This is a genomic window from Acinetobacter rudis (genome assembly GCF_031157835.1).
GTDB lineage: Bacteria > Pseudomonadota > Gammaproteobacteria > Pseudomonadales > Moraxellaceae > Acinetobacter > Acinetobacter rudis_A.
Genome location: NZ_JAVIDR010000004.1, coordinates 1 through 57,671, shown reverse-complemented (window position 1 = coordinate 57,671; position 57,671 = coordinate 1). Strand labels below are relative to the sequence as shown.

General features: G+C 39.2%; 57 protein-coding genes (1 of these 57 running past the window's edge). 36 read left to right on the top strand and 21 right to left on the bottom strand.

From position 1 onward, the window contains the following. Nucleotides 1–1,575, top strand: partial view of a glutamate--cysteine ligase gene (gene gshA, locus RFH42_RS05975; protein WP_308974684.1) — the 3' portion only. It extends 3 nt beyond the left edge of the window; only the last 1,575 of its 1,578 coding nucleotides appear in the window; the start codon falls outside the window, past its left edge; the stop codon is at nucleotides 1,573–1,575. Between the two features lie 19 nt (nucleotides 1,576–1,594). Beyond that, entirely contained in the window at nucleotides 1,595–2,113 is a 519-nt protein-coding gene (locus RFH42_RS05970; RefSeq protein ID WP_308974683.1) for a disulfide bond formation protein B, read from the top strand. A 63-nt stretch (nucleotides 2,114–2,176) separates the two neighbouring features. Here RFH42_RS05970 and RFH42_RS05965 read toward each other — a convergent pair whose 3' ends face one another. Continuing rightward, nucleotides 2,177–3,508 carry a PGAP1-like alpha/beta domain-containing protein gene (locus tag RFH42_RS05965; RefSeq protein WP_308974682.1) on the bottom strand — a complete coding sequence of 444 codons (1,332 nt, stop codon included), beginning with the start codon at nucleotides 3,506–3,508 and terminating at the stop codon, nucleotides 2,177–2,179. A 232-nt stretch (nucleotides 3,509–3,740) separates the two neighbouring features. Here RFH42_RS05965 and RFH42_RS05960 point away from each other — a divergent pair, with 232 nt between their 5' ends. Together RFH42_RS05960 and parE are read left to right on the top strand one after the other, a co-directional pair. After that, a complete protein-coding gene (locus tag RFH42_RS05960) occupies nucleotides 3,741–4,325 on the top strand; it encodes a YqiA/YcfP family alpha/beta fold hydrolase (protein ID WP_308974681.1) in 585 nt (194 codons plus the stop codon). A 13-nt stretch (nucleotides 4,326–4,338) separates the two neighbouring features. Beyond that, a complete protein-coding gene (parE, locus tag RFH42_RS05955) occupies nucleotides 4,339–6,216 on the top strand; it encodes a DNA topoisomerase IV subunit B (protein ID WP_308974680.1) in 1,878 nt (625 codons plus the stop codon). A gap of 98 nt (nucleotides 6,217–6,314) precedes the next feature. Here parE and RFH42_RS05950 read toward each other — a convergent pair whose 3' ends face one another. The 3 genes from RFH42_RS05950 to RFH42_RS05940 all read right to left on the bottom strand — a co-directional run bounded on the left by RFH42_RS05950 (nucleotide 6,315) and on the right by RFH42_RS05940 (nucleotide 8,459). Beyond that, complete coding sequence (locus tag RFH42_RS05950) at nucleotides 6,315–6,914, bottom strand: OmpW/AlkL family protein (RefSeq protein WP_308974679.1); 600 nt, start codon at nucleotides 6,912–6,914, stop codon at nucleotides 6,315–6,317. A gap of 232 nt (nucleotides 6,915–7,146) precedes the next feature. After that, nucleotides 7,147–7,659 (bottom strand): GNAT family N-acetyltransferase, encoded by a 513-nt coding sequence (locus tag RFH42_RS05945; RefSeq protein ID WP_308974678.1) that lies wholly within the window; start codon nucleotides 7,657–7,659, stop codon nucleotides 7,147–7,149. A 74-nt stretch (nucleotides 7,660–7,733) separates the two neighbouring features. Then, nucleotides 7,734–8,459, bottom strand: a complete 726-nt coding sequence (locus RFH42_RS05940; protein WP_308974677.1) for an outer membrane protein OmpK — start codon at nucleotides 8,457–8,459, stop codon at nucleotides 7,734–7,736. Between the two features lie 412 nt (nucleotides 8,460–8,871). On the opposite strand from RFH42_RS05940, the gene RFH42_RS05935 reads away from it, so the two are divergent. From RFH42_RS05935 to RFH42_RS05925, 3 genes are all read left to right on the top strand, one after another. Further along, nucleotides 8,872–9,219, top strand: coding sequence for an HPF/RaiA family ribosome-associated protein (locus RFH42_RS05935; RefSeq protein WP_308974676.1), 348 nt, complete (start codon nucleotides 8,872–8,874; stop codon nucleotides 9,217–9,219). Nucleotides 9,220–9,409: 190 nt separating this feature from the next. Continuing rightward, nucleotides 9,410–9,952 (top strand): ankyrin repeat domain-containing protein, encoded by a 543-nt coding sequence (locus RFH42_RS05930; RefSeq protein WP_308974675.1) that lies wholly within the window; start codon nucleotides 9,410–9,412, stop codon nucleotides 9,950–9,952. A gap of 15 nt (nucleotides 9,953–9,967) precedes the next feature. Further along, entirely contained in the window at nucleotides 9,968–10,738 is a 771-nt protein-coding gene (locus RFH42_RS05925; protein ID WP_308974674.1) for a transporter, read from the top strand. A gap of 77 nt (nucleotides 10,739–10,815) precedes the next feature. Here the strand turns inward: RFH42_RS05925 and RFH42_RS05920 are convergent, their stop codons facing one another. After that, on the bottom strand, nucleotides 10,816–11,733 hold the full coding sequence (locus tag RFH42_RS05920) for an alpha/beta hydrolase (protein WP_308974673.1): 918 nt from the start codon (nucleotides 11,731–11,733) through the stop codon (nucleotides 10,816–10,818). A gap of 166 nt (nucleotides 11,734–11,899) precedes the next feature. Between RFH42_RS05920 and RFH42_RS05915 the strand changes: the two genes are divergently transcribed. Next, nucleotides 11,900–12,331 carry a DUF2147 domain-containing protein gene (locus RFH42_RS05915; RefSeq protein WP_308974672.1) on the top strand — a complete coding sequence of 144 codons (432 nt, stop codon included), beginning with the start codon at nucleotides 11,900–11,902 and terminating at the stop codon, nucleotides 12,329–12,331. Nucleotides 12,332–12,401: 70 nt separating this feature from the next. Here the strand turns inward: RFH42_RS05915 and RFH42_RS05910 are convergent, their stop codons facing one another. After that, nucleotides 12,402–12,560, bottom strand: a complete 159-nt coding sequence (locus RFH42_RS05910) for a DUF1328 domain-containing protein (protein ID WP_308974671.1) — start codon at nucleotides 12,558–12,560, stop codon at nucleotides 12,402–12,404. Nucleotides 12,561–12,797: 237 nt separating this feature from the next. On the opposite strand from RFH42_RS05910, the gene RFH42_RS05905 reads away from it, so the two are divergent. Both RFH42_RS05905 and RFH42_RS05900 read left to right on the top strand, forming a co-directional pair. Then, complete coding sequence (locus tag RFH42_RS05905; RefSeq protein ID WP_308974670.1) at nucleotides 12,798–13,250, top strand: YcgN family cysteine cluster protein; 453 nt, start codon at nucleotides 12,798–12,800, stop codon at nucleotides 13,248–13,250. Between the two features lie 104 nt (nucleotides 13,251–13,354). Beyond that, nucleotides 13,355–14,623, top strand: coding sequence for a replication-associated recombination protein A (locus tag RFH42_RS05900; protein WP_308974669.1), 1,269 nt, complete (start codon nucleotides 13,355–13,357; stop codon nucleotides 14,621–14,623). Between the two features lie 11 nt (nucleotides 14,624–14,634). On the opposite strand, the gene ppc is transcribed toward RFH42_RS05900, so the two are convergent. Beyond that, entirely contained in the window at nucleotides 14,635–17,325 is a 2,691-nt protein-coding gene (gene ppc, locus RFH42_RS05895) for a phosphoenolpyruvate carboxylase (RefSeq protein WP_308974668.1), read from the bottom strand. An 844-nt stretch (nucleotides 17,326–18,169) separates the two neighbouring features. Between ppc and RFH42_RS05890 the strand changes: the two genes are divergently transcribed. From RFH42_RS05890 to dapB, 3 genes are all read left to right on the top strand, one after another. Beyond that, nucleotides 18,170–18,547: a hypothetical protein gene (locus RFH42_RS05890; RefSeq protein WP_308974667.1), complete on the top strand. Its 378-nt coding sequence runs from the start codon at nucleotides 18,170–18,172 to the stop codon at nucleotides 18,545–18,547. Nucleotides 18,548–18,641: 94 nt separating this feature from the next. Further along, a complete protein-coding gene (gene dnaJ, locus RFH42_RS05885) occupies nucleotides 18,642–19,763 on the top strand; it encodes a molecular chaperone DnaJ (protein ID WP_308974666.1) in 1,122 nt (373 codons plus the stop codon). Nucleotides 19,764–19,921: 158 nt separating this feature from the next. Then, entirely contained in the window at nucleotides 19,922–20,734 is an 813-nt protein-coding gene (gene dapB, locus RFH42_RS05880; protein ID WP_308974665.1) for a 4-hydroxy-tetrahydrodipicolinate reductase, read from the top strand. 68 nt (nucleotides 20,735–20,802) lie between these two features. Here the strand turns inward: dapB and RFH42_RS05875 are convergent, their stop codons facing one another. After that, complete coding sequence (locus tag RFH42_RS05875; protein WP_308974664.1) at nucleotides 20,803–21,141, bottom strand: DMT family protein; 339 nt, start codon at nucleotides 21,139–21,141, stop codon at nucleotides 20,803–20,805. Between the two features lie 164 nt (nucleotides 21,142–21,305). Between RFH42_RS05875 and mpl the strand changes: the two genes are divergently transcribed. After that, nucleotides 21,306–22,676, top strand: a complete 1,371-nt coding sequence (gene mpl, locus RFH42_RS05870; RefSeq protein WP_308974663.1) for a UDP-N-acetylmuramate:L-alanyl-gamma-D-glutamyl-meso-diaminopimelate ligase — start codon at nucleotides 21,306–21,308, stop codon at nucleotides 22,674–22,676. A gap of 50 nt (nucleotides 22,677–22,726) precedes the next feature. Here mpl and RFH42_RS05865 read toward each other — a convergent pair whose 3' ends face one another. Beyond that, entirely contained in the window at nucleotides 22,727–23,011 is a 285-nt protein-coding gene (locus RFH42_RS05865; protein ID WP_308974841.1) for a GNAT family N-acetyltransferase, read from the bottom strand. A 168-nt stretch (nucleotides 23,012–23,179) separates the two neighbouring features. Between RFH42_RS05865 and RFH42_RS05860 the strand changes: the two genes are divergently transcribed. Further along, the gene (locus RFH42_RS05860) at nucleotides 23,180–24,358 is read left to right on the top strand and encodes a sugar transporter (RefSeq protein ID WP_308974662.1); all 1,179 of its coding nucleotides are present in this window, start codon (nucleotides 23,180–23,182) and stop codon (nucleotides 24,356–24,358) included. Nucleotides 24,359–24,667: 309 nt separating this feature from the next. Beyond that, nucleotides 24,668–25,633, top strand: coding sequence for a TerC family protein (locus tag RFH42_RS05855; protein WP_308974661.1), 966 nt, complete (start codon nucleotides 24,668–24,670; stop codon nucleotides 25,631–25,633). 27 nt (nucleotides 25,634–25,660) lie between these two features. Here RFH42_RS05855 and RFH42_RS05850 read toward each other — a convergent pair whose 3' ends face one another. Continuing rightward, a complete protein-coding gene (locus tag RFH42_RS05850) occupies nucleotides 25,661–26,284 on the bottom strand; it encodes a nucleotidyltransferase family protein (RefSeq protein WP_308974660.1) in 624 nt (207 codons plus the stop codon). A gap of 84 nt (nucleotides 26,285–26,368) precedes the next feature. Between RFH42_RS05850 and guaD the strand changes: the two genes are divergently transcribed. From guaD to RFH42_RS05835, 3 genes are all read left to right on the top strand, one after another. Then, complete coding sequence (gene guaD / locus RFH42_RS05845; protein WP_308974659.1) at nucleotides 26,369–27,697, top strand: guanine deaminase; 1,329 nt, start codon at nucleotides 26,369–26,371, stop codon at nucleotides 27,695–27,697. A 198-nt stretch (nucleotides 27,698–27,895) separates the two neighbouring features. Next, nucleotides 27,896–28,423, top strand: coding sequence for a hypoxanthine phosphoribosyltransferase (hpt, locus tag RFH42_RS05840; RefSeq protein ID WP_308974658.1), 528 nt, complete (start codon nucleotides 27,896–27,898; stop codon nucleotides 28,421–28,423). A 187-nt stretch (nucleotides 28,424–28,610) separates the two neighbouring features. Continuing rightward, nucleotides 28,611–28,862, top strand: coding sequence for a GlsB/YeaQ/YmgE family stress response membrane protein (locus tag RFH42_RS05835; RefSeq protein ID WP_308974657.1), 252 nt, complete (start codon nucleotides 28,611–28,613; stop codon nucleotides 28,860–28,862). Between the two features lie 97 nt (nucleotides 28,863–28,959). Here the strand turns inward: RFH42_RS05835 and RFH42_RS05830 are convergent, their stop codons facing one another. Next, on the bottom strand, nucleotides 28,960–29,661 hold the full coding sequence (locus RFH42_RS05830; RefSeq protein ID WP_308974840.1) for a DsbC family protein: 702 nt from the start codon (nucleotides 29,659–29,661) through the stop codon (nucleotides 28,960–28,962). Between the two features lie 74 nt (nucleotides 29,662–29,735). Continuing rightward, nucleotides 29,736–30,749: a CDF family Co(II)/Ni(II) efflux transporter DmeF gene (gene dmeF, locus RFH42_RS05825; protein WP_308974656.1), complete on the bottom strand. Its 1,014-nt coding sequence runs from the start codon at nucleotides 30,747–30,749 to the stop codon at nucleotides 29,736–29,738. 88 nt (nucleotides 30,750–30,837) lie between these two features. Between dmeF and RFH42_RS05820 the strand changes: the two genes are divergently transcribed. The 5 genes from RFH42_RS05820 to RFH42_RS05800 all read left to right on the top strand — a co-directional run bounded on the left by RFH42_RS05820 (nucleotide 30,838) and on the right by RFH42_RS05800 (nucleotide 33,591). Beyond that, nucleotides 30,838–31,104 carry a metal/formaldehyde-sensitive transcriptional repressor gene (locus tag RFH42_RS05820; RefSeq protein WP_308974655.1) on the top strand — a complete coding sequence of 89 codons (267 nt, stop codon included), beginning with the start codon at nucleotides 30,838–30,840 and terminating at the stop codon, nucleotides 31,102–31,104. 81 nt (nucleotides 31,105–31,185) lie between these two features. Further along, on the top strand, nucleotides 31,186–31,590 hold the full coding sequence (locus RFH42_RS05815; protein WP_308974654.1) for a hypothetical protein: 405 nt from the start codon (nucleotides 31,186–31,188) through the stop codon (nucleotides 31,588–31,590). An 84-nt stretch (nucleotides 31,591–31,674) separates the two neighbouring features. After that, entirely contained in the window at nucleotides 31,675–32,499 is an 825-nt protein-coding gene (locus RFH42_RS05810; RefSeq protein WP_308974839.1) for an AraC family transcriptional regulator, read from the top strand. Between the two features lie 133 nt (nucleotides 32,500–32,632). After that, nucleotides 32,633–33,274 carry an AzlC family ABC transporter permease gene (locus RFH42_RS05805; protein ID WP_308974653.1) on the top strand — a complete coding sequence of 214 codons (642 nt, stop codon included), beginning with the start codon at nucleotides 32,633–32,635 and terminating at the stop codon, nucleotides 33,272–33,274. Continuing rightward, a complete protein-coding gene (locus tag RFH42_RS05800) occupies nucleotides 33,271–33,591 on the top strand; it encodes an AzlD domain-containing protein (RefSeq protein WP_308974652.1) in 321 nt (106 codons plus the stop codon). Before RFH42_RS05805 ends, RFH42_RS05800 begins: the two co-directional genes overlap by 4 nt. A 4-nt stretch (nucleotides 33,592–33,595) precedes the next feature. On the opposite strand, the gene RFH42_RS05795 is transcribed toward RFH42_RS05800, so the two are convergent. After that, nucleotides 33,596–34,435: a helix-turn-helix domain-containing protein gene (locus RFH42_RS05795; protein ID WP_308974651.1), complete on the bottom strand. Its 840-nt coding sequence runs from the start codon at nucleotides 34,433–34,435 to the stop codon at nucleotides 33,596–33,598. A gap of 198 nt (nucleotides 34,436–34,633) precedes the next feature. On the opposite strand from RFH42_RS05795, the gene RFH42_RS05790 reads away from it, so the two are divergent. Beyond that, complete coding sequence (locus RFH42_RS05790) at nucleotides 34,634–35,194, top strand: GNAT family N-acetyltransferase (RefSeq protein WP_308974650.1); 561 nt, start codon at nucleotides 34,634–34,636, stop codon at nucleotides 35,192–35,194. Between the two features lie 93 nt (nucleotides 35,195–35,287). Here RFH42_RS05790 and mnmE read toward each other — a convergent pair whose 3' ends face one another. From mnmE to rpmH, 5 genes are all read right to left on the bottom strand, one after another. After that, the gene (mnmE, locus tag RFH42_RS05785) at nucleotides 35,288–36,652 is read right to left on the bottom strand and encodes a tRNA uridine-5-carboxymethylaminomethyl(34) synthesis GTPase MnmE (protein ID WP_308974649.1); all 1,365 of its coding nucleotides are present in this window, start codon (nucleotides 36,650–36,652) and stop codon (nucleotides 35,288–35,290) included. Between the two features lie 79 nt (nucleotides 36,653–36,731). Next, entirely contained in the window at nucleotides 36,732–38,480 is a 1,749-nt protein-coding gene (gene yidC, locus RFH42_RS05780) for a membrane protein insertase YidC (protein ID WP_308974648.1), read from the bottom strand. A gap of 5 nt (nucleotides 38,481–38,485) precedes the next feature. Then, on the bottom strand, nucleotides 38,486–38,806 hold the full coding sequence (gene yidD, locus RFH42_RS05775; protein WP_308974647.1) for a membrane protein insertion efficiency factor YidD: 321 nt from the start codon (nucleotides 38,804–38,806) through the stop codon (nucleotides 38,486–38,488). Nucleotides 38,807–38,815: 9 nt separating this feature from the next. Continuing rightward, the gene (gene rnpA, locus RFH42_RS05770) at nucleotides 38,816–39,208 is read right to left on the bottom strand and encodes a ribonuclease P protein component (RefSeq protein WP_308974646.1); all 393 of its coding nucleotides are present in this window, start codon (nucleotides 39,206–39,208) and stop codon (nucleotides 38,816–38,818) included. A 31-nt stretch (nucleotides 39,209–39,239) separates the two neighbouring features. After that, nucleotides 39,240–39,374 carry a 50S ribosomal protein L34 gene (gene rpmH, locus RFH42_RS05765; RefSeq protein ID WP_000831329.1) on the bottom strand — a complete coding sequence of 45 codons (135 nt, stop codon included), beginning with the start codon at nucleotides 39,372–39,374 and terminating at the stop codon, nucleotides 39,240–39,242. A gap of 693 nt (nucleotides 39,375–40,067) precedes the next feature. Here rpmH and dnaA point away from each other — a divergent pair. From dnaA to RFH42_RS05740, 5 genes are all read left to right on the top strand, one after another. Beyond that, nucleotides 40,068–41,465, top strand: coding sequence for a chromosomal replication initiator protein DnaA (gene dnaA / locus RFH42_RS05760; protein WP_308974645.1), 1,398 nt, complete (start codon nucleotides 40,068–40,070; stop codon nucleotides 41,463–41,465). Nucleotides 41,466–41,571: 106 nt separating this feature from the next. Further along, complete coding sequence (gene dnaN / locus RFH42_RS05755) at nucleotides 41,572–42,720, top strand: DNA polymerase III subunit beta (RefSeq protein WP_308974644.1); 1,149 nt, start codon at nucleotides 41,572–41,574, stop codon at nucleotides 42,718–42,720. Nucleotides 42,721–42,755: 35 nt separating this feature from the next. After that, on the top strand, nucleotides 42,756–43,838 hold the full coding sequence (gene recF / locus RFH42_RS05750; protein ID WP_308974643.1) for a DNA replication/repair protein RecF: 1,083 nt from the start codon (nucleotides 42,756–42,758) through the stop codon (nucleotides 43,836–43,838). A gap of 55 nt (nucleotides 43,839–43,893) precedes the next feature. Further along, nucleotides 43,894–46,362: a DNA topoisomerase (ATP-hydrolyzing) subunit B gene (gyrB, locus tag RFH42_RS05745; protein WP_308974642.1), complete on the top strand. Its 2,469-nt coding sequence runs from the start codon at nucleotides 43,894–43,896 to the stop codon at nucleotides 46,360–46,362. 141 nt (nucleotides 46,363–46,503) lie between these two features. After that, nucleotides 46,504–46,872 carry a hypothetical protein gene (locus RFH42_RS05740; protein ID WP_308974641.1) on the top strand — a complete coding sequence of 123 codons (369 nt, stop codon included), beginning with the start codon at nucleotides 46,504–46,506 and terminating at the stop codon, nucleotides 46,870–46,872. Between the two features lie 415 nt (nucleotides 46,873–47,287). On the opposite strand, the gene RFH42_RS05735 is transcribed toward RFH42_RS05740, so the two are convergent. Beyond that, a complete protein-coding gene (locus RFH42_RS05735) occupies nucleotides 47,288–49,222 on the bottom strand; it encodes an ATP-binding cassette domain-containing protein (protein ID WP_308974640.1) in 1,935 nt (644 codons plus the stop codon). A 279-nt stretch (nucleotides 49,223–49,501) separates the two neighbouring features. Between RFH42_RS05735 and erpA the strand changes: the two genes are divergently transcribed. Then, the gene (gene erpA / locus RFH42_RS05730) at nucleotides 49,502–49,837 is read left to right on the top strand and encodes an iron-sulfur cluster insertion protein ErpA (RefSeq protein ID WP_308974639.1); all 336 of its coding nucleotides are present in this window, start codon (nucleotides 49,502–49,504) and stop codon (nucleotides 49,835–49,837) included. A 187-nt stretch (nucleotides 49,838–50,024) separates the two neighbouring features. Here erpA and RFH42_RS05725 read toward each other — a convergent pair whose 3' ends face one another. Beyond that, entirely contained in the window at nucleotides 50,025–51,152 is a 1,128-nt protein-coding gene (locus RFH42_RS05725) for an anhydro-N-acetylmuramic acid kinase (RefSeq protein WP_308974638.1), read from the bottom strand. 79 nt (nucleotides 51,153–51,231) lie between these two features. On the opposite strand from RFH42_RS05725, the gene tyrS reads away from it, so the two are divergent. From tyrS to tauD, 5 genes are all read left to right on the top strand, one after another. After that, entirely contained in the window at nucleotides 51,232–52,446 is a 1,215-nt protein-coding gene (gene tyrS / locus RFH42_RS05720) for a tyrosine--tRNA ligase (protein ID WP_308974637.1), read from the top strand. Nucleotides 52,447–52,702: 256 nt separating this feature from the next. Then, nucleotides 52,703–53,710 carry a taurine ABC transporter substrate-binding protein gene (tauA, locus tag RFH42_RS05715; protein WP_308974636.1) on the top strand — a complete coding sequence of 336 codons (1,008 nt, stop codon included), beginning with the start codon at nucleotides 52,703–52,705 and terminating at the stop codon, nucleotides 53,708–53,710. Beyond that, nucleotides 53,711–54,523 (top strand): taurine ABC transporter ATP-binding subunit, encoded by an 813-nt coding sequence (gene tauB, locus RFH42_RS05710; RefSeq protein WP_374990781.1) that lies wholly within the window; start codon nucleotides 53,711–53,713, stop codon nucleotides 54,521–54,523. A 10-nt stretch (nucleotides 54,524–54,533) separates the two neighbouring features. Beyond that, nucleotides 54,534–55,376 carry an ABC transporter permease subunit gene (locus tag RFH42_RS05705; protein ID WP_308974635.1) on the top strand — a complete coding sequence of 281 codons (843 nt, stop codon included), beginning with the start codon at nucleotides 54,534–54,536 and terminating at the stop codon, nucleotides 55,374–55,376. A gap of 63 nt (nucleotides 55,377–55,439) precedes the next feature. Continuing rightward, nucleotides 55,440–56,294, top strand: coding sequence for a taurine dioxygenase (tauD, locus tag RFH42_RS05700; protein ID WP_308974634.1), 855 nt, complete (start codon nucleotides 55,440–55,442; stop codon nucleotides 56,292–56,294). Nucleotides 56,295–56,396: 102 nt separating this feature from the next. Here tauD and RFH42_RS05695 read toward each other — a convergent pair whose 3' ends face one another. After that, the gene (locus tag RFH42_RS05695) at nucleotides 56,397–57,053 is read right to left on the bottom strand and encodes a YczE/YyaS/YitT family protein (RefSeq protein WP_308974633.1); all 657 of its coding nucleotides are present in this window, start codon (nucleotides 57,051–57,053) and stop codon (nucleotides 56,397–56,399) included. Between the last annotated feature and the right edge of the window lie 618 nt (nucleotides 57,054–57,671).

The window sequence follows — 57,671 nt, the reverse complement described above, 5'->3', positions numbered from 1 at the left end:
AGTCAACCCGATTCTATTCCAAACTTTAATTTCCCAACCTGGATTGAAGCCTCACACTTAATGGGAATGTTGCGCGGAATTGAACGTGAAAGCTTAAGGATGCAAAGCAATGGCTATTTGTCACAAAGCGATCATCCAATTGCTTTAGGATCTGCATTGACCCATCCTCATATCACAACGGACTATTCAGAAGCGCTCATGGAGTTTATTACCCCACCACTGACGAGTATTACAGAAGCATTGGGCTATCTACGTAATATTCATACAGTGGTGAACCAACATTTGGCTGAAGGTGAGAAACTATGGCCATTGTCTATGCCATGTATGTTAGACGATCAAGAAGAAAAAATTCGTTTAGCTGAATATGGCTCATCCAATATTGGACGCTTTAAAACACTGTATCGACGTGGCTTAGGTCTACGTTATGGACGCCGTATGCAAACCATTTCTGGTGTACATTACAACGTCTCTTTTCCTGACCAGCTGTTTGCTGAACTGCAATTGCACGAAACAGATGAAGTCTTTAAGGCAATGAGCCCTCAAGACTACCGCAGCCACCGTTATTTAGGTCTGATCCGTAACTTTATTCGTTTTACTCCTTTAGTTGCTTATTTGATTGGATCAAGTCCATCGGTCTGCAAATGCTTTATGACAGGTCGTGAACATCATTTACTTCCTTTAGTCCGTGGTACTTTATTTGCACCCTATGCCACTGCACTACGTATGGGTCGCTTTGGTTATCAAAACTCAGCTCAAAAACAATTGGGTATTCACTACAATAGTCTTGAAGCCTATGTTGAAGAGCTACAAAAAGCGGTGAATAGCCCTTATCCAGAGTTTAGTCGTCTTGGTCTAAATGATGAAAAAGGTGAGGCACTACAAATTAATGATCATGTCTTACAAATTGAAAATGAATACTACAGCCTAGTTCGACCAAAACAAGTTCCTCAAGGAAATGAAACTCCATCACAAGCTTTAGCCAACCGTGGTATCGCCTATGTCGAACTTCGTGCAGTTGATGTCAACCCATATAGCGCTATTGGAATTGATGAACACACCGCAGCATTTTTAGAAGTGTTAGCCCTCTACTGTTTATTAAAAGATAGTCCAGAGTTATGGGAAACAGAACAAGCTCAAATTGACCGCAATCATACAGAAGTGGTCAATCGCGGTCGCGCACCAAATGCAAGTATTCATGAGGGTGAACAACAATATGCCCTAGCAGACTGGGCAACACAGCACTTACACGCTATGCAGCCTGTTGCTGTGCTACTCGATCAGATGTCACAACAACAGCTCTATAGCTCGGCGTTACAGCTAATGCAAACTCGTGTTGATGATGTCGATCGCACACCATCCTCTCAAGTTATTCAAGATACTGTAAAATACGGCGGTACATGGGCTTTTGGTAGCCATCAAGCTCATCTACACCAACACAGTTACCAACAACATACTTTAAATTCTGAAATAATCGATTATTTTGAGCAACTTGCTCAGACTTCTTTGCAACAACAACAGCAACTCGAACAAGATCACGATATTCAGTTTGAAACATATCTTGAAAAATTTAGATAAAATTTAAGAGGCATATAATATGCAGTGGCGCCAATATCGCATTGTCAGCGGTTTTTTATTTCTTGCAAGTGTCATTGGTATGGCATTTGCGTTGTATTTAGAGCATGTGAAAGGTTTTGAACCTTGTCCGCTTTGCGTGTTTCAACGTGTGGGGTTAATTGGCTTAGGGTTCTTCTCCCTCATTGCCTTTTTACACAATCCTCAACATGTTTTTGTAAAACGCTTATATGCAGGTCTTGGCACCCTCAGTATTTTATGGTCTGCAGGTGTGGCTATGCGCCATGTCTGGATGCAGAATCTCCCAGCAGACCAAGTTCCGACTTGTGGCCCAGGTCTAAACTACTTACTCGAAGCATTTCCCATGGTTACAGTACTCAAGCAAGTCTTGTCTGGTTCAGGGGAATGTGCTGTTGTTGATTGGAGCTTCTTAGGTTTCTCCTTACCTGTATGGTCTGGCGTATTCTTTGTCTTTTTAAGCATCATTAGTATTTGGCAACTCTTCCGTTTTTATCCTAACAACATGAAAAAGAAAAAATAAATCAGTACTTTTGCAGCAGTTTTATGAAATACAACTGCTGCAATTCAACTTAAATCATTCGAATTAAGTTTCAACAATTCCCTGCATACTTTCTAGTTTAATTAAATACTTATGTATTTTTTCTTGCGCAATTTCATCATGATGTGGATAAAACCACTTTGCAATCTGCTCAGCTACGCTAGCATGATATTGAATCTCGAAATGATTCAACCCATAAAAAACGGCTTTATGTGATTGTGGTACATTGAGCTGAAAACGTGGATTTGGATGCTCACCAAGAGCACTTTTAACACTCACCAAATAATCCCCAATAATTTTAAGGGGACGATGGTCTTTATTTTCAGACTCAATCGTGCCTGCAACGAAGAAAGTATGAATATGTGCAGGTAATGGAGCAGGTTTGCGGTGATCATCAGGCTGACCTATGCGTAAGTCATTATGTTCCCAATCATCATCACGCACACTGCCATAACGTAAATCCAAAATGCCATTACTACGAATATTCACCAATTGACTAATTAACTTCGTAATCGGGAAGTGCCTAAACCGCTCTTGCAGTTTAAAACCAAAACGTTCTAATACTGCGCCTTGGTGTGGAGAACCTAAACACACCAAGTTTTCCACCATATAAACCCAAGTATGAATATTTTGTTTACCGTAAAATAAGGCACTGCGTAGTACAAGTCCTCCCATGCTATGCCCAATCAAATCAATGCTGGTAATCCGCGGATTTCGCTTCACTAAATCTTGCAGTACATTCGTTAAACTATGGCCATTAGCAGAAATACGTCGGCCAGTATTGTAGTTTAAATACAACATGGTGTTGTTATCACGTTGAGCCAGCAACTTTTCCCCAATTCCAGCAAATTGTTGTGTGCTCCAATCACAGTGATTCATACAAAGACCATGTACAAATATCACTACACGTCCAGCTAAATCGCCTTGTTGTATTTCACCATAATGGTCATACAATACTGTCGCTAAGCCCAGTGGATTATGCTGTTCAAGCAAATAATCACCTAAGATCCCATTTAACACACCAACTAAAAAATGCAATTTGGGTGTCAGTGGTCTTTCGTGTAGATCAGGAAAAAGTTCGATCATGCGCCGCAACCCAGGCGCAAGTAATTGCACCCCATATTGTTGTAGCACACCATAACCCAATTGATAGGCTCTATCTATAAATGCAATTTTTTGAATTTTAATAACTTTTTGTTTACTTACACCAAATATGCTCAGTAGCACTTCTCGCTGCATACTTTGGATTAGATCTTGTACAACTTGACTCAAACGGGTGCTCACCAGCTGTGCCAAACCCTCTAAAACATCGGCTTGGCTTGGTGGGGAGCGATCCCATTTACAATAGGTCTCATGAAGTGGGGTTAAGCTTGGCATTTTTCATTCGAATCCTTTTCAATATAATTCAGTTTTGACTCCACAAAAATCCATGTATAAACTTCTGTGTAATCAGTAAAATAATGCTCATCCTAAACATCCAACATACTGATTCTGACGCTAGACTAAAATCATTTTTGTCTCACAACATTTCTTGAAATACACATTAAAATACTTTGTGATAATAATCACAATAAACATACGTTGTTAATTGGATAGCAGAAACATCACTATGAATATTATCTACCTGCATGGTTTTAAAAGTAGTGCTTTATCAATAAAAGGGCAACAACTAGATGATCATTGTAAAAGAATAAAAAAATATCATGTGCATCTTCCTGATCTCAATTGCCCTCCACAACAAGTTATGGAGAAACTTGGTCAACTCATAGAAGGTCTAGACCAAGTTGCTTTAGTGGGAAGCAGTTTAGGAGGGTTTTATGCGACACTACTTGTCGCGAAATATAACATACCGGCTGTGCTCATCAATCCAGCTGTGCAACCATGGTTATTATTTGCAAAGCTTTATGCCAATCAATTACCTTACACCGTCAATGCACAGTGGAGTATTGATCAACAACAACTGGATGAACTGGAACAAATGGCCATCAGCAAGGCGGAAAATGCAGCGAAAATTTTGGTTTTGCTACAGCGTGGCGATGAAATTTTGGATTATCGTGTAGCACAAGCGTATTATACTCAAGCTCCTTGTTCGTCCTTGTTGAGCATTGATGTTCAGGGTGAACATGCAATGACTGATTTTGCAGAAAAATTACCCATGTTGCTTGAGTTTTTAACTTACTCAATAAAAAAATAGGAATCCTCATAACGTGTCTCAATATACGGCCCAATCACTTGAAGTTTTATCTGGTCTAGATCCTGTACGTCGTCGTCCAGGCATGTATACAGATACAACCCGCCCAAATCACTTGGCTCAAGAAGTGATTGATAATGCTGTAGATGAAGCATTAGCTGGGCATGCAAATAAAATTACTGTCACCATTTACCAAGATGGATCTTTATCTGTAGAAGATAATGGTCGTGGTATGCCTGTAGATATTCACCCAGAATATGGCCAAAGTGGTATAGAAATCATCCTGACTAAACTACATGCAGGTGGTAAGTTTAGTACAGATAATTATCAATTCTCAGGTGGTCTACATGGTGTTGGTATTTCTGTAGTGAACGCCTTATCTACCCGTGTTGATGTACAGGTCCAACGATTAGGCAACCTGTATAAAATGTCCTTTGCCCATGGTGAACCTCTAGGCCCACTTGAAGTTTTAGAAGGTAAAGCACCAAAACGCGCAACAGGAACTTTGGTACAATTCTGGCCAGAAGAAAAATACTTTGACTCTCCTAAATTTGCACTTAAGGCCTTAAAACACAATCTAAAAGCCAAAGCTGTATTGGCTGCTGGGTTGCAAATTTGCTATGTCGATCAAATCAATAATGAAAAAATTGAATGGCAATTTGAAAATGGTCTTGTTGACTACTTAATGGATGAATTGCAAGAACGTGAAATTTTGCCACATCCAGCATTTGTTACGACTGGAAGTGTAGAACGTGCTAGTGCTGAATTTGCAATTTGTTGGAACGTAGAAGGTGGTGAGCAAATCCAAGAAAGCTATGTCAATCTAATTCCTACTGCCCAAGGTGGAACGCATGTAAATGGTTTGCGTTCAGGTGTTACTGAGGCAATGAGAGAGTTTTGTGAACTACGTAATCTGCTCCCACGTAATCTCAAGCTATCAGCTGAAGATGTTTGGGACGGGGTAAATTATATTTTATCCCTCAAGTTCCAAGAGCCTCAATTTTCTGGGCAAACCAAAGAGCGCTTATCAAGCCGAGAGGCTGCCAATATAGTACTTAATATTGCCAAAGATGCCTTTGCCTTATGGCTGAATCAAAACTCAGAAGTTGCTATGCAACTCGCTGAGATGGCAATCAATAAAGCAGGGCGTCGTTTAAAAGCAGCGAAAAAAGTTGAGCGGAAGAAAATTGTTTCAGGACCTGCACTGCCAGGTAAATTGGCTGACTGTTCAGGGCTGACACGCGAAGAATCAGAGTTATTCATTGTTGAAGGGGACTCTGCTGGTGGTTCTGCCAAACAAGCACGCGACAAAAACTTCCAAGCCATCATGCCTATTCGAGGCAAAATCCTTAATACTTGGGAAGTATCTTCAGATGAGGTACTAGCTTCACAAGAAGTCCATGATATCGCTATTGCCATTGGTGTTGACCCAGGCAGTGATGACTTATCAGAACTACGTTACGGTAAAATCTGTATTTTGGCTGATGCGGACTCCGATGGCTTACACATTGCAACCTTACTTTGTGCGCTCTTTGTGAAACACTTTCCAAATTTGGTTGAAGAAGGGCATTTGTTTGTCGCTATGCCACCATTGTTTCGTATAGATGATGCCAAAGATGTTTATTATGCTCTAGATGAAGATGAGCTTGAGGCTATCTTGAAAAAGACCAAAAGTAAAACTCCACAGATTACCCGATTTAAAGGTTTAGGAGAAATGAACGCAGGACAACTGCGTGAAACAACCATGGACCCCAATACACGTCGTTTGGTACAACTTGATCTTGATGATAGCCACTTTACCGCAGGGTTATTAGACAAACTTTTGGCCAAAAAACGTTCGGGTGACCGTAAACAATGGTTAGAGCAAAAAGGTAATTTAGCTGATCTGGCTTAATATCAAGACATATTGAAATACTTAACCTAAAAACGGTTAAACAAAAAAGCGACTTGAATATCAAGTCGCTTTTTAATTAGGTAAAAAATTTTCTAAGATTAGAAATGATATCCCACATTGAGTGTATAAAGGGTTGGATTTACATCACCATTACCCACGGTAGTACCATTCACACGTAAATCAGAGTTAACATCGATATAACGCATCTCTGCACCGACACTCCAATTTTTATTGACGTTATATTCCATTCCCAAGGTGGCAGCAAAACCAAAAGAGTTAGTAATATCGAGCTTGTCACCACTTAACAGCTTTTCATTCAAATAATAAGTATAGTTCACACCCAAACCAACGTAAGGATTAAATCGACCTTCAGGGTTAAAGTTATACTGTACGCTTAATGTAGGGGGTAAATAACGTGTTGTTCCTATTTTTTCCCCATTACCATAGATATCATGTTTAGGCGCTGTTCCAACCAGTAAATCTAATGCTACATGTGGTGTCAGAAAATATAAATTTGAAACGGTGCCTGCATAGCTATTCGAAATGTGCGTTCGAGTGCCGTCATAAAGATCGCCAGGATTGTCTTTAGGTTCAATCTTTGTTACACCCAAACGGACCTTAACTCGATCCATATCCAAACCGGCGAACGCCAAGTTTGAACAGCACAAACCAACAACCATCAGCGCAATTTTTTGCATGTTTTTCTCCATGAATACAATCTGTTATTACAACGAATATGTCCTTATCCGTTGTTGGATTCATTCAAAAAACATGCCATATTTAAAAACAATTATTTATCAATATGTTAAACTAAAAGGCATTCTAATTTAAAGTAAAAAAGTTCATCAAATCATTAAGTTATAAGAGTGAAACTCATGTTTTGATGAAATTTTCCTCTGGATAAATAGCCTGCTTTTTTAATTAAAGAGCTTAGATCTTTTGATCTAAATTTAGCTGTAATAATGCCAAATCACGCCACTGACCAAACTTTTGTCCAACTTGTGGCATAAGACCTGTTTGCACAAAGCCTAATGCCTCATGTAAACGAATAGAGGCATGGTTTTCAGCATCGATTGCAGCAACCATAATGTGTAACCGTTGTGCTTTAGCGGTATCAATTAACGCCTGCATAAGTTTTTTACCTAGACCTTGGCGTGCATAAGATGGGTCAACAAACACAGAATGCTCAACTGTATGCTTATAACCACTGATTTCTCTAAACGTATCATAATCAGCATAACCTGCAATCTGATCACTTCCCACTAACTGCGCAACAATCAATGGAAACTGTTGCTGTTGGAGCCGAGCAAACCATTGTTGCATTTGCTCCAAGCTACGTGGCTCATCACGCCAATTTGCCGTACCATGCAAAATCTCTTGATTAAAGATTGCCATGATTTGTTCTAAATCATCGGCTATAGCTGGTCTTAACTTAAATTGCATTGGGTCAGCTCCATAAAAAAATGCCAAGTAAGATTAGACTTACTTGGCATTCAGATTAAATGATTCTTTTCACCTTAGAAATGATATTTAACCAAAGCACTGACATTATTTTCATCTTGGCCTTTAATACCAAATTTATTATTCCAAATCGAATACTCTACACCTAAATATAAACGAGTATCAGGAGAAATATGTTTGCCTACATTCCACTTATATTGTGTTGTCCAATTCAATTCACTGGCATGATCTTTTTCCGCAGTTGACCAGTCAAGGAAACCATCAATTAAGAAATCTTCATTTGCAGCTTTCAATGGCAATGCATATGTCCAAGTAAGCTGGTAATCATTTGCTTGTTTATCATTATCGGCATGGTAAAAGTTTAGTGTAAAGTAATTAAAATACGGTACATCTATGTCAAAACCAACACCATAGAGAAAGTTATCAAAACTGTTTTCACCATCACTATTACTTTCCCAAGTTGTAGCTACGAGTACGTCTTTAATTGGACCCACACTCAACTTCTTCCCAGAAACTTCTCCTAAACTTAAACGTGGGGACAATTCAAAGTAGGTAGAACTATGGTGGTCACCACCACGTAAATGATCCGCAAAAAAGAATACATCTGCATATTTCACTTTAGCAGCATATTCAAATGTAATCGTGGTTTGTTGTTTATCTACAACAGCATAATTTTCACCATATAAGCCAGTGATACTGAAATCTTGCCATACTGGTGCAGCCTGTGTAGTTGTTGCTAACGTTGCCAATAAACATAGCGCCGAAAATTGTGTCATTTTCATTTTAAATAGTCCCCCAGAAGTTGGCGCTAAGAATACAGAATCTTTAGCAAAAAAAAAGACAATAATGACAAATGACATTACAGATAAAAATCAAATGACCTCGTTTAAATCAAAAAATTTCATCGCTCAATATCTAAGTGAGGCTAATTTTGCATAAAAATTGCACATTACTTGCACAAAAATGTGCATAATTTGATTTTCTTTTAAAAATTTACTTGCATATTTTTGCTGTTCAGCCGATATTGAAATAGTACACAGAGATCAAGTTAAGTATGTTGATTTTATCTCTTACCGTGCATACAAACTATTGATTATCTTTTTGTTTTGTATGAGCTAATGGTCGTCATATACATGTTATGTGCCGGTGTTTTTTGCCCTCTTTGACTATATAAGAATGTGAGGATGAACGTTTATGAACATTGAGATCCGTACAGATAAAAATATCCAAAACAGCGAACGATTAATTACGTATATACGTGAAGAGTTGAATCAAGAGTTTCAACGTCATAGTGAACGTATCACCCAGTTTTCAGTACATATGAGTGATGAAAATGGAGACAAAGGTGGCGAAGATGATATTCGTTGTATGATTGAAGCAAAAGCTGCGGGGCTCAAACCAGTAGTTGTTACCCATAAAGCACATAATATTGATACCGCATTACATGGCGCAATTGATCGTGTAAAACGTGGCTTAAAACATGCATTTGAAAAAAATGAAAATCCTCGTGGTGGACAACTTGAAGTTGCCGATGAAATTTAATTGTTTTCATTGAATCACGAAATTAAGAAAGAACGCAGCTTAACGGCTGCGTTCTTTGTTATAACAATAATATGGTATCACCTTGCTTAAATACTCATCTGATAAGAATAATCATGAGTCCTCAATATAAAATGCAAAAACTTTAAATAATTCGGCATAATAACCGTTCAAATTGGAGAGGGTGGCTGCAATGTTAACAGCACAACAACAAGTCTTTTTACAAGCAATTGAAGATTTAGAGCTGCAACAGGTCAAACACCTGCTTGCTGAGGGCTTAGACCCCAATTTTATTGATTTTGAAAAAGGACCTGCTGTTTCTGTATGGTCTGACGGTTTATTTAAATGGTGGGAAGATGTTTGTGAAGCTTATGAAGCAGGGCAAGCACTTAATGAAAAAGAGAAACAAAAACGTCTACAGGTTCATCTCGATATTCTGGAAGAATTGATTGCAGCAAAGGCTAATTTTCATCTTTGGGATGCAGAGGAAAGTTATGGCCCGCTTTGGGATGCAGCGAGTGCAGCATGTGTACCAGCAGTGCAGCGTTTACTTGACTTACAAGTAGATCCAAACAGTAAAGATGAAGAAGGAAATACCATTTTAAGTTCTATTAGTGAACTTTTCTTCGATTGTGATTTTGACCAAATTGATTGGAATCAAGCACTAGAAGAAGAAAAACAGACACTAGAATTGCTACGTAGCCATGGTGCCAAGACCAGCAAAGAACTGAGTTAATTTAGAGTAATTAATATGAATATATTGCAAAAAAATCTACTAATCTTGGGATTATTATGTAGCGGACAAAGTTTTGCTGCTGAGTTTTCGTTTGACCGTCCTGGCACTGGTTTTGGTACAGGCATTACACCTGTGGGTAAACTCGCATGGGAACAAAGCCTACCCACTGCAAACTATACTGAGAACAAAATTGATGGTGCAAAACAACGTACGGTCACCTTAAATAGTGATATGTTGCTACGTACTGGTCTAAATGAAAGTACAGAATTACGTTTAGGTTGGCAAGGCCCGCATTGGCGCAAATCATCGTATAGAGGGCAACATCAAGAGGACTCAGGTTCTGGCGACATGAGTGTAGGAATCAAAAAAGCGATTGACCTACAAGATGATAAACTTTCTATGGCGCTTTTAGCTGAAGTCCAATTCGCAACAGGCAACGATGAGTTTACTGAGCATGATGATCAATACACTGTTGGTTCATCATTAAATTATCAATACGATGATAATATCACTACAAGTATTAGCATGCTTTATGCGGTGCAACATGGTGATTGGTCTGTAACGGCTGTTCCAACAATTGGCTATAAACTCACCAACAAACTCAGTGGATATTCTGAATTTGTTTATCGTAAAAAAGAAAGTGTTAAATACGATTATCGCCTTGCTTCTGGTCTCATTTATAACATTACTGACCGCGCGCAAGTTGATGCAAGTGTTGGTGTTGACTTAGGCAGTACTGATCGTAATAACTATTCTGCTGGTCTGGGTTTTGCGTATTTATTTTAATATTTGATAACACCTGATCTTTTACTATTTAAAAAATAAGATCAGGTGTAATAAACCAAAACAAGACTGAAATAACATTAATCTCGATCAAGTTGATGAGCAAAATAGGCTAAATCTGCCAAAGCAATTCGGGCTTCTTCAAACCAAGTGGAAAACATTTGGAAGTTATGCCACATTCCCGTATATAACTTAAAATCAACGTCCACACCTGCTTCACGTGCTTTATCACGAAAACGCTGTGCATCATCTAACAATATTTCTTTAGAGCCTACTTGTACTAAAACAGGAGGTAAACCCGCTAAATCTTCAGCATATAATGGAGAGTATTCTGGTGCAGCAGGATCAGCATGTTGTGGTACATAATAGCCCACACCTGTTTCTAATGCTTGCAATGATAATAATGCATCATGTTGCTGATTATAACGTAGCGATTCACTACTCAAACTTAAATCTAAAAACGGCGACAACAGCATTAAACCACTAGGTAGATATTTGGAATCAATCCGTTTTAGTTTAAGTAATAATGCCAATGCCAAATTTGCACCACAAGAATCACCAGAAACAATAATATCTTTAGCCTGTATACCTTGCTCAAGTAACTGACAATAAACTGAATAAATACTATCTAACGCAGCAGGAAAGGGATGCTCTGGAGCCAAAGGATAATCTAAATGTAAAATTTGCATTTGTGTACGTACTGCAATATTAGACATAAAGGCACGATGTGTATTGGTAGAACCCAAAAAAAATGCACCACCATGAATGTGAAATATCAATTGTGTGTTATGGGCTTGTGGGCGAATCTCCTCAACATGAACATTGGCAATTTTTAACTGACGAATATCTATATGCTCGGCAATTGGAAAAATTTTACTCATCTGTTCAAGCGAAAATCGCAATAATTGTGGTGATAAATTTTTTTGACTTGGCCAGCGAATACACCCTTTTAAAGTCATTTCTGTTAAATATTGTTTGAGTGCTGAATTTATCTTCATATTTCATTCGGTCCAAGATACACTTTGTAGAGTGTAAAAAAAAAGAGACATCTAAAGCTGTTTTATTTGGATGTATTTTAAACTAATTAGTCACTCTGAATAATTGCTAATTTAGTCTGAGTTTTTGATACTATATTTTTCGATAAATGACTAGGGAAATCAAAAAATGAAAAAAATTGTACTTGCATTAGGTTTATTCTCCGCAGCTATATTAAGCCATGCAGCAGACCCTTTAAACGGTACACTTTGGAAAACTATCGATGATGAAACCAAACAACCTAAAGCTTTGGTAAAATTTACTGAGCAAAAAAATGGTACGCTCACTGCGACTATCCAAACTATTCTAGTTGCAAGTGAAGCAAATGCATGTACTCAATGTGAAGGACCATACAAAAACAAATCACTTAAAGGCGTTACCATTGTACAAAACCTAAAAAATGTTGGTGGCAATAGCTATGACAACGGCACAATTATGGACCCTAAAAATGGTAAATCATATAAACTAAAAGGCGAACTAGCAGGTAATAAACTTAACCTTCGTGGTTATATTGGTATCTCTGCTTTAGGCCGTAACCAAACTTGGATTCGTGCAAACTAATTTTTTTATTTATATATAAAAGCAGCTTTATTTAAAGCTGCTTTTTGATTCTTACAGTACAATATTAAGTCTAACCTCGCCGCCCAGCTACAAAACCAATAATAGCCAAGATAACAGCCACGATCAGTAATATGACGGCAAAATCCTTTGACATTTGAGCAACACCAGAAAAACCAAGCAGACTCGCAATTAATGCCAGTACTGCAAATATAATTGACCACTTCAACATATTCGTACTCCATGATTCTTTATTATGCAAATTAGTATATAAAATAAGCAGAATATTGCTCTATGGTTTTATGTAAAAAATATGTAAAGCAAAAAAAGGGGAGGCATATTATTCGAAAAAATTTAACCAGCTAAACCAAAGCCGAATATTCACAATTGAAATGACCGAAGCTAACACTATATGTAGGCTTGACTGTTATACTACAGCGCATTGTTGTTTTCACTTGATTCAAAGCATATGAGCCATACCTTACGTCCACAATTTTGGAAAAACTATACACTAGACCAGATGAACCCTGCTGAATGGGAAGCTTTATGCGATGGGTGTGGTTTATGTTGTTTGATCAAACTAGAAGACCCTGATACTTTAGAAATTGCCTATACCAAAGTGTCATGTAAATTACTTGATTGTACTACGGCACAATGCAGCAATTACCTAGATCGAGCCAAGCATGTACCTGATTGCATTCAGCTCACTCCTGAACGCCTACAAGGTATTACGTGGTTACCTAGTAGCTGTGCCTATAGACGTCTAAATGAGGGTAAAAATTTACCTTCATGGCACTATCTCAACACTGGTTCCAAACAAAGTGTTATTCGGGCTAAAAAATCTGTTGCAGGCCGATGTATCTCAGAACAACATATTAACGAAGAACAAATTGATGAATATATCGTACGCTGGGTACGTTAGTTCAATCTCAAACATGTGATCAAGAAATAATAGTTGCTCGTCTAATATTGAAATACGCTACTATAAGTCCTAAAACCAAGTAAATGTCATAATGAATAATGCCTATGTCTGAAACCACTCCTTTACCAGAACGCATCCGTCCTCGTGACTTAAGTGAAATCATTGGACAAGAGCATCTTTTAGGTGAGCATGCTCCACTACGTCAAATGATTGATCAAGGGCATTTGCCTTCGATCATTTTTTGGGGGCCTCCTGGTGTAGGTAAAACGACCATTGCCCTATTACTCGCACAAGCAGTAGATCGCCCTTTTTTAAGCTTATCTGCTCTAAATACAGGAGTTAAAGAGCTTAGAGAAATTATTGCTGAGAGTGGTGATCTCATTGTTCCTGTTGTATTTATTGACGAGATTCATCGCTTTAATAAATCTCAACAAGATGCATTATTGAGTGCAGTTGAAAAAGGTAAAATCACTTTAGTTGGAGCGACTACAGAAAATCCGTCCTTTGAAGTCAATAGTGCATTATTATCACGTTGCCAGGTCTACACCTTAAATGCACTTGATCAACAAGCGATTCAAGATTTATTACAACGTGCCTTAACCCAAGATCACTTTTTAATGCAGCGTCATATTCAAATTGATGAATATGAAGCATTAATCCAGTTCTCTGCGGGGGATGCGCGTAAGGCTCTCAATTTACTTGATCTCATTGCGAGTACCTTTGCAGAAGATAGCGAGAATGTCATTAATAATGCTGTGGTTGTCAAAGTTGCCCAGCAAAATATTGCTCGTTATGACAAATCTGGTGAACAGCACTATGACTTAGTTTCAGCCTTTATTAAATCAATTCGTGGTAGTGATCCAGATGCAACATTGTATTGGATGGCACGTATGCTTAAAGGTGGGGAAGATCCTGTTTTTATTGCTAGACGAATGCTTATTGCTGCATCAGAAGATATAGGTAACTCAAATCCGAATGCTTTACTTTTGGCAGGGGAATGTTTTCGTTCAGTACAAGCGGTTGGTATGCCTGAAGCACGCATTATTTTAGGTCAAACTGCAGTTTACTTAGCAACCAGTGCAAAAAGTAATAGTACCTATTTGGCAATTAATCAAGCCTTAGCACTCGCAGAAAAAACCGCCAATCTTCCTGTACCGTTACATTTGCGCAATGCACCAACTAAGCTTATGAAACAGCAAGGTTATGGCGTTGATTATCTCTATCCACACGACTTTCCAGAGCACTTCGTTCAGCAAGCTTATTTACCACCTGAGCTAAGTGGAACCAAGTTATATCACTCTGCACGAAATAAACGCGAGGTAGAAGGAGAGCGCCTGCAACAAAGACGTTGGCAAGGCGCTCCTGAAAATTAACACAGTAAAAATTAGCCGGTATTGCGTAATCCAGCCGCAATACCTGCGATACTCACCATTAAAGCATGATCAACAGGCGTATTTTCAGCTTGTTGAATCGCGAGATACTCACGACGTCGCTTCATCAGTTCTGCTTGCAGTAAATGCAGTGGTAGCAAATAAGGTTTACGAACTTTCATCGCCTGATCTAATACATCATTACTGCTGAGTAACTTAGATTCGCCTTTAACTGCAAGTAAGGTATTCACAGCATCTTGTAAGCGCTGACGTAACTCCACACCTAAGGCTTTCAAATCTTCATCATCAGTCAGATGTGCCTCATAGTACAGTGCAATATGACGATCTGACTTAGATAAGACCATCTCCAACATATCAATCAGGGTTTGGAAATACGGCCACTCTGCTAACATCTCATCTAAAGCAGACTTTTCGCCTTGCTGCATCACCTGATTCAAAGCTGCACCTGTGCCAAGCCATGCAGGTAACATTAAGCGTATCTGTGTCCAAGCAAACACCCATGGGATTGCACGTAACGATTCAATTCCACCACTCACTTTACGTTTGGCAGGTCGAGAACCGAGAGGAAGCATTTGGAGTTCAAGCTCTGGAGTTACTGTACGCAAATACTGCACAAAATGTGGATTCTCACGAACAGTACTACGATAAACCTGTACAGAATACTCAGTCATACGATCCATCAAATCACGCCAAGCCTGTTTAGGCTCAGGAGGAGGCAACAATGTTGCTTCCAATGTTGCAGCTGCGTAGATTTCAAGGTTTTGCTGAGCGATTTGCTGTAGACCAAACTTAAATCGAATCATTTCACCTTGTTCAGTGACACGAATCGAGCCTGAAATTGAACCTGGCGGTTGAGAGAATAAAGCTTGTTGTGTCGGTGCACCACCACGGCTAATTGAACCACCACGGCCATGGAATAATGTCAATTGAATTCCATGTTGTTGAGCAATTGTGGTTAACTGTTCTTGAGCACGATATTGCGCCCAGTTAGCTGACATAAAGCCCGCATCTTTAGCAGAGTCAGAATAACCAATCATGACCTCATGCTTACCTCGAATATGTTGCTTATACCAATGCATATTGAGCAAAGTTTGCATAGTATCAGCAGCACTATCTAAGTCTTTAAGTGTTTCAAATAAAGGAACTACTCGCAGTGGGTGTTGGATTCCTGCCTCTTTTTGCAACAGTAAAACTGACAATACATCACTTGGATATTCAGCCATCGAAATAATATATGCGCCTAATGCAGATTGAGGCTGTTTAGCTAAAGTCTGCATTGTGGCAAATACTTCTTGTACATCAGGATGTTCAATTAAGCTTTGCGCTGATTCTTTCAGGTGCTTAGGCAATAAGGGACGTTTGCTTTGTAGTTCTTGTACTAAGAAATTCTGTTTCGCCGACTCAGTCCAAGTCTCAAAATTACCTAAGCCAAGGTACTCAGTAATTGCAGAAATTGCTTGGCGATGACGGCCAGATTCTTGACGAATATCTAAACGTAATAATTCGATACCAAAACAATTCACACGATAAATAAAATCAAGCAAACGACCATTGGCAATTTCAGCAAGATTACAATCCATCAATGAGCGATAGCATAACAATAGCGGTTCCAATAGCTCATTTTTATGGTGGATCACTTGACTTGGATCGAGGTCAGAAAATTTACCTTGGAGTTGATGTGCCAACCAGTCACAAGTCAAACGTAAGCGTTGACGTGTTGCGCGTAGATACTCTCGATAAGGTTCGGGATGATCATAGCCTAGCGCTGTCTTAAGCTCATCCGAACAGCTTTGTACAGAGAGTTCCCAACGTAGATCTTCAATATCTCGTAAGTATAAATCAGCAGCTTTCCAACGTGACAACCATAATACCTCTTGTGTCACTTGATGCGTCACATTAGGGTTACCATCACGATCTCCTCCCATCCAAGAAGCAAAACGAATAGGAGCGATTTCAAGCGGTAAAGTTTGTTCACAATACTGTTGAGTCAATTCATCTAAACCACGAATAAACTGTGGAACAGCATGCCATAGGCTTTGTTCAATGGTTGTAAAACCCCATTTCGCCTCATCAATGGGTGTTGGACGATGTTGACGAATTTCATCTGTCTGCCATGCAGAACTGATCAACTGCTTAAGTTCATCCAGCACTCTTTTTCTTTGTTTAGGTGTAAGTTTTTGCTGATCAAAAGTTGATAAACAGTCATTAATGCCATCATATTTTTGAATAAGAGTACGACGGCTAACTTCTGTTGGATGTGCAGTTAATACCAATTCAATATTAAGCTGACAAATTTGTTGATATAGCTCATCACTTGAGATTTCTTTCTGTTTAAATTTTTCAAAAAGTGGTTCAAGTGCATTTGGTGACAACATTGACTCATCAGACTCTGCTTGACGACGAGTACGTACCACATGATATTGCTCTGCAATATTGGCAAAATTTAGAAAGTGAGAAAACGCTCGGGTCAAAGGTAGGATCTCATGATCTTCTAAACTGAGGAAGAGCTGTTCTAACTGCTTTTCTGCTTCAATATTTCCATCACGAGCACCTTTGGCTAACGCGCGAATTTGTTCAATTTGGTTAAACAAATCTTGTCCAGCATGTTCTTTTAATGTTTCACCTAAAAGATTGCCCAATAACCGTACATCATCACGTAACGGTGCATCAATTTGTTGAACCATATCTTATCTCCTTTCTTTTGTTGTCTAGCGCTAAAACATGACATTCCTAGTTATGCCACACAAAAGTGTGACTGTTTACATTTAATCCCCGTTTTTTTCACTTATTTGATGATTTTTAGAACATTTAACACTCTAGCTTTTTAAGTGAACATTTCAAGAGGAATATTTGACGGGTTTTTAAATAAGTTAAATTTTTTATGATATTCTAAGCACATCTCAATCAAATCCTAACTCCACTCCTAGTAAGTACAGTTAGAAATAGTAATGCCCTTCAACTACAAGCCAAATTTATAAAAAATACCAGAAAAACCCTCAACCCTAAGATTTTTCATTTGCTCATTCAATACATGACTTTTAATCGTGCTGAGGTACATCAACCTCACAAGATTTAGATAAAACAATGGACATAACTAAATGATTAATGAAAATGACTTTGCATGCCGCAAAACATACACCTTACTTAATTAAATAATGCAAATTATTCTGTGTTTTCTGCTCTCATTGGCATATGACGAATCGCTAGCCTGCTATTTATCAGAAAATCTTGTACTTATCATGACAAAATTTAAACAAACTTGCAGCGATTACCACTAAAATAATGCACAATAGTCGTGAGTCTAACTTAACTTAAATGTTGTTTTACTCTCTTTTAACCATTGTTATGTGAATTCTTTTGTAAAAGTTATGAAACACAAGACTGACACATATGTTTTTTTTATGAAAAAGTCGTGCTAAATATTGAAATTTTCAATAATATAGCGCTGGCTATTCAACTGATAATAACATTTGAAATATCATTGCGGCTTTGTAACCACCTGCAATGTATAGAGGTAAAAAAATACCCATGGGGCAAGATAGTTTAGAACAACATCGTCGTTATATGACCTTGGCTTATGTTTTCCTTTTTCTTGCATTGTTCACCATTGTAAGTGTTGTAATATCCTATTTTTTTGCACGTCAAGTTGCTAAAGTTGACCATGCAGAAGTCTGGATTCAAGCACATGCTTTTTGGGTGATGCGCAATGCTGTATTGTATTCAGTGTTTGCAATATTTGCCGCACTTTGGTTTATTCCATTGGCATTTTTTCCTTGGGATAGTTTCCTTTGGGTAAAAGCCTGTACGGTACTGGGTGTCATTTTTAGTTCTATTGCTTGGCTATATTTATTAAATGCATGGTTTAAAGGTTTTAACCGCTATATAAACAAGAAAGCGGTATTTTGACTTTTTTTAGTTCACCTCGCTTGTAAAACGATAGTTCGACCCCCACCTAAGTTCGCAGTAAATTAAAATCAAATTCTGTGGAGCACCGCCAATTATGGCTAAACGTGATTATTATGAGGTTTTGGGCGTATCAAAAACCGCTAGTGATGATGAAATCAAAAAAGCCTACCGTAAGTTGGCAATGAAGTATCACCCAGACCGCAATCCAGACAACGCCGAAGCTGAAGAAAAATTTAAAGAAGCCGCTTCAGCATATGAAGTTTTGTCTGACGCTGAAAAACGCAGTATGTATGACCGTATGGGGCATAGTGCTTTTGAAAATGGTGGTGCTGGTGGCTTTGGTGGTCACGGCGGTGGTTTTAGTGCGGAAGATATCTTTAGCCAATTTGGCGATATTTTCGGTGGTGCTTTTGGTGGCGGTGGTGGCCGTGGCCAACAACGTCAACAACGCGGTTCTGACTTACGTTATGTTATGGAACTCAGCCTCGAAGAGGCGGTCAAAGGCGTGAAGAAAACAATTAGCTTCACGGCTCCAGCACCATGCGATAGCTGTGATGGTAAAGGTTCAAAAAATCCAAACGATGTTGAAACATGTAAAACTTGTCATGGTGCAGGCCAAGTGCGTATGCAACAAGGCTTCTTCTCTGTACAACAAACATGTAGTACCTGTCGTGGACAAGGTAAAATCATTAAAAATCCATGTAACAAATGTCATGGTTCAGGTGTTTCTGATCGTCAACAAACACTTGAGGTTACCATCCCTGCAGGTGTAGACAATGGTGATCGCGTTCGTTTGACTGGTAAAGGGGAAGCCATCCGTGACGGTCAAGCAGGGGATCTCTATGTTGAGGTTGTAGTACGTGAACACGAGATATTCCAACGTGATGGTGCAGACCTCTATATGGATGTACCTGTAAGTTTTGCAGATGCAGCTTTAGGTAAAGAAATTGAAATTCCAACCCTTGATGGTCGTGTTAGCCTGAAAATTCCAGAAGGTACACAAACCAGCAAAATGTTCCGCTTACGTGGTAAAGGTGTAAAACCTGTACGCTCAAGTATGCAAGGTGACTTACTCTGTCGTATTGTAGTTGAAACACCTGTGAACTTAACTTCACGTCAACGTGAGTTACTCAAAGAGTTGCAAGAAACTTTAGATGGTGATGAGCAGAAATCATCTCCAAAGAAGAAATCATTCTTTGATCGCTTGTTTGATTAAACACTCAAGTAATATCACATACAAAATACAAGGCCATCCCCAAAGGGATGGCCTTGTATTTTGTGATATAAGCAAATGAAATTGCGGCAACAATACTCGCCAATTCACCAAGTTTTGTTATAGTAAGCTCAGATCGAAATTGAGATGAAGGAACTATTATGTCGGGGACTCCACGTATTGCCATTTTGGGTGCAGGCGGTCGTATGGGACGTACGCTTATTCAAGCCGTACAACAAGCAGGATATAGCCTAGCAGCTGCAGTAGAGCGTCCTGAAAGCTCGTTAGTTGGATCAGATGCAGGTGAATTAGCTGGTATTGGTCATATTGGTGTCAAAGTCGTTGGTGACCTAAAATCAGTCCTCAATCTCTGTGATGTGGTGATTGACTTCACAGCACCTGTAGCAACCGAACAGCACTTACAGCTTTGCCATGATGCAGGGGTTGCGATTGTCATTGGTACTACAGGAATGTCTGATGTACAAAAACAACAACTTGATCAAGCCGCTCAAAAAATTCCTGTTGTTTATGCTGCAAACTACTCAGTAGGTGTAAACGTTTCCATTAAACTACTTGAATTGGCTGCCAAAGTTTTTGCAGATACTGTCGACATTGAAATTATTGAAGCACATCACCGTCATAAAGTTGATGCACCCTCTGGTACAGCCCTAATGATGGGTGAAGCTATTGCAGACACACTCGGACGTGACCTGAAAAAAGTTGCAGTTTATGGCCGTGAAGGTCATACCGGCCCACGTGACCGTGAAACCATTGGCTTTGAAACCATTCGTGGTGGCGACATTGTAGGTGAGCATACCGTAATGTTTATTGGTGAAGGTGAGCGTGTTGAAGTTACACATAAGGCTTCTAGTCGTATGAACTTTGCTGCGGGTGCAGTACGTGCTGCTGCATGGGTCGCAAATAAATCTGCAGCCAGATATGACATGAAAGATGTTTTAGGCTTAAATGACTAAATTTCAGTCTACTTAGAGAGTGGTCTAGAACCATTCTCTAAGACCAAATAAACATTGCCACAAAAACTTCACTGACTTCTAAAAACAAAATATACACAGCCCATAAGACAAAATCCCGCCCATAAATAATCAAGCTTAAAAGGCTGTTTAAACATATAAATCATGAAAGGAACAAAGATTAGTAAGGTAAAGACCTCTTGTGTGATCTTCAACTGCCCCATTGCCCAACCGTGCTGAGTTAATATGCGTGTTGCAGGGATCATAAATAAGTATTCAAAAAATGCGATTCCCCAACCCATCAAAACAGCCTGCCACAGTGGTGCAGCATGCAAATATTTAAGATGTCCATACCAAGCCAAGGTCATAAAGCAGTTAGCAATAATCAATAGAATGAAGGCATATGACATTGGGTTTTCCTTAAAGTCTAGTTTAGTTAATTTTTTCTATTCTCATATACAAGAACAGCTTTCTTTTCAGCAATAGCCTTGCTATCGTTGCTGCAATTTCAATTAAATACGACAACATCACAAAAACAAAGTGCTGTGTCTATAAAAGTAGTGGAGTATGAAGTATGCATCTGCATATCTTAGGTATTTGTGGCACCTTTATGGGATCTTTAGCGTTATTGGCACGCGACCTAGGTCATACCGTGACAGGATCAGACCAAAACGTTTATCCACCGATGTCCACACAACTGGAAAATGCAGGTATCACCCTCATGCAAGGCTATGATCGTAGCCATCTGCAACCGCACCCCGATTTAGTCATCGTTGGTAATGCCATGAAACGCGGCATCGATGCGATTGAATATATGCTCGATCAAGGTTTAGCCTATACCTCGGGTCCACAATTTCTAGCAGATCATGTATTACAGGGCAAGCATGTACTGGGTGTAGCAGGTACTCATGGTAAAACCACCACTACGACTATGCTTGCTTGGGTACTTGATCAAGCAGGATTAGCACCAGGATTTTTAATTGGTGGTGTACCATTAGGCTTTAGCCAAAGTGCGCGTTTGGGATCAGGCAAGTACTTTGTTGTTGAAGCTGATGAGTATGACTCTGCATTTTTCGATAAACGCTCCAAGTTTGTACATTACCATCCTAAAACAGCTATCTTAAATAATCTTGAATTTGATCATGCAGATATCTTCGATGATTTGGCTGCAATTCAAAAACAATTCCATCACCTCGTCCGTACAATTCCAAGCCAAGGACGCATTATTGCACCAATCACCGAAACGCATATCGATGAAGTGCTCGATATGGGCTGTTGGACACCCGTATTACGTACCAGTATTGGCCCAAATAATAAAGCAGAACTGAGCGCAGAATTAATTGCTATTGATGGTACACACTTTAAAGTTTTACATAACGGCAATGTTCAAGGTGAAGTTCAATGGAATATGACTGGCGAACATAGTGTTGCCAATGCTCTAGCCACAATTGCTGCTGCTGAGCATGTTGGTGTATCCATTGCTGATGCCTGTACAGCCTTGTCTCATTTTGGTGGGGTAAAACGTCGTATGGAGTTACTTGGTACTATTGCAGGTATCGAGGTTTATGATGACTTTGCTCATCATCCAACTGCAATTGATACAACTTTAGATGGGGCACGTAAACGCCTACAACAACGTAAACTTTGGGCGATTATTGAACCTCGTTCAAATACCATGCGTATGGGCAGTCATAAAGCAGAACTGGCTCATTCAGCACGTTTAGCAGACCATGTTATTTGGTATCAGCCTGAAGGTTTAGACTGGGATTTGCAACCTGTTGTAGATGCTGCAACAAACTCAGCCAGTATTGCACGCCAACTTGACGATATCATCAACACAATCGTAACGAAGGCCCAAGCTGGAGACGCTGTTGTAATTATGTCAAATGGTGGTTTTGGTGGCTTACATCAAAAACTCGTCCAAGCTTTACAAACTAAAGCATAAATTTAATATTAACCCTCTGTACAACAACATGTAGAGAGGGCACTCAATCACTAAGCAATCACATCTGCAAGACTCTGATCCCGTTGAAACATCGTCACTACATAAGAACATGTCGCGGTAATTTTTAACTGTCTTTCACGCGCAAACTCAACCAAAACATCGAGTAGTTTTCTTGCGACGCCTTGACCACGCAAACTATCATCCACCCAAGTATGATCAGCAATAATTCGATGAGGTTCAGCCCACTGATAGCGAATTTCTGCGATACGTTGACCAGCTGCATTATTGAGAAAAAATAGACCGTACTCTGCATGATCTTCATGTTGGAATTGCATCATTATAATGACCTTTTTTATATTGTCCTTTTTGCACTCTAACAAACTACTCGCTGCTTTTCAAAACAATCATATTGATAAAAAGTATTGTTAAATCAATATAAAGACCTTAACAGAAACCAAGCATCACTCTACACTGACCCTGTTATTTTTATTGACATATACTTCATGAGCCGTGAGATCCATCAGCCAAGGACAGCACAACAATGGATGGCAGTCATTGCCTTAGCTTGTGCAGCATTTATTGTAAATACCACCGAATTTGTACCTGTCGCACTACTGAGCGATATTGGTCGTAGTTTTCAACTCCACAGCACACAAGTTGGAGTAATGATTACGGTCTATGCTTGGGTTGTTGCTGTGATGTCCTTGCCCTTAATGCTATGGAGTAAAAATATTGAACGACGTTTTTTATTATTGGCGTTGTTTGTCTTATTTATCTTAGGCCATGCTTTATCTTATTTTGCTTGGAATTTTTCCATCCTGTTAATGAGCCGTATCGCTATTGCTCTCGCTCATGCTTTATTTTGGTCCATTACAGCATCTTTAGCGGTACGTGTGGCTCCACCTGGTAAACAGTTTCAAGCCTTAGGCCTATTATCAACAGGTACAGCCATGGCGATGGTTCTAGGTATCCCCCTGGGGCGTCTGATTGGTGAATACTCAGGCTGGCGCAGCAGTTTTGCCCTGATTGGTTTAAGTGCTGTTGTTGTTTGTCTAATACTTGCGAAAACACTCCCCAAACTTCCAAGTCAAAATAGTGGTAACTTACACAGTCTCAAACTGTTTCTACAACGTCCAGCGTTATTAGCTGCTTTTGCTTTAACTGTATTGACCGTCACGGCACAATTCATTGTTTATAGTTATATTGAGCCCTTTAGTTTACAAGTTGCACAATTTACCTCGACCCAAACTACACAATTTTTATTTATCTATGGTGCTGCGGGTTTTCTCGGTTCTTATTTGTTTGGTTTACTTGCACCGCGCTTTCCAAGCTTAGTCATTCCCATGAGTTGCTTAAGCCTGACCCTTGCCATGTTGTTATTTTTACCGCTTAGCCAAAATATTTATGCCTTTACAGGGCTCGGCTTATTTTGGGGGATGACCATGATTAGCCTCAGCTTAGCCTTACGTTCTAAGATCTTGGATTTATCTTCGGATGCAACTGATGTGGCTATGGCCATCTTCTCTGCACTTTATAATGTCGGGATCGGGGGAGGGGCACTCTTAGGCGCGCTGATCGCTCATGATCTTGGGCTTAAATCGATCGGCTGGATCGCTGCGATCATTGCTGCGTGTGGAACCCTTTTGGCCATCTATTTAGTGTATTTACAGCGCCGTGTTTAAACATGTATACATAATATAATTTGCTAAGAATCATTTGCACTCCGCCAATAAATATGTAATCCTTTGCGCATATTTTGGAAATGTTTTATTTTCAAAAAACAAATTCGTACAAGGGGAGTAGCCTCACCCAAACATAGCAAAAATACGCTATGTGTCAGAATATCGTCATTACACTCTTTAGAGTCGGTATCTGAGCATTTCCACAGAAATGTAGGCAAGACCTTGATCATGTTGACACAGATGTTTAATACATCGGGCAACAGGTCAAGGTTTTTTTATGACCATTTGCCGGATGTGGGAGATCACATTATGGATTCAATCGGCAATATTTGGCTATATATTGGATTTTTTACTATTGTTGCAATCATGCTCTGCATCGATTTTTTAGGCTTTAAAAATAAAAAAGATCAAACCATTTCAATCAAATCTGCTGCCTACTGGAGTCTTGCTTGGGTCAGCGTAGCAATGCTGTTCGCAGGTGCTTTATGGCTTTATTTACAAGACACAATGGGCACTGCAATTGCAAATCAAAAGACCATGGAATACATCGCAGGTTATCTATTAGAGAAGTCTCTTGCAATTGATAACGTCTTTGTATGGCTCATGATTTTCTCCGCTTTTGCTATTCCACCTATATTGCAACGTAAAATCTTACTCTATGGCGTACTGGGTGCCATCGTTTTAAGAACGATCTTCATCTTTATTGGTGCATGGTTTGTACAAGAGTTTTCTTGGGTTCTCTATATTTTTGGTGCGTTCTTGGTCTATACCGGAATCAAGTTTTTTAAAGGTCAGGATGAGGATGAAAATATCGAAGATATGCGTATCCTAAAATGGCTACGTCAACATATGCGTATTACACCAAAGCTAGAAGGGAACCTCTTTTTTGTCCGTCAAAATGGCTTACTTTGGGCAACGCCTTTATTTCTAGTGTTAATTCTTATTGAGGCATCCGATGTCATCTTTGCTGTGGACTCTATCCCTGCAATTTTTGCCGTCACCAGTGACCCGTTCATTGTTCTAACTGCTAATCTAATGGCAATTCTAGGTTTACGTGCGATGTTCTTTCTTCTCGCAGGCGCAGCGGAAAAAATGCATTATTTACCGTACGGGCTGGGTATCATTTTGGTATTCATAGGTACAAAAATGTTGTTACTTGATGTATTCCATATGCCAATCTGGATCTCACTCAGTTTTATTGTCATTGTTTTAGCAATTACTGCATGGTTATCCATCCGTCATCATAGAAAAATCAGCCATTCAACTAATACGTAAAATACAACAACTGTATTTAACTATGGCTCAACTGAATACTTTCAGTTTGGGCCATTTCTTTAAAAACTGTTTTTGCTGTACACGCTGCAAAAAAGTTTGTTGACTCACTAAGGCATTATTCCAACGCACAATAAGTTGCATGAGATCAGATACGCCAAAAGGAGCAACCACCCTGAGTTGATCATTTTCATCTAAGGCAACTGCAATTGCTGTCGCTGTTTCAGGCCAACAAGACAATGCTTGGTCAAGTGAGCCATAGGCTGTTATTTTTTCTGCTTGTTCCGTTCTATACCAATGATGTACATAAGCTTGGTTTACAACATCCCAATCATTATCAGGAAATGCTTGTTGCAATACTAAACTTAACAGTTGCTCTTCCTCATGCCACGTTGCTGCTACACTTTGATCAAAATACACAACATCTATTTCCGTGCCACTAATGGAGAAGCTTTGTTGATGCAATAAACTCCACACTGAATTACGAATCACTCCAGCAGCCAAATAAGCATCTGGTTTCACTTCACGTAGAAAAACTAAGCGGTGCATCAATTCAGGTTGAGCAGCTAAAAGCTCACAAAAGATAGCATATAAATGCGTTTGCTCATACGAGCTTGAAAGACGATCAAGTGCTGTGTTGAACTGATTATTCAAAACAAAGACCTCTCAGGAAATCCAGCATAGTGTCACACAAATCAGGTACAATCAGCTGAAAAAATAATTAAGTGGGTTCTATTCATGTCTGCAGTAATTGCACCAAGTGCCATTCGTGGCCGTTTCCTCGATATACAAGCTTTGGTTCAACAAAGTAACGATATAAAGAGTCAAGTCCGTTTTATTGAGGATGGATTACTGATTACAGAAAATGGAAAAATTACTTGGTTTGGTTCTTGGGAACAAGGACAGCAACATCTCCCTGAAACGCTTCACGTGGAACATTATCCAACGCAGCTCATTATTCCAGGATTGATTGACTGCCATATTCACTTTCCACAGACAGAAATGATTGGTGCATATGGTGAGCAACTTTTAGAATGGCTAAACACCTATACCTTTCCAACTGAAATGCAGTTTAAAGATAAAGACTATGCAGATAAAATCGCTGCGTTTTTTGTCAATGAACTGCTAAAAAGTGGCACAACCACGGCGCTAGTATTTTGTACAGTACATCCGCAATCTGTTGATGCGCTTTTCGAAGCAGCTGAATGTCATCATATGCGTTTAATTGCTGGTAAGGTTCTCATGGACCGTCATGCTCCAGAGGAACTTTGTGACAGTGCTGAAAGTGCCTACACTGAATCGAAAGCTCTGATTGAAAAGTGGCACGGTAAAGGCCGTCATTTATATGCGATTACACCTCGTTTCGCCCCAACATCTACAGAAGAACAATTGGCTAAAGCAGGGCAGTTAAAAGCAGAATATCCTGATGTTTATGTACACACACATTTAAGTGAAAATAAAAATGAAATTGCTTGGGTAAAATCACTTTTCCCTGAGCAGGAAAACTATTTGGATGTTTATCATCATCATGGTCTTACCGGTACTCGTTCTATTTTTGCCCATTGTGTACATTTAGAAGAACAAGAGTGGCAATGCTTACATGAAACAAATTCAGCAATTGCATATTGCCCAAGCTCTAATCTATTTTTAGGTAGTGGATTGTTTCCATTAAAGAAAACTTGGGAAAAACACGTTAAAGTTGGACTCGGAACAGACGTTGGTGCAGGCACGGCATTTTGTCAGTTACAAACACTCGATCAGGCCTACAAAGTACAACAACTACAAGGTGAATCTTTATCTGCATTTGAGGCGCTGTACCATGCCACTTTAGGTGCCGCTCAAGCACTAGATTTGAACGATAAACTCGGAAATTTTAATGTAGGTAAAGAAGCCGACTTCGTGGTACTTGATTTACATGCCACTGCTTTACAACATTTAAGACAACAACGTGCTCAGAACATTGAAGATTCACTATTTGCGCTGATGATTATGGGGGATGATCGTAATATTCAAGCAACCTATGTCTATGGACAAAAAGCCTATGAGCAAAAACAACAAACCGAATAAATCTCACTCAACATTATTTGTCTTGGGCAGCCTCATCCTCGCAAGTTTAATCTTGCGTGGTGACCAACCCAAAAAACCAAAGCGTATCAGTTTCAGCAAAAAAGATGCGTGACAGTCAGATATGTTTTAAAATTAGTGGCATCACGCTGTTATATCGCAACAGAACATTAATTTATATAAAATCTTAGGTACCCCTCCATGAACGTTGAAATGAGTGTCATGATTTCTACTGAAGAAATTCAGGCAAAAGTCAAACAACTCGGTGAACTGATCAATGCACATTATGCTCAAAGTGACAAAGAGCTCGTACTCATTGGTCTACTTCGTGGCTCTGTAATTTTTATGGCAGATTTATGCCGTTGCATCACCAAACCACATGAACTCGATTTTATGACTGTCTCTAGCTATGGTAGATCAACTATCTCCAGTGGCGAAGTAAAAATCTTGAAAGACCTCGATGGTGAAATTCGTGGTAAAGATGTACTGGTTGTTGAAGATATCATTGATTCTGGTAATACACTGAGTAAAGTCGTAGAGGTCTTAAGAACTCGTGGTCCTAACTCCATTGAACTCTGTACTTTGGTCAGCAAACCATCACGTCGCGAAATTGATTTAGATGTACGTTTCCTTGGTTTTGAAGTTGAAGATCGATTTATTGTAGGTTATGGCCTTGATTACGATCAGAAATATCGCCATTTACCTTTTATTGGTGAAATCGGTTTGTAAAATTATTAGCTCGCGATAATCACTGCATAGACAATGATTATCGCGAATTTATTGATACATTTCACAAAATAACAACAAGATAAATTGAGTAGTTATTCGCAAAAAGAAGAAAAATGCAGCAATATTTAATTGTTCGAACATGTTAGCCTAGAAAAAAAGTCATCAAACAAACAAAAGGAAAAAACATATGTGGGCTCTTATTGTTGCTATTGTTGTGGGCTTTATCGCTGGACTGATTGCACGTGCTATTCATCCTGGAAATGATCGTGCGGGCTTTATGATTACCACTTTATTAGGTATTGCAGGTTCTGTACTTGCAACCTATGGCGGACGTTTTTTAGGAATCTATGCTGAAGATTCATCTGCTGGCTTCATTGCTTCAATTATTGGAGCTGTATTCATTTTGGTCTTATATCGGTTATTCACAAAATCGAGTTAAAAAGATTAATGCAAAAATTCAAGACACAATGAAAAGCCCTAGTTCACATTTGAGCTGGGCTTTTATCTAGAACAAGACTGCTTTTTCACCAATATCACTATAAGCCCATCTGTTTCCACAACTGCTCAATCTCTGCAGCAGAATAGGCCCCCATCACTTTATGGCCATTTGCAAAAATAATTGCAGGAGTCCCCACTAACCCTAATTGCTCACCAAGGGCTAAATTACGTTCAATGGGTGTTGCACAATTTGCAGCCGCACTCGGTTGTATACCTTTTTGCATTAGATTACTCCATGCAAAGGCAGGGCTACTTGAACACCACACTTGTTTAGAGGGAATAATCGATTGTGCTTTAAGTGGGTAGGGAAAAGTATAAATTGTGACGTTATTCAATTGCTGTAGATTTTGATCTAAAGTTTTACAGTAAGGGCAGTTCGGATCTGAAAATACCACCAATTGGCGTTGGCCATTTCCTTTCACAGTTTTAATGGCATCCTGTAATGGAAGCTGTTTGACATCAATACGACCAGCTTCTATCACTAAATCCTTCGTTAAATTGCGATGATCTTTTAAGCGAATCATCGAGCCGACAAATAAATGCTGTGCTTGCTCATTTACATATACAACCTGATTATCCATGATTGCACTATATAAACCAGACATCTCAGTTGGCTGAAGATGTGTAATTTTAACATTCGGATACTGCTGTGCCAGTCGTGTTTTTAAGGTATTAATATCAGCAAAGCTGACTCCAGCAGCACTAAAAAGTAAAGCAAAGGTCAGCATTTTCTTTAGCATAATCATAGCAACTTCAAGCATGAGGGCAGGGAAGCATTGTAAACCCTTTTCAATCCAGCACTAAAAATTTAGCGTTATAACATTGTTGTCTTTGCTCCACGTGAAACCATTTTAAATTGGGCAGGAGCATTAATTTCAACGGACAAATGTACAATCAAAGGCATACAGTTAAAGTAAGCACGAATATCGTCTGCACTCAACGCCTTCTCATCACATTCAAGTGCCAAAATACAAGCAAATTTATTTTGAGCAACTTTCCATACATGTAAGTCGGTCAGTTGTAGTTGTGCGGGATGAGACTGTATGACGTGTTTAATTTCTTGAATGATAGGTGCATCCATTTCTGCATCAATCAAGGTCTTACTGCTTTCACGTATTAACCCCCAAGACCATTTAGCGACTAAAATGGCACCAATAATTCCTAATAGAGCATCAAGAAAAGTCCAACCAAAGTACTTACCAGCAAATAATGCCAAGATTGCGAGTACAGAAGTTACAGCATCTGCAATAACGTGTAAAAAAGCTGCCTTTTGGTTTAAATCGGTGTGTGGTGCATGCTGTTGATGATCGTGATTATGTTCATGCGAATGATGGTGATGGTGATGGTGATGGTGATGGTGATGGTGATGGTGATCATGTTGATCCTTCAACAACCAAGCACAGATTAAATTGACCAGTAGGCCAGCAATTGCGATTGGAATTGCCTCTTGATAGTGAATCATCACCGGATGAATTAAACGATCTATGGACTGGAAAATCATCGATGCAGCAACCATCAATAAGATAATCGCACTGCTGTAAGCTGCAAGAATCTCAATTTTCCATGTTCCAAAGTTAAAACGAGGATCATCTGCATAATGCTGGGCAGCACGATACGCAATGTAGGCCAATCCTAATGCCAGCATATGTGAACTCATATGCCAACCATCTGCCAATAATGCCATCGAGTTAAAGATCCAGCCCCCCCATATCTCAAAAAACATCATGCCACCAGTTAATAAAGTGGCATACAAAATCTTATTTTGTGCCAATAAATTACCAGCATTGAATTGGTGTGAATGTTGTCTAGATGGTGGTCGTAATTGCATAATCATGAGCCTTAAATATACTCCCATGGAGTATACAATCTCATTTTAAAATATACTATAAGGGAGTATATATTTTAGAGGGCATATCATGGGACATTTACATCAAGACAAAAAAATATTAAATCGTGTCAAACGCTTACAAGGGCAATTGCGAGCTGTTGAAGAGTCGTTATTACAAGAACAACATCAATGTATTGATGTTTTACAGCAAGTTGCAGCGATAAAAGGCGCGCTTAATGGTTTAATGAATGAATTGATTGAAATGCATCTACAACATCATGTGATTACCGATCCCAATGCGGTTGATCAGCAACAACTTGAGGAATTTCTTAAACTTTTTAAACGTTATAATTAATGTGTAAAAATCACGTCATTCTGTAAGTGTTTCAACACTTGGCATGCTCCACTAATAAGTGGTTTAACCGTAAGTGCAATCTTGGCTGCCTCAGTTTTGGTACAATTTTTCGCTAAAAATTTAGCAATGCAGCGTAGTCTTCAATATGGTCTAATCATGCTGCTCCTGAGCTCGGTCTTGCTCAGTATCTGCTTGAGCTTACACTGGACTTATGTGTTCTTTATGAGTGTATTGGCAGCAGGAATGGGACATGGACTATGTTTAATGGGTGCTTTTTCTCTTATACATCACATGACCCAAGCAGAAAACCGTGCTGCTGTAATCGCAACTTATCTTTTTATCGCCTATTGGGGCAGCATTGTGCCTATTGTTATGGTGGGCTTTCTTGCAGACTGGGGTGGTTTTAATGTAGGGGTACTCAGTTTCTGTGGCCTAATGGGGCTGCTTTGTACTTTGTTATTATATAAATTTAGACAATATTTTTAACTCCCCTAAAAAACAGCAATTTTGTTCTATACCACCATTATATTCGCTTTACACTCAAACACATGGGGCTTGGAGGGTGAAACAATAAAAACTGAATTTGCGGACTACAAACATTTGCAAGAGCTGGGTGGTTTAGAGCTTCTTAAAGCACGTTATCAACACATGCAATTTTCCAAACATGTACATGAAGGCTATTGCATTGGCATTATCGAAGACGGCGCACAAGCCTTTAACCGTAATGGTCAACGGCACATCGCTCCCAAAGGCGATTTGATATTAGTCAATGCTGATGAGATTCATACTGGTTCCTCTGCAGTAGAATCGGGTTGGCGTTATCGTGCGATTTATCCAACGCCTGAAGTTCTGGCTCAACTCACTCAAGGAATGCAGGGTGAACAGGGTACTGCACCATGGTTTCCCCATGCGGTGGTTCATGACGTTGGCCTCGCTCAGCAATTTTCATTATTGCTTAATTTGCTTGAACAAGATCATGATCTACTACTCAAAGAGACATTGTACCTATCAACATTGGCCTATTTAATCCAATGTCATGCACGCCACGCAAACAAACAACACACGCTATTAGGCGCCCAACGCAATATTCTTATGGCCAAAGATTATATTGCAGCACATTATACCCAAGATATTTCTTTGCAAGAGCTGGCCACATTTGTTGGCCTAAGCCCTTGGCATTTTCTTCGTCAATTTAAAAAATATATTGGACTTACCCCACACCATTGGCTCATACAAGTTCGTTTACAACATGCCAGAACACAACTCAAATATGGTCATCCCTTAAGCCATGTTGCCCATGCATGCGGTTTTTCAGACCAAAGTCATTTCAATCGCCACTTCAAACGTGCAATGGGCATCACACCACATCAATACTGCAATGGTTTAACGCATTAAGACATAACTCGGTCACATTGCATTAAGCAAGATTGTACAAGTCAAACACATTATCCCTGACCATACTATTTGCCTTCTTCATTTAAGTTGGTCATAGATGCAACAACGACTTTTTTTTAGAGGAGCAGTCGAAATGCTGCCTCTTTCTATTGCAGTAATCCCTTGGGGCATTTTGGCCGGCTCAATGGCGATACACGCAGGCTTATCTTGGTACAAAGCATTGGCAATGTCTGCATTGGTTTTTGCTGGAACGGCGCAATTAGTCAGTTTAGGGTTGGTCATGGCTGGGGCAAGCGTACTGACTATCTTAGTTACAGTGTATTTCACTACAACACAGCACCTGATCTATGCCTTACATTTACGTGATTCCATTGCCACCCAAGATTGGTATGTTCGTCTAGCACAAGCTTTTTTACTTACAGATGAACAATTTGCCTTAGCTGTTACCCATAAACAATACCATATGACCTACTTATTCGGTTCAGGTCTATGTTTTTACTTGTTTTGGGTGTTTTCTAGTGCTATCGGCATTGTATTTGCACAAATCATCACTGACTTTCAGCATTACCCTCTAGATTTCTCAGTGGTTGCGATTTTCATTCCGATGATTTTGGCACTCACTCGTAACCTTACCACCATTGTTGCTATCTCTAGCACTGTCATAGCAAGTTTGACACTCAAAGCTTTTCAAATTCAATCAGGCTTACTCATTGCTGCTGCAATCGGCATGTTAAGTGCCTTGAGTTTAGAATACATACAAGGGAAAAAATCATGAGTTGGATTGTCATTGTTGCGATGAGCATACTGGTATTTTTTAACCGTTATCTTTTTCTTGAACCTCGAATTGGTCTGAAACTACCGCACCCAATACAACGTATGTTGCACTATTCAGCACCGTGTCTGCTTACTGCAATGTGTGTTCCTGTAATTTTTTATGATGCACAGCAGTTTAGACCCTTATTTAATAATGCTTATCTATATGCAGCACTCGCCACCAGTGTATTTTATTTAACCACTAAACATTTACTTGCGAGTGCTATTTTTGGCTTTATTATCTTTTATCTCTTGTTTTACTGGGTCTTTGCCAACTAAGGTGTTATACCCCTTGTTGTTTACGATATTGACTAAGTGATAAGCCCGTTTGACGCTTAAAAAAACGATTTAAATAAGATGGATCATCAAAGTTCATCTGTTCTGCAATGCGTTCAATACTATTTTCAGTGGTACTAAGTAATGCTTTTATTTCTAAAATAACCTGACGATAGATCAAATCTTTGGGTGAATCGTTAAAAATTACCTTACAAATTTGTGAAAGATAAAAGGGGGTTATAGCTAACTGCTGCGCATAGTAGCTCACGCTACGTTGTTGTTTACTCTGTTGTTGTAACAGTTTCCAAAACCGCCAACATAGCTGCTCTTGACGACTAAATTGCTGTTCCTTCCGCTGTAGTGCGGTTGGCATATGCGCGGTAATCTGTAGAAAAAAATTCTGTAGATGGTTTTTAAGCATTAACATCCGATAGGCATGGGCCTCTTGGTCAATCAGATTACACTGCTGTAACCAGAGATTAAGCCAATGATAATGCATCTGATCAATTCGAAGTCGCGGTACATCATGTACGAATGAAAATAATTGGTGTGGGAGCTGAAAAGCAATATCTGCAGCCAAACTACGATCAATCAAGCAATACGTTACTTTAAATTGCCTTGATTTTTTTAATACCAAGGCAAAGGAATCCTCAGATAACACCACAATATCATGCGCTTTAATACTATAAGTCTGCATATCAATATTGATTGATGCATAGCCTTGGTGACAAATTAAAATCACTAAATAACTTAAAGGTAATGGGTAGCCAAGACTTTCTTCAAACTGACTCTGCCCAAGTACGATTGCAGCATGGTCTTGTGACATCTGCTGTAAAATCGCTGACATATTACTTTCCATATTGACGGATTAATCCTTCTTTATATCCTTTAAAATATCAATTTCTTTTCATAATCACCGATTATACCCAGTTTTTGCTCTCACTCCAGCGTAAAAGCTAAACCTACAATACATACGTTCCCCACAACAATGTAGTGATCTAGATTGAACTAGATCTTCATAATTACCTTATCGAGAATATTAACGATGTCACAAATATTAACCACCGAACGTATGGTTTTACGTGCTTGGCAACTCACCGATGCTGAGGATTTATATTTATATGCCAAAGACCCACGTGTTGGTCCTATCGCAGGTTGGCCAGTACACCAAAGTGTAGAAGAAAGTGCAGAAATCATTAAAAATGTATTTCAACAAGAGTATGTTTTTGCTGTTGAACTCAAAGAAACAGGGCAAGTGGTTGGATGTATTGGCTTACTCGTTGGTCAAGCAAGTAATTTTGACTTACCAGCACATGAAGGAGAGCTTGCCTACTGGATTGGTGTACCACACTGGGGCAAGGGATTGATTCCTGAGGCAATACGAGAAGTCATGCGCTATGCTTTTCAAGATCTGTCATTAACACAACTTTGGTGTGGTTACTTTGATGGCAACATGCAATCTAAAATCGCACAGGAAAAATGTGGTTTTCGCTATGATCACAGCACTGGCTTACAGTATTTTGAACTCATAAATGAACATCGCATTGAACATTTGAGTTGTATCGATCAAGCCACATGGCAAGCACTCTATAGTTCTCATGCCTAAGTGCTGTATTTAATCTAGTGCTAAACTTTATCTACATTTGCCCATTGAGTAGCATCTCAATAGCTTAGACCACATGGGCAAATGTAGATGATCTCACTTGCCAATACAGAATGAACCAAAAATCTTACCAAGCAAATCATCAGCACTAAAGTCACCCGTGATTTCTCCCAAAGCATTTTGGGCTAAACGTAAGGACTCAGCAACCAATTCCCCAGCATGAAAAACTGTTAACTGCTCATGGGCCTCTGCTAAATAGCGCTGAGTGCGCTTCATTGCGTCGAGATGACGTGTACGCGCAATAAAGGTGTCTTCCTCAGGGTGAAAGCCTGCATGCGCTGTAATCGTCTCTATGAGCGCTTCAATGCCTTGTTGTGATTGTGCTGAAACTAAGCTATGTCTAAATCCTTGATAATCACCAAGCCCAGCAACATCACCACTTAAATCACATTTATTTCCAATCAAAATTAAACGCTTTGCATCAATATGATCTGCGAAGTAACGCTGTGCCAAAGTAAGTGGATCTTCACCTTGACTCAGGTCATAGACCAAAAGTAATAGATCCGCTTGTTCTATTTCTTTAATTGCACGTCGAATACCTTCTTGTTCAACAATATCACCTGTTTCACGTAAGCCAGCCGTATCTGTCAGTGTTATCGGCATGCCATTTAGACTAATTTTTTCATGTAATACATCACGAGTCGTACCCGCAATATCCGTTACGATAGCACGCTCTACACCGGCTAATGCGTTGAGTAAACTTGATTTACCTGCATTTGGTTTACCAGCAATCACCACTTGTAAGCCTTCACGTAATAATTGACCTTGGCGAGCTGAACTTTGTACTTGAGTCACAGACTGCTGTACTTCTTCCAATAATGCCAAAATTTTGCCATCAGCAAGAAAGTCGATCTCTTCTTCAGGGAAATCAATTGCTGCCTCTACATGTAAACGCAAATGAATTAATTTTTCTAAAACTTGATTGACCTTTTGTGAAAAAGCACCTTGCAGAGAACGTACAGCAGAGCGTGCCGCAGCTTGTGAAGTGGCATCGATTAAATCGGCAATCGCTTCGGCTTGCACTAAATCCATCTTGCCATTTTCAAAAGCGCGCATGGAGAACTCACCCGCTTTAGCTGCAATTGCACCCAGTTCAAGTAAACGTGCCAAAATAGCATTTTGAATCACAGGTCCACCATGACCTTGAATTTCAACTACATCTTCACCAGTAAACGAATTGGGATTAGGAAAACAAATCAGTAAACCTTCATCCATGACTTGATCATTGGCATCATAAAACTGACGAAAACCAGCCATACGCGCCTTGGCTAATTTTTTGCCACTTAAAGTCTCTGCAATTGTATAGGCTTTTGGTCCAGATAAACGAATCACACCTACACCACCACGGCCAGGAGGAGTCGCAATTGCAGCGATGGTGGTTTGGGGCGCAAAAGTGCTCATGTTCATCTCAAAATTCAAATAAAAAAAATCCGCCTAAGATTACCATCTTAAGCGGATTTATTCAGCTACTCAGTCGAGACTAATTTGCTGGAGTTGATTCTTTTTTCAAACGGTCACGTTCAACACTTTTGTTAATAAAGCCTTGTTGTAAAATCGTGATCGAGTTGTTGATGATCCAGTATAAAACTAAGCCAGCAGGGAAGAACAGCATAAATACTGTAAACATGATTGGCATGATTTTAAATACTTTCGCTTGCATTGGATCAGCTGGCTGTGGGTTCAACATTTGTTGAACAAACATGGTCACACCCATCAATAATGGCAAGATGAACCAAGGATCCATTGCAGATAAATCCTGAATCCATAACATCCATGGTGCATGACGTAGCTCTACACTTTCCATCAATACCCAATACAAAGCTAGGAAAATAGGCATTTGTAGTAAGAGTGGCAAACAACCAGATAGTGGGTTAACTTGCTCACGCTTATAAAGTGCCATCATTTCTTGAGAGAAGCGCATACGGTCTTCACCGAATTCTTCTTTCATACGTTGCATTTCTGGGGCAATTACACGCATTTTCGCCATAGAGCGATAACTTTTCGATGATAATGGCCACAAAATTAATTTAACCAAGATTGTCAATAAAATAATTGACCATCCCCAGTTACCAACAATGTTATGGAAAAATTGTAAGCCCATAAATAAAAGCTTAGCGATTGGCCATAACCAACCATAGTCGACAGTTTGATTTAAACCAGCAGCTAAGTCTTTTAATTCTGATTGAATTTTAGGACCTGAATAGAAAGTTGCATCAACAGTAATTGCTTTACCTGCAGGCACATTAATTGTTGGTGAAGTAAAACCAATAATGTTCATACCATCAGCAGACTTACGTGATTCCAATTTGACAGGCTTATTGCCAAAATCACCTGGAATCCAAGCACTTACAAAGTAATGCTGTACTACAGCAACCCAACCTTTTTGAGTATCTACATTCAGCTTTTCTTCATTAAAGTTATCAAACTTCAACTTGTTATAGTGCTCGTCAGGAGTTCCCCATGCACCGCCCAAGAAAGTACCTAACGTAAAGATCCCTTGATCTGACTTACCTGGGTCTTCAGAGTTATCACGTTTGATTTGACCAAACATTTGCCCTTGCCAAGGTTGAGTACTACGGTTAAGGACTTGATAACTCACATTAATTGGATAAGCACCAGAGGTGAATTTAAAGCTCTTAATGATTTCAACACCATCAGCAGTCTTATAGACCATTGGTACGGTTAAAACCTTAACATCTTTACCATCTTTATCTTTCTGCGCTTTTGCATCAGCAAGACTGAAGTTAGTTTTTTCAACTTCAAAATTCGGACGACCTGCACGGCTACCATCTGGTCCATTTAAACCAATTAAGCCAGATTGTGCGACGTAAGTACGTTGTGGATCACTTTCAAGCATGACAAAAGGTTGTGGATGTTCACTATCTTTACTTTTGTCGTGTGTTAATAATTCAATGCGTACAATATCACCACCTTTAGGATTAATCCAAAGATGATAAAGGTCAGTCTCTACAGAGATGAGCTGTTGAGTGGCTGCAGTTGGTGCAGCTGTATTTGGTTGCGCAGCTATATTTGCTTGAGGGATATCGCTATTCGCAGCAGGTGATTGCGCATTTGGCAGATCGGCAGATACATCATGAGCAACAACGGCAGCTGGCGTTTCAACTTTCTTGTTACTGTCATGACCATAATCTTTTTGCCAAGCCAATATGAGCAAATATGCGGTGACTAGCATGGCCCCGAGGATCGCAAACCTGGCCCATTGTTGCATGTTCATTACCCCAAATGGTTAGAGTGATTTTGGTTCGAAAAACGTTCACGCAAGGGTACAGTAACATGAAGCGTTTGAGAATCTATTTGCTTAAATGAAATAAAACGAATTGCTTTTTGAGGTACAGGATCATAACCAGATCCCCCCCAAGGATGACAACGACACAGGCGCTTAGTAGCAAGCCAACTTCCTTTAGCAGCACCATGAATCTGAATTGCTTCTAATGAATATTGAGAACAGGTCGGGATATAACGACAACGTGGTCCTAATTGTGGACTAATCACGATTTGATAAAAGCGAATGAGCCAATGCAAAATACGAACCATTGGTCGACCCTAATTGTTGGGTAAAGAAGTAGCTATATTATGGTGCTTTTTAGCAAGTCGCTGTAATTTTAACCACGCCATTTGTAACTGCTGATGTAACTCAGCATTGGAAATAGCTTCTATTCCCATTTTTGGCATGACCACAATATCTAGCATATCAATGTGTTGTTGATGCAAACGAAAACTTTCGCGAGCCAGACGTTTTATTCGATTTCTTTCATGTGCACGGCGCACTTTTTTCTTGGCGACAACTAAACCCAAACGGCTGTTTGGTTGTTTATTGATCGTTGCAAGAAATAAAAAATGGGGTTGATGCACTTTTAAAAGCGCACCATCAAATACACCTTTGAAGTCCGCGGCACAGCGCAAACGCTTATCTGTACCGAAACAATAAAGTGGCATAACACCCAAGACGCAAAACTTAACTGTTTAATTAAACAGTTAAGCTATGACGACCTTTTGCACGACGGCGAGCTAATACTTGACGACCAGCTTTAGTAGCCATACGAGCACGAAAACCATGAACACGCTTACGCTTTAATTCAGACGGTTGAAATGTACGTTTCATATCGAAACTCCCAAATGATCAATTCTATAAAGGTTCGCGATTTTATTGCGCATTGTTTGTTCTGTCAACCAAAACCGCTTTTTAGCTACTAATAAATGCCTTTTTTATTCATATTTTCGTTAAAAGTAAAATTTAAGGAAAAATCATCAAAAATTTAAAAGTCGATTGTCTTAAAACACTATACACATGCTAACCATTTGTTTTATAGTGCAAACCAAACTTACCCCCAAGCTTATCAATAGGGTTATACACAACAGTTGTGAATAAGATCAGATAATTTCATTGTTTTTAAATTTAATTTTGAATTTAAAGTTTGCATCTGAGTTATCCACAGAAAGTTGGTTTCTTATATTTAAATTCAAATTTATAAATTTAAGATTATTATTATTAGGGTGAGCTTTTTCTGTGGAAATCAAGCTTTTTTAATTTTTTATCAATATGTTAGCTTGTTGATATCTGTGTTATCTTTAATTTGATGATTTGTGGATAACTTGGTGTAATATTTTATCCACAGCTTTTGATTTAAGTTATCCATAATGAATTTAAATTCAAATAATTTGTGCATAGGCATATTTTTTGACCAAAACAGGCTGAATTGTCCATGACATCTGTTGATAACTTGGTTAGAATGGCGACCCCCTATGTGCTGGGGTGTTTTTTTAAATTTAAAATAGTCATAGATAGGGGGCTCACATGCTTTGGACTGATTGCTTAACTCGCTTGCGACAAGAGCTCTCTGATAATGTCTATGCAATGTGGATTCGACCTCTTGTGGCTGAAGAGGTGGATAACACCTTAAAATTGTATGCGCCTAATCCATATTGGACGCGTTATATTCAAGAACATCATCTTGAGCTTATTTCTATCTTGGCCGAACAACTGTCTGAAGGTCGGGTGAAAAAGGTCGAGATTATGGTCGATTCAAGACCAGGTGCAATTTTATCTGCTGCTGAACAACCTGCAACGACGACTTCTGCACTCGCATCGACACCTACGCCGTCTATCCCAGCAACTAAATCAGTACGTAAAGAAAAAGATACTGATGGGGTAGTGAGTAAAAATGCTAAAAAGCGTCAATTAAACCCATTATTTACTTTCGCTCTATTTGTTGAAGGCCGTTCTAACCAAATGGCTGCCGAAACTTCACGTAAAGTGTTAACTCAATTAGGTGAGCCACAGCATAACCCTTTATTTTTATATGGCCCAACAGGATTAGGTAAGACACATTTAATGCAGGCTGTTGGTAATGCCCTATTACAGGCCAAACCTAACGCACGTGTTATGTATATGACGGCTGAAAGTTTTGTACAGGATTTTGTGAGTTCTTTACAAAAGGGAAAAGTTGAAGAATTTAAGAAAAATTGTCGTTCCTTAGATTTATTGCTTGTCGATGATATTCATCTATTGGCAGGTAAAGAAGCCAGTTTAGTTGAGTTCTTCTATACGTTTAACGCATTATTAGATGAGTCCAAACAGATTATTCTAACATCTGATCGTTATCCTAAAGAGCTTACAGAGCTTGATCCTCGTTTAGTTTCACGGTTTTCATGGGGACTATCTGTTGGTGTTGAGCCGCCAGATCTAGAAACACGTATTGAAATTTTATTGAAAAAAGCTGAAAGCAATCAAATTGATTTACCACGTAACTGTGCATTGTTTATTGCACAGCAAGTGGTCGCTAACGTCCGTGAATTAGAGGGTGCATTAAATAAAGTTGTCGCTATATCACGATTTAAAGGCGCTGCAATTGATTTAGATGTTGTTCGAGAGTCCTTAAAAGATGTATTGGCAATTCGTGCACGTACAATTAGTACGGAAAATATCCAGCGAGTGGTGAGTGAGTATTTTAGAATTCCACTAAAAGAGTTAGTTGGACCTAAACGAACTCGAATTTACGCACGACCTCGTCAAATGGCAATGGGTCTTTCTCGTGAATTAACAGGTGATAGTTTTCCTGAAATTGGGATGGCTTTTGGTGGGCGAGACCACAGTACCGTGATGCATGCCTGCGATAAAGTACAAAGTTTGTGTGATGAAGATCCAATATTTAATGAAGATTATAAAAATTTGATGCGTCTACTGCAAAGTTAACAATTGAAATAATCCAGCTGTTGCAATGAGGTATAATCTGCCTCATAGTACACAGCTAAAAACTAAATTTAATCAAATTAGTCTCTCAGATTTAAGGAATTGAACCGTGCGTTTGAAAATAGCGAAAGAAAACCTACTCAATGTATTGTCACTCGTGGCTGGAGCAGTAGAACGTCGCCATACTTTAAACATTCTTTCAAACGTTAAGATCCAGACTACAACTCAGAACCTCACAATTACTGGTTCTGACTCAGAAGTTGAGCTGGTTGCAAGTACTACACTCGCAGAGGGTGCTTGTTTAGCAGCAGGTGAAAGTACTGTCCCTGCTCGTAAGCTCATGGATATTTGTAAGTCTTTACCATCAGCTGCATTAATTGATTTACAAATTACAGAAGATCAACGCTGTATTTTAAAATCTGGTAATAGCCGTTTTGTGTTGGGGACTTTGCCTGCTGAGGATTATCCATTGCTTAGCAATGAACATAGTCAGGGTACTCAAGTTCAAGTTACAGAACGTGAATTGAAACGCTTATTTGAAAAAACAGCATTTGCAATGGCTGTGCAAGATGTTCGTTTTTACTTGACAGGGACTTTATTAGAAGTTGAGGAAAATCAACTACGTGCAGTAACAACAGATGGGCATCGTTTAGCTTTGTGTGAGACGCAAACACATTCTACGACTGCACAATCTACACAAGCGATTGTGCCACGTAAAGCTGTAGCTGAATTACAACGTTTGTTGAGTGTTGAAGATCACCAATTAAGTTTGATGATTGGACGCGAGTTGCTCAATGTAACGATTAGTACTCCACGTCGTGATAAAGATGCAGAAGAGATTACCGTACGTTTCACAACAAAGTTAATTGATGGAAAATTCCCTGATTATCGCCGTGTTATTCCGCGAGGAGGGGATAAGGTTGCTTTGGTGCAGCATGATGTATTCAAACAATCACTTCAACGCGTTGCAATTCTAAGTAATGAAAAATTGCGTGGTGTTTTCTTAAATTTTGCCGAAGATTCTTTACAACTACGTGCAAACAACCCAGAGCAAGATGAAGCGATTGAAGATTTGGCAATCCAATTTGCTCATTCTGCTTTAGAAATGTCATTTAATGCGCAGTATGTTTTAGATGTACTGAATGTGCTTGATGGTGATGATGTTTCGATGACAATGACAGAAGCCAACCAATCTGTATTGGTACAAGATCCAGCACAACAAAACCAAGTTTATGTTGTGATGCCAATGCGTGTCTAAGACCGTTTTGTCACTTTGAATGATAAGCGCTCAATATGCAAATTACGCGTTTAAATATTCAACGAATTAGAAACTTAGAAATGGTTGTCTTGCAAGAGTTACAACCATTTAATGTGTTTTATGGTGAAAATGGCTCAGGAAAAACCTCTATTCTTGAAGCCATTCATCTGTTGGCGACAGGCCGCTCTTTTCGAACCCATATTCCTAAAAATTATATTCAACATCAACGTGCTGATGCTGTTGTATTTGCTCAATCTAGTCATGAGAAGATTGGCATGCAAAAGCTTAGTACTGGTGAGCAATTAATTAAGGTCAATGGTGATTCCTTAGCGACTCAAGGGCAATTGGCGAAAATTTTACCCTTACAACATCTTGATCCTCTGAGTACAGATATTATTGATCATGGGGCGAAACCCCGTCGTCAAATTTTGGATTGGTTGATGTTTCACGTGGAGCCAGATTTCTATCCTGCGTGGCAACTATACAATCGCGCCTTGAAGCAAAGAAATAGTTTATTGAAATCTCAACGCAATGTGTCCATTGAGACTTTGGCTCCGTGGAATGCCTTATTGGCTCAGTATGGCGAGATTTTACATTTATATCGGTTGGATATTGTGGAGCAGTGGAAGGGGTATGTTCAACAAGATTTACAACAGTTATTGCCTGATATTGATATTACGCTAGAGTATTTGCCTGGTTTCCACGTGGAACAAGGTTTGCATCATGATCTCACTTGCTATCATCAAAGAGATGTGGAGCGACGCTATACTGAATATGGTCCGCATCGTGCAGATTTGCGTTTAAAGACCGTAACTGGTGATGCGAGTGTAATTTTATCACGAGGGCAAAAAAAGTTATTAATTTTAGCGCTTAAACTCTCTCAGATCGCAATGCTACATGCCTGTAATAAGGAAACTGTGGTACTATTAGATGATGTAACCGCAGAGTTAGATTTAAGTGCACAACAACGATTGATTAAGCGATTAAGCCAACTTGGTAGTCAAGTTTTTATGACCACTTTAGATCAAGAGATCGTCAAAAATCATTTTCAAAATTTGTCTATTTCTTATCGATTATTTCATGTCGATAAAGGTCAGGTTTGTGCTGAGGTCGTATGATTTTAAATTTTTTATTTTTTTGTTTAGACCCATTTTTTTTCACTAGGGAGAAACCATGAGTTCAGAAGATCAAGTTGCTTCTCAAACAGAACAGACCAACGAAAAGGCTTATGATTCCTCTAGTATCAAAGTATTACGTGGTTTAGATGCAGTACGTAAACGACCAGGCATGTACATCGGTGATACTGATGATGGTACTGGTTTGCATCATATGGTGTTTGAGGTTGTCGATAATGCTATCGATGAAGCATTGGCTGGTCATTGTGATGAAATTGTTGTCACTATTCATGCTGATGAATCTGTTAGCGTAACAGACAATGGACGTGGTATTCCTACCGATATTCACCCTGAAGAAGGTGTATCTGCAGCAGAGGTGATTTTAACCATTCTGCATGCTGGTGGTAAATTTGATGATAATAGTTATAAGGTTTCAGGTGGCTTACATGGTGTAGGTGTATCTGTTGTTAACGCATTATCGAGTAAATTAGAGCTTACAATTCATCGCGCTGGTCAGATTCACCAACAAGAGTATTGTCATGGCGATGCTGTCTATCCGTTAAAGGTCGTTGGATCTACTGATACCACAGGTACAACTGTACGTTTCTGGCCAAGTGCTGAAACTTTTAGCCAGACAATTTTTAATGTTGATATTTTGGCACGTCGCTTACGTGAATTATCATTTTTAAACGCAGGCGTAAGAATCATCATACGTGATGAACGTGTTGCTTTAGAACATGTCTACGACTATGAAGGTGGTCTATCTGAGTTCGTTAAATATATGAACCAAGGTAAGACGCATCTGAATGATATCTTCCATTTTACAGCCGATACTGATCAAGGCATTATGGTTGAAGTTGCGTTACAGTGGAATGATAGTTATCAGGAAAATGTACGTTGTTTTACCAATAACATTCCACAAAAAGATGGTGGTACGCATTTGGCTGGTTTCCGTGCTGCCTTAACACGCGGCTTAAATCAGTACCTTGAAAATGAAAATATTCTTAAGAAAGAAAAAGTTAACGTTTCAGGTGATGATGCTCGTGAAGGTTTAACGGCAATTATTTCGGTAAAAGTACCAGATCCAAAATTTTCATCACAAACCAAAGAAAAATTGGTTTCAAGTGAAGTAAAGTCTGCAGTTGAGCAGGCGATGAATAAATCATTCTCTGAATATTTGCTTGAAAATCCTACTGCTGCGAAGGCAATTGCGGGCAAGATTATTGATGCGGCACGTGCGCGTGATGCAGCACGTAAAGCACGCGAAATGACACGTCGTAAGAGTGCTCTTGATATTGCAGGTTTGCCAGGTAAATTAGCAGATTGTCAGGAAAAAGATCCTGCACTTTCTGAATTGTACCTTGTCGAAGGTGACTCTGCAGGGGGATCTGCTAAGCAAGGTCGTAACCGTAAGATGCAAGCGATTTTGCCACTTAAAGGTAAGATTCTAAACGTGGAACGTGCGCGTTTTGATAAAATGATTTCTTCTGCTGAAGTGGGAACATTAATTACTGCTTTGGGCTGTGGTATTGGTCGTGAAGAGTACAATCCAGACAAATTACGCTATCACAAAATCATTATCATGACTGATGCGGACGTGGATGGTTCACATATTCGAACTTTGCTCTTAACATTTTTCTTCCGTCAAATGCCGGAATTGGTTGAGCGTGGTCATATCTATATTGCGCAGCCACCATTGTATAAATTGAAGAAAGGTAAGCAAGAGCAGTACATTAAAGATAATGATGCGCTTGATACTTATTTAATTTCAAATGCGATTGATGAGCTTGAATTACATATTAGTGCTGAAGCACCTGCAATTCGTGGTGATGCATTAGCACAAGTGATTGGGGATTATCAAAGCGTACAAAAGAGTATGCAGCGTTTAAGCTTGCGTTATCCAGCAAGTGTATTAGAGGCTTTACAACAACTTGAAGCTTTTAAAGTTGAGCGTAATGATGATCAAGCTTATGTTCAGCAATGGGCTGAACAATTAAGCGAGAAAGTTGCTGCAATACAGCCTAGTTTGCGTCCTGAAATTAGCCTTGAGTCGTTTGAAAAAGAACAGGCAAATGGTGAAAAAATTGCGCATTATTGGCCTAGAGTTACTATTTACGTGCATAATTTGCCGCAACACTTCTTGCTAGATAATGGCCTTTTGGCTTCTAGTGAATATAAGCGTTTGCTGCAAAACTCACAAAGTTGGTTAAATCTCTTAGAACAAGGTGCGTATTTACAAAAAGGTGAGCGTAAAATTAACGTTTCATCTTTCCACCAAGTTTGGCAGCACATTATTACCGATTCTAGACGTGGCATGATGATTCAGCGTTATAAAGGTCTAGGTGAAATGAATGCTGAGCAGCTTTGGGAAACGACGATGGACCCTGAAAACCGTAATATGTTACAGGTGACCATTGATGATGTTATTGAGGCTGATCGTATGTTCTCGTGTCTAATGGGTGATGATGTTGAGCCACGACGTGCCTTTATTGAGGAAAATGCCCTCAATGCTGATGTCGATGCCTAAGTTCTAGCTCGTTATTTTTGATTACATAATGATCGAAAAAATGCACTCTTAAGAGTGCATTTTTTATTGGTTTTGTCTGTATTTTGATGTTTAATTGATCAATATTGGAGGTGAATATCGTATGAATATTGGGGGGTAAGCATGCAAAATTCATTAGAACAATCAAGATATGCTTGGAGTGAGGCTTATTATCGAGGTGATGGTGAGCAATTAAAATATTATGAGCACCCTGATTTACAAATAGTTTATGAGGCGAAGGGGATTATAGAAAGTAATCTTAATCGTTATGAACAGATTGCACATGCCGTTAAAAATGCTGTTTGGAAACCACAAAAACCATTGATAGAGTCGGAAGAATTTGAATTTAATGAGCGAATGGATCGTTGTGTAATTTTATTGATATCCACAGAAAACGCTGCATTTATACAAGAAACTTGGGTGTTTAATCAGTTTTGGCAGTTAATTGAACTGCGATTTTGTAAAAAGAAAATGGTATTAGAAAGAAAATAAAGTCTTAGATCGTTAAGTTATCCACAGATCATATGCTTATTTTATGAATTTAAAACCCTTGTGTTTTGCGTTTGATTGCTTTTAAATTCAAAAAAATTACTGGATATCTGTGGATAATTTTGAACACATTATTGCTAATTTTTGAATTTAAAAATAACGACTGGGTTTAAATTTAAGCTGTGGGCTATTTTGCAGCTTATTGCAGAATAGTTTGTGCGAGGGGTGAGTGGTTGAGTTTTAGGACCAATACATTTACTTAGAAATACTTAAATATGTTCCACGGAGTAAAAAGGCATTGTTTAGTAGAAATAAAAAAGCACAATCAAAAGATTGTGCTTGATTTTGTAAATATGCTTAAAGGTTATTTACACGTAAAAAATCAAATACTTAGATGTTTTTGAAGTACTTAACTCGATTAATCTTCAAATGAGTTCTCTAGCTCTTCAAGTTCAAACATCAATTCAAACATTTGTTCTTCATTTTGTTTTAACTCAGTATTAAGTGCCGTTTGTTCATTCATCAGATTTAATAATTCATCCTTGCGGTGGCTATCATAAAGACCACTATCAGCTAATGCAGTCTCAATTTGACTAAGACGTTGCTGTACAGTCGTGATTTTTTTCTCGTATTTTTCGATATTTTTACGAATAGGGCGACTCATTTCACGGCGACGAGCAGCTTCTTTACGTTGAGCCTCTTTATCGACTTTAGATACAACCGTTTTTTCAACCACTAAAGATTGTACAGCGACTGTCTCAGGCCCTTTTTTCATGAGTTCAATACGAGCTTGGCGTAACCATTGCGCATAGTCTTGTAAATCACCATCAAAACTCTTGGCTTGTGCAGCATGCACTAAGATAAGTTCATCACAAACACTGGCAATGAGCTGACGTTCATGAGAAACCAACACAACAGCTCCTTCAAAATCTTGAAGGGCCATGGTTAATGCATGACGCATGTCTAAATCTAGATGGTTGGTAGGTTCATCTAAAATTAGTACATTTGGACGACGCCATACAATCAGGGCTAGGGCAAGCCGAGCACGTTCACCGCCTGAGAAACTCTCACTTGGTGTATCCATACGTTCGCCACTAAAACCAAAGCTTCCAAGGAAAGCGCGCAAAGTTGCTTCGCTAATTTGTTTATCTGCGATACGAGAAAGTTGCAACATTGGACTTGCACTACCATCAAGAGCATCCATTTGGTGCTGAGCAAAATATCCAATGTTTAACAGTTCAGAAGCTTGGCGTGTGCCTTTGAGTAGAGGAAGATCACCAACTAAGGATTTAATGAGTGTCGATTTACCAGCACCATTCATCCCCAAAAGGCCAATTCGACTATTTGGGGTTATTTGTAGTTGGACATTGGTGACAATTAATTTATCGCCATAACCGATATCTGCCTGATCAAGGGTGAGTAATGGTGTACTCATTTTACTTGGTTCGCGGAAACTAAATGTGAATGGGGTATCCACATGTGCTGGTGCAAGCTCTTGCATACGTTCAAGTTGTTTAATTCGGCTTTGTGCTTGGCGTGCTTTTGTGGCTTTAGCTTTGAAGCGATCAATAAATTTTTGTAAGTGTGCGCGAGTTTCTTGTTGTTTTTCAAAGGCCTGTTGTTGCTGTGCTAGACGTTCAGCACGAGTCGTCTCAAAAGTGGAGTAATGGCCTGTATATAAAGTAAGTTCTTGATTTTCAATATGCAAGATATGGTCGGTAATTGCATCTAAGAAATCACGATCATGTGAAATCAACACTAAAGTGCCTTGATAAGCACTTAGCCAATCTTCTAGCCATAAAATGGCATCTAAATCTAAGTGGTTCGTTGGCTCATCAAGTAATAATAAGTCTGATCGGCTCATGAGCGTACGGGCCAAATTCAGGCGCATACGCCAACCACCCGAAAAACTGGAAACATCAAGTTGAGATTGATGTTCAAAAAAACCAAGACCTGCCATCAATTGTGATGCTTTTGCAGGTGCTGAGTAACCATTGATTTCATCAAAACGACTATAAAGTTCAGCGAGTTCATGGTCATTGAGTTCAGCAGGATGTTCTAATTGATGCTGGATGCGCCAATATTCCTCATCTCCAGATAAAACGAAGTCAATCGCTTTCATGTCGAGTGCTTCAATTTCCTGAGCCATGTGAGCCACAGTCCAAATTGAAGGGCGTCTTAAACTTCCTGTATCGGACTCAATACCACCAAGTAGGGCTGAGAATAGTGTGGATTTACCTGCACCGTTGACACCAGTCAAACCAATTTTCCACCCTGGATGCAATTGCATGGATGCGTCTTTAAATAACACACGTCCACCGCGACGGATGGAAAGTTGCTCTAACTGAATCATGAAGATTTAAACTACTGTATAAGGTAAAATGTGCTTAGTTTATAGATATCGAGTGATTGCCGCAAAAAAAACTGTGACAGTATATATTTTAACTGCATATTATTTTGTTTATATAGGTGGTGTGGTTTGTATTTTATATCGGGTGAGTTTCAGTTAATGTTGAGTAACTGACTCTGAATTGATTATGCTATACTTCCCTGCACAAGATTGAGTTAGCTATTGTGTTGTTGCTGCTCTTAATCTGTTTCGCGATTTAAACCGTTTGAGGAATGATCCATCATGAATGCCCAAGCTCTTGAAATGACTGATAATGCAGCAAAAAAAGTGCGTCAACTTCGCGATAGTGAAGGTAATCAGGACCTTATGTTACGTGTTTATGTGACAGGTGGTGGCTGTTCTGGCTTCTCTTATGGGTTTAACTTTGCAGACGCGGCTAATGAAGATGATGCTCAATTTGCAAATGGTGATGTCACCATGGTTGTTGATTCACTCAGTTATCAGTATTTGGTTGGTTCAAAAGTTGATTATATTGAAGGATTAGAAGGTTCTCGTTTTATCATTGATAATCCAAACGCAACAACAACGTGTGGTTGTGGATCTTCTTTCTCCATTTAATTTCTCTGTAGATCAGCTTAATCCCCAATTTAATATTGGGGATTTTTGTTTTTTGTGTACATAAGCGTGCTGCTCCAAGTACATAATTTAATCGATATTATGATAAAAATATAAAAAACAATGCCTTGTATGGATTGCTTTTAATCAGCAACAATATGATAAAGATCATATTGTTGCCAAGAGAAAGTTAGACTACGGTGGTCGTACCTAAAATTCTTAGACCATTTGCGCCAGTAACAGCGGGTAGATTACCGCTTTTATGTTCACAAAAGCGCATAGCAAGCCAAGCAAAAGCGGTAGCTTCAACCCATGTTGGTGAAATACCAAGTGCTTGAGTTGTATGTACACTCCATTCATGCTTACGTAGACGCCAGCGCAATTGTTCCATAAGTTGAGTATTGTATGCGCCACCGCCACAGACATAGACTTCACCCGTATCTAATGGTGAGCGATAGATTGCTTTTTTGATTGCTCGTGTGGTGAGTTTTAATAAAGTCGCTTGTACATTTTCAGGTCGATCTTCAAGCTCGTCGTATTCAACATCATTACGCCAATCTAAAATTTGTTCATCTAGCCATTCTAAATTGAAGTCTTCACGACCTGTGCTTTTTGGCGGTTCTTTAGAAAAATATTCGTGTGATTGTAGACGGTCTAATAGTGCTCGAATGGGTTGACCATATGCTCCCCAACGTCCATCTTCATCATAACGTTGGCCTGTATAGCGATGACACCAAGCATCCATGAGAATATTTGCAGGGCCAGTATCAAAACCATAGACTTCATCAGCCTTGCCAGCCGGTAAAATACTGACATTGGCAATGCCACCCAAATTAAGGATGACGCGATGTATGGTTGGGTGCTGAAATACGTCTTGATGAAATGCAGGAACGAGTGGTGCACCTTGACCACCTGCGGCAAGGTCACGACGACGAAAATCTGAAACAACTGGAATGTGAGTAATTTCAGTAATAATATTTGGGTCACCAATTTGTAAGCTAAAGCCGTGTTCTGGGCGGTGACGAATTGTTTGTCCATGTGAACCAATGGCTTTAATTTTGGCATGATTAAGATTATTTTCTTTGATGAGCTGATTGATACCATGGCCAATCATTTGTGCCAAGGCAACATCTGCTTTCCCCATGCGATCAATTTCATTGTCACTCGGTAGGGTGAGTGCCATCAGTTCATCACGTAGACTTGGTTCAAATGAGAGTGTTAATGTTGCATGAATCGTTAAGGGATGGAAAGATGCGGCAACAATGTCGACGCCATCCATGCTGGTCCCCGTCATTACACCAATATAGATTGCACTCATATGAATACTCGCCTGCATTGTGCTGAAAAAGTGTTAGTATATCGTAGAAATTGAATAACCTACCTGTTTGGACTTTTTGATGTCAAATTTTCTGCCGGCTGAAGAACAACTTGCCCTCATCCAGCGAGGCACCCACGAAATTATTTCTGAAGAGGATCTGCTAAAGAAACTCAAAGAAAATCGCCCCTTAAAAATTAAAGCGGGTTTTGACCCAACGGCTCCTGATCTACATTTTGGTCATACAGTTCTTATTAATAAACTGAAAACCTTTCAAGATCTAGGTCATGAAGTAACTTTTTTGATTGGTGACTACACTGCAATGATTGGTGACCCATCAGGTAAAAGTGCAACACGCCCACCATTGTCACGTGATCAAGTTATTGCGAATGCTAAAACTTATCAGGAACAAGTCTTTAAAATTCTTGATCCAAATAAAACCAAGGTGCGTTTTAACTCTGAATGGTTCAATGAACGTTCTGCGGCAGATTTGATTCAATTGGCAAGTCAGCAAACAGTTTCACGTATGCTTGAGCGTGATGACTTTACTAAGCGCTATAAGAATCAACAACCCATCGCAATCCATGAATTCTTATACCCATTGGTACAAGGTTATGATTCAATTGCACTTGAGGCTGATGTTGAGATGGGTGGTACGGATCAAACATTTAACTTGTTAATGGGCCGCACATTACAAAGCCGTTATGGTCAAGAGTCACAAGTTTGTATCACAGTGCCAATTCTTGAAGGTCTTGATGGCGTCAATAAAATGTCTAAATCTTTAGGCAACTATATTGGTGTCTTTGATGCTCCTGGTGCAATGTACCAAAAAGTGCTTTCAATGCCAGATAGCTTAATTCCACGTTATTTCGAGTTGCTAAGCTTTAAGTCGATGGAAGAGATCAATATCTTATTGCAAGAAATGCAAGATGGTCGTAATCCACAAGAGATTAAAAAGATCTTAGCGTTGGAGTTGGTTGAGCGCTTCCACGGTAGTGATGCTGCTGCGAATGCACATAAAGGTGCTGGTAATGTGATTACCGAAGGTGAAGTACCAGAAGATACACCTGAGGTGACTATTTCTCGTGCTGAGTTTGGTGGTGAAATTTTCATTGCCTCTATTTTACGTACAGCTGGTCTGACAAAAAATGCAGCACAAGCAAAAGATGCTGTTGCACGCGGTGCTGTGAAGGTTGATTGGGAAGTTGTTGATGCTGGTTTCTCTGTGAATGAGAATAAAACTTGTATTATTCAGGCAGGTAAAAAAGCAATTGCACGTGTAACTTTTACTGATTAAAACTCTTTTCTTGTGTATCAAGCCCTGTTCATGCGAACGGGGCTTTTTTATTGTATTTTTGTTGATATAAATACCCATGAGGTGCATTGCTAGCTTTTTATATGATTTAAAAATCAGAAATTATGTTTAGGAGTTAATAAGATAATTAGTCATTAAAAACATATTTTTCAAAATCAAGAAATAAAAATAACATAAGCCACTTAGACAAATTTTAATTTTCCACAGAGATCATTTGAGGGGAATAGTGTAGGTTTCTATGAATATTCATCGTTTGTTGTTGCTGACTTCAACACTGTTTATTTGTGTGCAAGGCAATCAGGCTCAAGCAAAAGCAGTGGTTATTGGCTATCAAACTAATGTGGAACCTGCAAAAGTTGCTCAAGTTGATGGTGCCTATGAGCGAGCTTTGGCAACGCAGATTGATTGGCGTTTATTTAATAGTGGTGCAGAGGTTCTTACCGCCTTGGCTTCAGGAGCTGTAGATTTCGCTTTACTGGGTTCAAGTCCTTTGGCTGCTGCTGTAGCAAAAAACTTAGATATTGAAGTTTTTTTGGTTGCAACCGATTTAAAGTCAGCAGAAGCATTAGTGGTCAGAAATGGTCGTGGTATTTATAAACCTAATGATCTGATTGGTAAGAAGATTGCAACACCATTCGCATCAACATCTCATTATAGTTTGTTAAGTGCATTGAAGCATTGGAACATTAAACCGCAGCAAGTTCGTTTATTAAATTTGAAACCTGCTGAAATTAATGCTGCATGGCGCCGTGGAGATATAGATGCAGCCTTTGTGTGGTCGCCAGCACTCGCCAATATTAAAAAAACAGGCACAGTCATGACTGATGCAGGGCAGGTTGGACAGTGGGGAGCCCCTACTTTTGAAGTTTGGGTTGCACGCAAAGATTTTGCTGTACAACATCCCGAAATCTTACGTCAATTTGCAGATGTCACATTAAAGTATTATGCCGCTTATCAAGCAAATCCAACTGCGTGGAATCAACAAAGTTCACAAGTACAGAAAATTGCGAAATTAACAGGGGTTTCAACGGCAGATGTACCAACTTTATTGGCAGGTGCCGAATATCCAAATCGTCAGGCACAAATGAGTACGCGTTATCTAGGTCAAGGGACTCAACGTAATATTGCCAATACAGTGAGCTATTTAAAAGATCTTGGTTTAGTTAGTAAAGTTCCATCGAATTATCAGAAGTTTGTCACTACCGCTTATATCCAATCCACAGCAATAAATGCGAGGAACCATTAAATGGCAATTTTACGTATTGAACATTTACGCGCACAATACCGTGGCTCTACAGCACCTGTGCTTTCGGACATTTCTCTGCAATTAGGACCGCAACAACTCATGGTGGTATTGGGTGCATCGGGTAGTGGTAAAACAACATTATTGAATTTAATTGCAGGGTTTACACAAGCAGAGTCGGGTTTAATTCAACTTGATGGACAAGATATCTCTGAGCCAAGTCGTGATCGTGGAGTGGTCTTTCAGGATGATGTGTTATTGCCATGGCAAAATGTTGAAAACAATATTGCATTTGGGCTTACCTTGGCTGGTGTTGAAAAACAAAAACGACTACAACGCGCGCATGAGTTGCTTGCTTTAGTGGGTTTGGAAGGGTTTGCTTCACGCCATATTCGTGAGTTGTCTGGTGGTCAACGTCAGCGTGTTGGGCTCGCACGTGCATTGGCTGCTGACCCTAAAATCTTGTTAATGGATGAACCTTTTGCTGCTTTAGATGCTTTCATTCGTGAACAGATGCAATGTCTATTGCTTGATGTTTGGCATCGTACAGAAAAACCAATTTTCTTAATTACACATGATATAGAAGAAGCAGTATTTTTAGCGACTGATTTAGTGATTATGGCACCTAATCCAGGACGAGTGGTTGAAACCATTCAGTTGGATTTCGCCCAACGTTTTGCGCAAGGTGAATCAGCACGCAGTATTAAATCTGCCCCAGAGTTCATTGCAATGCGTGAACATGTGTTGAACTTAGTATTTACACAGAATGCTACTCATGCAAGACAAGCATCAGTACATATACAAAAAGCGGGCTAGGGATGCTGTAATGTCATTAAAATCTTCAAAGTCTTGGGCACAAGAACGTAACCTGCCTATGAGCTTGGCAGTATCGAGGTTAAAGGTTTCACGTGAAACGCGATTGAGAGGGCTGAGTATCAGTGCTGTATTAGTGCTGATTTTACTGTGGTATATCGTGACGACACAGCAATGGATAGACGAGCTGTTTTTACCATCACCGCAAATGATATGGGCACGTTTACAAGATCTAATTTCAGGTGGCTATATGGGTATTGCGCTGTCTGAGCATATTTTAGCGAGTCTGGGCCGAATGCTGGTGGCACTATTTGCGGCAGTCATTATTGCGATTCCTTTGGGTTTGTGCATGGGACAAAGTCGCCGTGTTAGCGCTGTAATGGATCCATTTATTGAGTTTTATCGGCCAATACCACCTTTAGCTTATTTACCTTTAATTGTGATTTGGTGTGGTATTGGTGAACTATCAAAAGTGCTTTTGATTTTCCTTGCCATTTTTGCTCCAGTTGTTATTGCAACAGCAACAGGTGTGCGTACTGTGGATCCAGCAAAAATTCGCGCAGCCCAATCTCTAGGTGCAACTCGAATACAAATTGTAAGACATGTAGTTATTCCAAGTGCTTTGCCGCAAATGCTCACCGGGATTCGGATTGGGCTGGGTGTGGGGTGGTCTACTTTGGTTGCAGCAGAGTTAGTTGGTGCTTCTGAAGGTTTGGGTTTTATGGTGCAGTCTTCTTCTCAATTGCTTGCAACAGATGTGGTCTTTATTGGTATTTTTATTATTGCATTGATCGCTTGTGCTTTGGAGTTGGGGTTACGTTATTTGCAAAAACGCTGGGTGCCTTGGCAATCCTAACATCATGATTAAGTTGAAATGTCATAAAGCCTAAGTCATTAATGGCATGAGAGTGAGTATAAAATGAATGCATATGTAAATGATCAAGTGAAAATTAGACCCGTAACTCCAACAATTGGGGCAGTGATTGAGGGAATTGATTTAACGCAGACATTAACAGAAGAACAACAGCAAAATATTGAACAGGCTTTGTTGAAGCATCAAGTAATATTTTTTAAAAATCAAAAACTTAATCCAAAACAACATGCTGATTTTGCTCGGCAATTTGGAGAGTTACATATTCACCCGATTTATCCAAATATTGCTGAACAACCAGAAATTATGTTGTTAGATACGCAGTTAAATGACTTGCGTGACAATGCTTTATGGCATACAGATGTTACTTTCTTACAAACACCAGCGAAGGGTGCCATTCTCGCAGCAAAGAAAGTTCCGAGTTATGGTGGCGATACATTGTGGGTAAATGCAACAGCAGCTTTTGCATCATTGTCACAAGCAATGCAGCAATTTTTGGTTGGACTTACTGCTCAACATGATATTGCACAATCTTTTCCAATAGAGCGTTTTGGGCAGGACCCTGTGGAACTGGAGAAATTAGCGCAGGCAAAACTAAAATATCCACCTATTAGCCATCCTGTTGTTCGTACTCATCCAGTCACAGGTCAACCCGCATTATTTGTTAGTGAAGGATTTACAACTCGAATTAATGAATTGGAAAGCAAGGAAAGTGCAGCAGTGCTTAATTTATTGTTTGCTCACTTACAAAAACCAGAATTTATGGTGCGTTGGTCTTGGCAAAACAATGATGTAGCTTTTTGGGATAATCGTTGTACTTTGCATTATGCGGTAGATGATTATCGACCACAGCATCGCGTGATGCATCGGGCAACGCTAATTGGTGATCGTCCGTATTATTAAAATGGATCGTGTAAATAACATTTAAATTAGCGGCATTTAAAAAAACCTTTCAAGTCTGAAAGGTTTTTTTAAATCTGATCAGTGATATTGTGAGTGAAGATATTAGTTTGCTTTTTCAGATTTGCTTTGAGTGAAATCAAGGAAGTGAAAATGTGGCATGAGAAACTTAACCATTGTTCCGACCAATAGAGCTGTAATAATAGTCCCTTCACGTACACCTATAACTTCATGTAAGTATAAATAAGAGCTAATTGCTGCAATTAGGACCAAACTAATATCTCCCGTTGTTTTGCAAAAACCAAAGCTTTTATTAAAGCGTTCAGCACAAGCAAAGAATAATCCTTCAGCAGCTAAGTAAATTAAACTTGCTTTTAGTACCATGCAGACACCAATCGCCGTGAATACGCAGCTTAATAAGCAGAATATCAGTTGGACAAAATAGTTTTCTATCATCCAAGATTGCGTTAGCCAGAGTGTAAGGTCGATAAAAAGACCAAAGGCCATACCAACAGGAAGTTGTAGCCATTGAACCCACTGAAAGTTTTTTCCCAAGATCAGCATTTGCAATAAGATCATGATGATGTGGTGAATGATGGTCAGTGTACCAACGGATAAAGCAACAATATGACTAAAGGCATAAGGGACAGAAGAAATAGGTGATGTACCTAGATTGGAGCGTATAGAAAGTGCGACACCAAATGACAGTACACATAGTCCAGAGATTAGAAGAAGTAATCTTGGAATAAATTGAACGGGCATGATCAGATCGTAAATGTTAAATAATAGGCTATTCTAAACCTTTAAATCAGTATTAACACAAAATAGACAGAAGCTTTCTAGATTTAATTTAGATAGATAATGATCAGTACAGTATAAGTTGACTGACTTTTTATTTTAAAGCATAGATCATGTTCAATATTATTGTCTGGGGTAAATTTAGATTACACATTACTATAAGTTGTATTGTTATTTAATAAGTGTTGCGAGTGTTTTTGCTTTTATTATCTTGTCGATCATAATATTTTAACTTGTTTTGTGGATTATTTAGCCTAATAAAGGGGTATTTCACTCATTTGGTTTAAAAAACAAACGACCGGAATAAAAATATTAAAATAGGGGTTGCGCTTGATTTAAAACTCTATAGAATACGCTGCATCCCGACGCGATACAGGCAACGAACTTAGTTCAAAGGGCTAGGTTGTTGAATAAGTATTGCGTTTAACTTTCTACTGATGAAGTAGGAAGTGAATCATTAAGAGATTATGAAGAACAACTTGTGTGGATTTTTACTGGTTGAGTTGATGAAATATTATCATTGATTGATTGGTAGAAATTACTCGAAGTTTATTTGAGAATTTTTTGTCAGTAATTGATGAG

Bases quoted from the DNA above. Each gene is read 5' to 3' on its own strand.
- RFH42_RS05905 (WP_308974670.1), top strand. From the start codon at position 12,798: ATGAGCCATACCTTACGTCCACAATTTTGGAAAAACTATACACTAGAC.
- tauB (WP_374990781.1), top strand. From the start codon at position 53,711: ATGGCAATTTTACGTATTGAACATTTACGCGCACAATACCGTGGCTCT.
- RFH42_RS05930 (WP_308974675.1), top strand. From the start codon at position 9,410: ATGTTAACAGCACAACAACAAGTCTTTTTACAAGCAATTGAAGATTTA.
- RFH42_RS05725 (WP_308974638.1), bottom strand. From the start codon at position 51,152: ATGAGTGCAATCTATATTGGTGTAATGACGGGGACCAGCATGGATGGC.
- RFH42_RS05795 (WP_308974651.1), bottom strand. From the start codon at position 34,435: ATGTCAGCGATTTTACAGCAGATGTCACAAGACCATGCTGCAATCGTA.
- RFH42_RS05950 (WP_308974679.1), bottom strand. From the start codon at position 6,914: ATGCAAAAAATTGCGCTGATGGTTGTTGGTTTGTGCTGTTCAAACTTG.
- RFH42_RS05800 (WP_308974652.1), top strand. From the start codon at position 33,271: ATGAGTTGGATTGTCATTGTTGCGATGAGCATACTGGTATTTTTTAAC.
- yidD (WP_308974647.1), bottom strand. From the start codon at position 38,806: ATGGTTCGTATTTTGCATTGGCTCATTCGCTTTTATCAAATCGTGATT.
- recF (WP_308974643.1), top strand. From the start codon at position 42,756: ATGCAAATTACGCGTTTAAATATTCAACGAATTAGAAACTTAGAAATG.
- RFH42_RS05945 (WP_308974678.1), bottom strand. From the start codon at position 7,659: ATGCAATTTAAGTTAAGACCAGCTATAGCCGATGATTTAGAACAAATC.
- ppc (WP_308974668.1), bottom strand. From the start codon at position 17,325: ATGGTTCAACAAATTGATGCACCGTTACGTGATGATGTACGGTTATTG.
- RFH42_RS05855 (WP_308974661.1), top strand. From the start codon at position 24,668: ATGGATTCAATCGGCAATATTTGGCTATATATTGGATTTTTTACTATT.
- RFH42_RS05900 (WP_308974669.1), top strand. From the start codon at position 13,355: ATGTCTGAAACCACTCCTTTACCAGAACGCATCCGTCCTCGTGACTTA.
- RFH42_RS05970 (WP_308974683.1), top strand. From the start codon at position 1,595: ATGCAGTGGCGCCAATATCGCATTGTCAGCGGTTTTTTATTTCTTGCA.
- hpt (WP_308974658.1), top strand. From the start codon at position 27,896: ATGAACGTTGAAATGAGTGTCATGATTTCTACTGAAGAAATTCAGGCA.
- RFH42_RS05790 (WP_308974650.1), top strand. From the start codon at position 34,634: ATGTCACAAATATTAACCACCGAACGTATGGTTTTACGTGCTTGGCAA.
- RFH42_RS05875 (WP_308974664.1), bottom strand. From the start codon at position 21,141: ATGTCATATGCCTTCATTCTATTGATTATTGCTAACTGCTTTATGACC.
- RFH42_RS05740 (WP_308974641.1), top strand. From the start codon at position 46,504: ATGCAAAATTCATTAGAACAATCAAGATATGCTTGGAGTGAGGCTTAT.
- RFH42_RS05695 (WP_308974633.1), bottom strand. From the start codon at position 57,053: ATGCCCGTTCAATTTATTCCAAGATTACTTCTTCTAATCTCTGGACTA.
- RFH42_RS05805 (WP_308974653.1), top strand. From the start codon at position 32,633: ATGCTGCCTCTTTCTATTGCAGTAATCCCTTGGGGCATTTTGGCCGGC.
- dnaJ (WP_308974666.1), top strand. From the start codon at position 18,642: ATGGCTAAACGTGATTATTATGAGGTTTTGGGCGTATCAAAAACCGCT.
- mnmE (WP_308974649.1), bottom strand. From the start codon at position 36,652: ATGAGCACTTTTGCGCCCCAAACCACCATCGCTGCAATTGCGACTCCT.
- RFH42_RS05820 (WP_308974655.1), top strand. From the start codon at position 30,838: ATGGGACATTTACATCAAGACAAAAAAATATTAAATCGTGTCAAACGC.
- tauD (WP_308974634.1), top strand. From the start codon at position 55,440: ATGAATGCATATGTAAATGATCAAGTGAAAATTAGACCCGTAACTCCA.
- RFH42_RS05705 (WP_308974635.1), top strand. From the start codon at position 54,534: ATGTCATTAAAATCTTCAAAGTCTTGGGCACAAGAACGTAACCTGCCT.
- erpA (WP_308974639.1), top strand. From the start codon at position 49,502: ATGAATGCCCAAGCTCTTGAAATGACTGATAATGCAGCAAAAAAAGTG.
- RFH42_RS05965 (WP_308974682.1), bottom strand. From the start codon at position 3,508: ATGCCAAGCTTAACCCCACTTCATGAGACCTATTGTAAATGGGATCGC.
- tauA (WP_308974636.1), top strand. From the start codon at position 52,703: ATGAATATTCATCGTTTGTTGTTGCTGACTTCAACACTGTTTATTTGT.
- guaD (WP_308974659.1), top strand. From the start codon at position 26,369: ATGTCTGCAGTAATTGCACCAAGTGCCATTCGTGGCCGTTTCCTCGAT.
- RFH42_RS05865 (WP_308974841.1), bottom strand. From the start codon at position 23,011: ATGCAATTCCAACATGAAGATCATGCAGAGTACGGTCTATTTTTTCTC.
- rnpA (WP_308974646.1), bottom strand. From the start codon at position 39,208: ATGCCACTTTATTGTTTCGGTACAGATAAGCGTTTGCGCTGTGCCGCG.
- RFH42_RS05920 (WP_308974673.1), bottom strand. From the start codon at position 11,733: ATGAAGATAAATTCAGCACTCAAACAATATTTAACAGAAATGACTTTA.
- dmeF (WP_308974656.1), bottom strand. From the start codon at position 30,749: ATGCAATTACGACCACCATCTAGACAACATTCACACCAATTCAATGCT.
- dapB (WP_308974665.1), top strand. From the start codon at position 19,922: ATGTCGGGGACTCCACGTATTGCCATTTTGGGTGCAGGCGGTCGTATG.
- gyrB (WP_308974642.1), top strand. From the start codon at position 43,894: ATGAGTTCAGAAGATCAAGTTGCTTCTCAAACAGAACAGACCAACGAA.
- RFH42_RS05935 (WP_308974676.1), top strand. From the start codon at position 8,872: ATGAACATTGAGATCCGTACAGATAAAAATATCCAAAACAGCGAACGA.
- RFH42_RS05915 (WP_308974672.1), top strand. From the start codon at position 11,900: ATGAAAAAAATTGTACTTGCATTAGGTTTATTCTCCGCAGCTATATTA.
- RFH42_RS05830 (WP_308974840.1), bottom strand. From the start codon at position 29,661: ATGCTAAAGAAAATGCTGACCTTTGCTTTACTTTTTAGTGCTGCTGGA.
- RFH42_RS05910 (WP_308974671.1), bottom strand. From the start codon at position 12,560: ATGTTGAAGTGGTCAATTATATTTGCAGTACTGGCATTAATTGCGAGT.
- RFH42_RS05960 (WP_308974681.1), top strand. From the start codon at position 3,741: ATGAATATTATCTACCTGCATGGTTTTAAAAGTAGTGCTTTATCAATA.
- RFH42_RS05890 (WP_308974667.1), top strand. From the start codon at position 18,170: ATGGGGCAAGATAGTTTAGAACAACATCGTCGTTATATGACCTTGGCT.
- tyrS (WP_308974637.1), top strand. From the start codon at position 51,232: ATGTCAAATTTTCTGCCGGCTGAAGAACAACTTGCCCTCATCCAGCGA.
- rpmH (WP_000831329.1), bottom strand. From the start codon at position 39,374: ATGAAACGTACATTTCAACCGTCTGAATTAAAGCGTAAGCGTGTTCAT.
- dnaA (WP_308974645.1), top strand. From the start codon at position 40,068: ATGCTTTGGACTGATTGCTTAACTCGCTTGCGACAAGAGCTCTCTGAT.
- RFH42_RS05940 (WP_308974677.1), bottom strand. From the start codon at position 8,459: ATGAAAATGACACAATTTTCGGCGCTATGTTTATTGGCAACGTTAGCA.
- RFH42_RS05925 (WP_308974674.1), top strand. From the start codon at position 9,968: ATGAATATATTGCAAAAAAATCTACTAATCTTGGGATTATTATGTAGC.
- RFH42_RS05735 (WP_308974640.1), bottom strand. From the start codon at position 49,222: ATGATTCAGTTAGAGCAACTTTCCATCCGTCGCGGTGGACGTGTGTTA.
- yidC (WP_308974648.1), bottom strand. From the start codon at position 38,480: ATGCAACAATGGGCCAGGTTTGCGATCCTCGGGGCCATGCTAGTCACC.
- RFH42_RS05860 (WP_308974662.1), top strand. From the start codon at position 23,180: ATGAGCCGTGAGATCCATCAGCCAAGGACAGCACAACAATGGATGGCA.
- mpl (WP_308974663.1), top strand. From the start codon at position 21,306: ATGCATCTGCATATCTTAGGTATTTGTGGCACCTTTATGGGATCTTTA.
- RFH42_RS05835 (WP_308974657.1), top strand. From the start codon at position 28,611: ATGTGGGCTCTTATTGTTGCTATTGTTGTGGGCTTTATCGCTGGACTG.